The sequence below is a fragment of the Streptomyces sp. NPDC012474 genome (genome assembly GCF_042955185.1).
Lineage (GTDB): Bacteria > Actinomycetota > Actinomycetes > Streptomycetales > Streptomycetaceae > Streptomyces > Streptomyces cahuitamycinicus.
Genome location: NZ_JBIBEP010000022.1, coordinates 124,458 through 173,134, shown reverse-complemented (window position 1 = coordinate 173,134; position 48,677 = coordinate 124,458). Strand labels below are relative to the sequence as shown.

36 protein-coding genes, 1 tRNA gene and 1 pseudogene are annotated in these 48,677 nt (G+C 70.6%); 27 read left to right on the top strand and 11 right to left on the bottom strand.

Annotated elements, in window-relative coordinates; genetic code table 11:
• Positions 1 to 307 precede the first annotated feature (307 nt).
• The 6 genes from ACFY9S_RS35290 to ACFY9S_RS35265 form a co-directional block, all read right to left on the bottom strand.
• Positions 308 to 490 (bottom strand): hypothetical protein, encoded by a 183-nt coding sequence (locus ACFY9S_RS35290; RefSeq protein ID WP_079129072.1) that lies wholly within the window; start codon positions 488 to 490, stop codon positions 308 to 310.
• Between the two features lie 146 nt (positions 491 to 636).
• A complete protein-coding gene (locus ACFY9S_RS35285; RefSeq protein ID WP_102908042.1) occupies positions 637 to 1,575 on the bottom strand; it encodes an alpha/beta fold hydrolase in 939 nt (312 codons plus the stop codon).
• Complete coding sequence (locus ACFY9S_RS35280) at positions 1,572 to 2,060, bottom strand: phage holin family protein (protein WP_102908043.1); 489 nt, start codon at positions 2,058 to 2,060, stop codon at positions 1,572 to 1,574. Before ACFY9S_RS35280 ends, ACFY9S_RS35285 begins: the two co-directional genes overlap by 4 nt.
• 120 nt (positions 2,061 to 2,180) lie before the next feature.
• Entirely contained in the window at positions 2,181 to 3,620 is a 1,440-nt protein-coding gene (nhaA, locus tag ACFY9S_RS35275; RefSeq protein ID WP_391136945.1) for a Na+/H+ antiporter NhaA, read from the bottom strand.
• Positions 3,621 to 3,818: 198 nt separating this feature from the next.
• Positions 3,819 to 5,774 (bottom strand): acetate--CoA ligase, encoded by a 1,956-nt coding sequence (acs, locus tag ACFY9S_RS35270; RefSeq protein WP_391136942.1) that lies wholly within the window; start codon positions 5,772 to 5,774, stop codon positions 3,819 to 3,821.
• A gap of 423 nt (positions 5,775 to 6,197) precedes the next feature.
• Positions 6,198 to 8,567, bottom strand: a complete 2,370-nt coding sequence (locus tag ACFY9S_RS35265; RefSeq protein ID WP_391136940.1) for a SulP family inorganic anion transporter — start codon at positions 8,565 to 8,567, stop codon at positions 6,198 to 6,200.
• A gap of 291 nt (positions 8,568 to 8,858) precedes the next feature.
• On the opposite strand from ACFY9S_RS35265, the gene ACFY9S_RS35260 reads away from it, so the two are divergent.
• A complete protein-coding gene (locus ACFY9S_RS35260; protein ID WP_391136938.1) occupies positions 8,859 to 10,124 on the top strand; it encodes a hypothetical protein in 1,266 nt (421 codons plus the stop codon).
• Positions 10,125 to 10,214: 90 nt separating this feature from the next.
• On the top strand, positions 10,215 to 11,039 hold the full coding sequence (locus ACFY9S_RS35255; protein WP_391136935.1) for an oxidoreductase: 825 nt from the start codon (positions 10,215 to 10,217) through the stop codon (positions 11,037 to 11,039).
• Positions 11,040 to 11,374: 335 nt separating this feature from the next.
• Here ACFY9S_RS35255 and ACFY9S_RS35250 read toward each other — a convergent pair whose 3' ends face one another.
• A complete protein-coding gene (locus tag ACFY9S_RS35250; RefSeq protein WP_391136932.1) occupies positions 11,375 to 12,208 on the bottom strand; it encodes an HAD-IB family hydrolase in 834 nt (277 codons plus the stop codon).
• A gap of 575 nt (positions 12,209 to 12,783) precedes the next feature.
• Here ACFY9S_RS35250 and ssd point away from each other — a divergent pair.
• The 7 genes from ssd (at position 12,784) to ACFY9S_RS35215 (ending at position 18,143) form a co-directional block, all read left to right on the top strand.
• Positions 12,784 to 13,896: a septum site-determining protein Ssd gene (gene ssd / locus ACFY9S_RS35245; protein ID WP_391136929.1), complete on the top strand. Its 1,113-nt coding sequence runs from the start codon at positions 12,784 to 12,786 to the stop codon at positions 13,894 to 13,896.
• Positions 13,893 to 15,119, top strand: coding sequence for a TadA family conjugal transfer-associated ATPase (locus ACFY9S_RS35240; protein ID WP_391136926.1), 1,227 nt, complete (start codon positions 13,893 to 13,895; stop codon positions 15,117 to 15,119). The genes ssd and ACFY9S_RS35240 overlap by 4 nt, the downstream gene beginning before the upstream one ends.
• Positions 15,103 to 15,975, top strand: a complete 873-nt coding sequence (locus ACFY9S_RS35235; protein ID WP_391136923.1) for a type II secretion system F family protein — start codon at positions 15,103 to 15,105, stop codon at positions 15,973 to 15,975. Before ACFY9S_RS35240 ends, ACFY9S_RS35235 begins: the two co-directional genes overlap by 17 nt.
• Entirely contained in the window at positions 15,972 to 16,766 is a 795-nt protein-coding gene (locus ACFY9S_RS35230) for a type II secretion system F family protein (protein WP_391136920.1), read from the top strand. Before ACFY9S_RS35235 ends, ACFY9S_RS35230 begins: the two co-directional genes overlap by 4 nt.
• 69 nt (positions 16,767 to 16,835) lie before the next feature.
• Positions 16,836 to 17,045, top strand: a complete 210-nt coding sequence (locus ACFY9S_RS35225) for a DUF4244 domain-containing protein (protein ID WP_030846096.1) — start codon at positions 16,836 to 16,838, stop codon at positions 17,043 to 17,045.
• Positions 17,032 to 17,391 carry a TadE family type IV pilus minor pilin gene (locus ACFY9S_RS35220; protein WP_391136916.1) on the top strand — a complete coding sequence of 120 codons (360 nt, stop codon included), beginning with the start codon at positions 17,032 to 17,034 and terminating at the stop codon, positions 17,389 to 17,391. The genes ACFY9S_RS35225 and ACFY9S_RS35220 overlap by 14 nt, the downstream gene beginning before the upstream one ends.
• 293 nt (positions 17,392 to 17,684) lie before the next feature.
• Complete coding sequence (locus ACFY9S_RS35215; protein WP_391136966.1) at positions 17,685 to 18,143, top strand: Rv3654c family TadE-like protein; 459 nt, start codon at positions 17,685 to 17,687, stop codon at positions 18,141 to 18,143.
• Here ACFY9S_RS35215 and ACFY9S_RS35210 read toward each other — a convergent pair.
• Positions 18,034 to 20,562, bottom strand: a complete 2,529-nt coding sequence (locus ACFY9S_RS35210; RefSeq protein WP_391136913.1) for a DEAD/DEAH box helicase — start codon at positions 20,560 to 20,562, stop codon at positions 18,034 to 18,036. The two genes, ACFY9S_RS35215 and ACFY9S_RS35210, sit on opposite strands and share 110 nt — an antisense overlap.
• Positions 20,563 to 20,640: 78 nt before the next feature.
• Between ACFY9S_RS35210 and bldG the strand changes: the two genes are divergently transcribed.
• From bldG to ACFY9S_RS35155, 11 genes are all read left to right on the top strand, one after another.
• Positions 20,641 to 20,982 (top strand): anti-sigma factor antagonist BldG, encoded by a 342-nt coding sequence (gene bldG, locus ACFY9S_RS35205; protein ID WP_003991900.1) that lies wholly within the window; start codon positions 20,641 to 20,643, stop codon positions 20,980 to 20,982.
• Between the two features lie 121 nt (positions 20,983 to 21,103).
• A complete protein-coding gene (locus tag ACFY9S_RS35200) occupies positions 21,104 to 21,541 on the top strand; it encodes an ATP-binding protein (RefSeq protein WP_391136910.1) in 438 nt (145 codons plus the stop codon).
• Positions 21,542 to 21,812: 271 nt separating this feature from the next.
• Positions 21,813 to 24,218: a sodium-translocating pyrophosphatase gene (locus ACFY9S_RS35195; RefSeq protein WP_391136907.1), complete on the top strand. Its 2,406-nt coding sequence runs from the start codon at positions 21,813 to 21,815 to the stop codon at positions 24,216 to 24,218.
• Between the two features lie 194 nt (positions 24,219 to 24,412).
• Positions 24,413 to 25,003: a small secreted protein gene (locus tag ACFY9S_RS35190; RefSeq protein ID WP_391136904.1), complete on the top strand. Its 591-nt coding sequence runs from the start codon at positions 24,413 to 24,415 to the stop codon at positions 25,001 to 25,003.
• A 290-nt stretch (positions 25,004 to 25,293) separates the two neighbouring features.
• Complete coding sequence (locus ACFY9S_RS35185) at positions 25,294 to 26,823, top strand: methyltransferase (RefSeq protein ID WP_391136901.1); 1,530 nt, start codon at positions 25,294 to 25,296, stop codon at positions 26,821 to 26,823.
• A gap of 220 nt (positions 26,824 to 27,043) precedes the next feature.
• Positions 27,044 to 27,241 (top strand): hypothetical protein, encoded by a 198-nt coding sequence (locus ACFY9S_RS35180; RefSeq protein WP_102908099.1) that lies wholly within the window; start codon positions 27,044 to 27,046, stop codon positions 27,239 to 27,241.
• Positions 27,242 to 27,487: 246 nt separating this feature from the next.
• Positions 27,488 to 30,316, top strand: a complete 2,829-nt coding sequence (gene topA / locus ACFY9S_RS35175; protein ID WP_391136898.1) for a type I DNA topoisomerase — start codon at positions 27,488 to 27,490, stop codon at positions 30,314 to 30,316.
• 154 nt (positions 30,317 to 30,470) lie between these two features.
• Positions 30,471 to 33,758, top strand: a complete 3,288-nt coding sequence (tmk, locus tag ACFY9S_RS35170; RefSeq protein ID WP_391136896.1) for a dTMP kinase — start codon at positions 30,471 to 30,473, stop codon at positions 33,756 to 33,758.
• Between the two features lie 130 nt (positions 33,759 to 33,888).
• Complete coding sequence (locus ACFY9S_RS35165; RefSeq protein WP_391136893.1) at positions 33,889 to 35,094, top strand: DNA polymerase III subunit delta'; 1,206 nt, start codon at positions 33,889 to 33,891, stop codon at positions 35,092 to 35,094.
• A 248-nt stretch (positions 35,095 to 35,342) separates the two neighbouring features.
• Entirely contained in the window at positions 35,343 to 36,965 is a 1,623-nt protein-coding gene (locus ACFY9S_RS35160) for an alpha/beta fold hydrolase (RefSeq protein WP_391136890.1), read from the top strand.
• A 106-nt stretch (positions 36,966 to 37,071) separates the two neighbouring features.
• A tRNA-Thr gene (locus ACFY9S_RS35155) sits at positions 37,072 to 37,145 on the top strand.
• A 128-nt stretch (positions 37,146 to 37,273) separates the two neighbouring features.
• Here the strand turns inward: ACFY9S_RS35155 and ACFY9S_RS35150 are convergent.
• Both ACFY9S_RS35150 and ACFY9S_RS35145 read right to left on the bottom strand, forming a co-directional pair.
• Positions 37,274 to 38,875, bottom strand: a complete 1,602-nt coding sequence (locus ACFY9S_RS35150) for a tyrosine-type recombinase/integrase (protein WP_391136887.1) — start codon at positions 38,873 to 38,875, stop codon at positions 37,274 to 37,276.
• Entirely contained in the window at positions 38,872 to 39,210 is a 339-nt protein-coding gene (locus tag ACFY9S_RS35145) for a hypothetical protein (RefSeq protein ID WP_391136884.1), read from the bottom strand. The genes ACFY9S_RS35150 and ACFY9S_RS35145 overlap by 4 nt, the downstream gene beginning before the upstream one ends.
• A 189-nt stretch (positions 39,211 to 39,399) precedes the next feature.
• Here ACFY9S_RS35145 and ACFY9S_RS35140 point away from each other — a divergent pair, with 189 nt between their 5' ends.
• From ACFY9S_RS35140 to ACFY9S_RS35120, 5 genes are all read left to right on the top strand, one after another.
• Positions 39,400 to 40,182 (top strand): S8 family serine peptidase, encoded by a 783-nt coding sequence (locus ACFY9S_RS35140; RefSeq protein WP_391136881.1) that lies wholly within the window; start codon positions 39,400 to 39,402, stop codon positions 40,180 to 40,182.
• 146 nt (positions 40,183 to 40,328) lie between these two features.
• Positions 40,329 to 40,796, top strand: a complete 468-nt coding sequence (locus ACFY9S_RS35135) for a hypothetical protein (protein WP_391136878.1) — start codon at positions 40,329 to 40,331, stop codon at positions 40,794 to 40,796.
• A gap of 9 nt (positions 40,797 to 40,805) precedes the next feature.
• Complete coding sequence (locus ACFY9S_RS35130; protein ID WP_391136875.1) at positions 40,806 to 42,629, top strand: alpha/beta hydrolase; 1,824 nt, start codon at positions 40,806 to 40,808, stop codon at positions 42,627 to 42,629.
• Positions 42,626 to 43,180 carry a hypothetical protein gene (locus ACFY9S_RS35125; protein ID WP_391136872.1) on the top strand — a complete coding sequence of 185 codons (555 nt, stop codon included), beginning with the start codon at positions 42,626 to 42,628 and terminating at the stop codon, positions 43,178 to 43,180. The genes ACFY9S_RS35130 and ACFY9S_RS35125 overlap by 4 nt, the downstream gene beginning before the upstream one ends.
• Positions 43,181 to 43,752: 572 nt before the next feature.
• Positions 43,753 to 44,550, top strand: coding sequence for a helicase-related protein (locus ACFY9S_RS35120; RefSeq protein ID WP_391136870.1), 798 nt, complete (start codon positions 43,753 to 43,755; stop codon positions 44,548 to 44,550).
• On the opposite strand, the pseudogene ACFY9S_RS35115 reads toward ACFY9S_RS35120, so the two are convergent.
• Positions 44,531 to 44,909 (bottom strand): annotated as a pseudogene (locus tag ACFY9S_RS35115) (integrase); the annotation flags it as partial. The gene ACFY9S_RS35120 and the pseudogene ACFY9S_RS35115 overlap by 20 nt on opposite strands.
• 882 nt (positions 44,910 to 45,791) lie before the next feature.
• Between ACFY9S_RS35115 and ACFY9S_RS35110 the strand changes: the two are divergent.
• Positions 45,792 to 46,163 carry a hypothetical protein gene (locus ACFY9S_RS35110; RefSeq protein ID WP_391136867.1) on the top strand — a complete coding sequence of 124 codons (372 nt, stop codon included), beginning with the start codon at positions 45,792 to 45,794 and terminating at the stop codon, positions 46,161 to 46,163.
• The coding region (locus tag ACFY9S_RS35105; protein WP_391136864.1) for a tetratricopeptide repeat protein at positions 46,160 to 48,677 on the top strand (2,518 nt) is incomplete at its 3' end. The genes ACFY9S_RS35110 and ACFY9S_RS35105, both read left to right, overlap by 4 nt.

The following is a 48,677-nucleotide window of genomic DNA, read 5'->3' as shown; positions in this document are numbered from 1 at the left end:
CGGACAGCGTGATCTCCACGGCGGAAGGGCCCGGATGCGGCATACCAACAGGCTACTTACTAACCCTCAGGATTTCTGGCGCATCACACTAGTGCTGCGACCGGAAAGGTTCACCGGCTTGCGACGCCCGGCACGGCACCTCGCCGCGTTGTCGCATCATCCGAGTACACCCACTACGCGGGCGATGCTCCGCCTTGCGATGCACCGCACCGGACGCCGCAAGCTTTCCGGCAAACCTGTCCGGTCACAGCACTAGGCGCGGTGCCGAGGCAGCGGCTGTCGGGGCGTCACTCGCGCGGGTGGCGCCTCAGTCACGTGTGTGGCGCAGACGTACGGAGACCCAGCGGGCCCGGCGGCGGAGGATGCGCGGGATCCCCACCCTGGGATCCGCGGTCACCATCTGCGGTGCGCCGCTTCGCTGGTGGGGGTTCGTACCGCTCGCCGAGCGGCGATTGCGGGTTGCGTCACTGTAGTCGTGCGTCCAGCCCATACCCCGACGTGTGCCCCCGCCGCATGGTCGATAACCGCGCCCGGAGCGTCCAATTGGCCTATGCGCCGGGCAAGTGGCCGTTCGTAGGACAAGCGTTCACGTGCCGGTGGCGGTGCCGGGGTGCCGGTGCCGGGCGGGCCGGCCGGTCACCGGTCGGGTTCGGGATCCCGTAGCCAGTTGATGAGTTCCGAGGAGAACGCGACCGGGTCCTCCTCGTGCGGGAAGTGACCGAGGCCGTCGAACAGACGCCAGCGGTAGGGGGCTTCGACGTACTCGCCGGACCCGGCCGCGCTGCGCGTGCGCATCACCGGGTCGAGCGAGCCGTGCAGATGGAGGGTCGGCACGCGCACGGGCCGCTTCATCCGCCGGTTGAACTGGATGCCGTCCGGGCGGGCCAGCGAGCGCACCATCCAGCGGTACGGCTCGACCGCGCAGTGCGCCGCGGACGGGATGCACATGGCGCGGCGGTACGCCTCCAGCGCCTCGTCCTCGGGCGGGCGCGGCCCGGACCACTCCTGGATCAGCTCCGCCACGAGCGCCCCGTCGTCGGCGGTGAGCTGCCGCTCCGGGATCCAGGGCCGCTGGAACCCCCAGATGTGTGAACCGGCGCGGCTCTGCTTGACGTCTCTCAGCATGGCCGAGCGCCAGCGCCGCGGGTGCGGCATGGACGCGACCGCCAGCCGCCGCACCAGCTTGGGGCGCATCGCCGCCGCCGTCCACGCGAGGTATCCGCCCAGGTCGTGGCCGACCAGAGCGGCATCCGGCTCGCCGAGGGAGCGGATGACGCCGGTGACGTCGAGCGCGAGGTTGGCGGGGTCGTAGCCGCGCGGCGTGCGGTCGCTGCCGCCGACGCCCCGCAGGTCCATGGCGACGGCCCGGAAACCCGCGTCGGCGAGCGCCACCAGCTGGTGCCGCCACGTCCACCAGAACTGCGGGAAGCCGTGCAGCAGCAGCACCAGCGGCCCGTCGCCCAGCTCGGCGATGTGGAAACGGGCGCCGTTGGCGGCGACGTCGCGATGGCTCCAGGGGCCGTCGAGCAGGACGGCCGGAGCCGGTGGTGCCGGGGGTGTGTCGGGGTCCGTCATGAGGACGAGCGTGCCACAGCCTCGATCGCCTCGGGGACCCGGTCCTGCGGGACCTCGGGACGCGGGTGCGGCTTGGCCTTCTGCAGCACGACCGCGCTCTCCTTCATCGAAGCCGCGACCTTCTGCGGGCCCTTGCTCTTCTTGGCCTTCTTCGCGAAGAGGATGCCGACCAGCGCGAGGACGAGCGCGACCAGCACGTTCGCCGCGAACGACAGCAGGAAGCAGACCGCGAGGTTCCAGTCGCTCCAGGTGCGGATGCCGTACGCCAGCGCGAAGTTCAGCATCGGCAGGGAGAAGATCAGCACCGCGCCGGCCGCCGAGAAGGCGCCGCCGCTGGTCGCGCCGCGCTTCACGTCCTGCTTGAGCTGCGCCTTCGCCAGCGCGATCTCGTCGTGCACCAGCGCCGACATTTCCGCTGTCGCCGAGGCGAACAGCTGGCCGATGCTGCGTTCGGCGCCGACCGGGCTGCCGTCGGGTGCGCTCATCGCGGTCTCCCTCTTCTGCGTACGGTCCGTTGTCCGCGTCTTGTTCCTGACCCGCCACAGCCGTCCGGCCGGGCACGGTCCGACTGCGTACGGTCCCGTCTTTTGTACCGTCTCGTCAGATCATGCCGGACGGTGGTGGTCCTCGCCTGCCCCGCCCGGCACTTCGGCAAGCCCGTGGCGCGCGGCTGCCTTCTCCCGGGCGATCCGGCGGTGCTCGGCGGCCTTGTGCTCGTAGAGGGCGGCGATCCGCAGGTGGTAGGCGGGGTCGTCCTCCTCGTAGACGTCCGGGACGCCGTCCGCGTCCTCGTCGCGCTCCTCCTCCGCCCACAGCCTGCGGTACTTGGCGTTCCGCATCTTCAGCAGAACGGTCGCGAGTGTCGCGGCGATGAGCGAGCCCAGCAGGACGGCGGCCTTGACCTCGTTCGTCATCGCCTGATCGCCTTCGAAGGCGAGTTCACCGATGAGCAGCGACACGGTGAAGCCGATGCCGGCGAGACTCGCCACCGCGAACACGTCCGCCCAGGCGAGGTCGTCGCTGAGCGAGGCGCGGGTGAAGCGGGCCGCCAGCCACGTCCCGCCGAAGATGCCGACCGCCTTGCCGACGACGAGCCCGAGGACGACGCCGAGGGTCTCGGGCGAGGTGAACACGTCCGCGAGCGCCCCGCCTGACACCACGACACCCGCGCTGAACAACGCGAACAGCGGCACCGCCAGCCCCGCCGACAGCGGCCGCACGAGGTGCTCGATGCGCTCGCCGGGGGAGTGGTCCTCCCCCTCGCGCCGGTGACAGCGCAGCATCAGGCCCATGGCGACACCGGCGACGGTGGCGTGGACGCCGCTGTTGTACATCAGCGCCCAGACGACGAGGGCGAGCGGCACGTACACGTACCAGCCGCGTACGCCCGCGCGCAGCAGCAGCCAGAAGAGCAGCAGCCCGGCGATGGAGCCGCCGAGCGCGGCGAAGTTCAGGTCGGCGGTGAAGAAGACGGCGATGATCAGGATCGCGAAGAGGTCGTCGACGACGGCGAGCGTGAGCAGAAAGGCCCGCAGCGCGCTCGGCAGGGAGGTGCCGATGACGGCGAGCACAGCGAGCGCGAACGCGATGTCGGTGGCGGTCGGCACGGCCCAGCCGGCCAGCGAGCCGCCCCCGGCGACGGCGGTGACGGTGTAGACGAGCGCCGGTACGGCCATGCCGCACAGGGCGGCGACGACCGGCAGCGCGGCGGCCTTCGGGTCGCTCAGGTCGCCCACCACGAGCTCCCGCTTGAGTTCGATCCCGGCGACGAAGAAGAAGACCGCCAGCAGTCCGTCGGCGGCCCAGTGCGCGACGGACAGGTCGAGGCCGAGGGCGGCGGGACCCAGGTGGAAGTGGGCGACGCTCTCGTAGCTGTCGTGCAGCGCGGGGATGTTCGTCCAGAGCAGCGCGATGACCGCCGCGGCGAGCAGCAGCACGCCGCCGACGGTCTCGGTGCGCAGTGCGTTCGCCACATAGGTCCGCTCGGGCAGCGACAGCCGGCCGAGGACCTTGCGGGTGGTGGTGGTGGGGCGGGGCGCGGTCACGGGTGGAGACCTCCGGTCGGTGGGCAGGGCGGAGCACCTGCCGACCAGACTTCCCGGCGCACCATGGAGCACTTGTTTTGCTTAGTTTAGGTAACCGTACGCCTGCGCGCATCCGGTGGTCTTCGCCGCCGGTGCGCCCTGACCGAGGGCACCTCGTGAAGGGTGCCCTCGGCCGGCTCCGTCATGCCGGTTGCGTGATCAGTCCTCGCTGGGCGCGGCGGGCAGCTTGGCCTGGATGAGGTCCATGACCGTGGAGTCGGTCAGCGTGGTGACGTCCCCCAGCTGGCGGTTCTCGGCGACGTCCCGCAGCAGACGGCGCATGATCTTGCCGGAGCGGGTCTTGGGCAGCTCGGCCACCGGCAGGATCCGCTTGGGCTTGGCGATCGGTCCGAGGGCGGTGCCGACGTGGGCGCGCAGCTCGTCGACCAGGGTCTCGGTCTCGGAGGCCGTGCCGCGCAGGATCACGAAGGCGACGATCGCCTGCCCGGTCGTCTCGTCCGCGGCGCCGACCACGGCCGCCTCGGCGACCGAGGGGTGGGAGACGAGCGCGGACTCGACCTCGGTGGTGGAGATGTTGTGCCCCGAGACGAGCATGACGTCGTCGACTCGGCCGAGCAGCCAGATGTCGCCGTCGTCGTCCTTCTTGGCGCCGTCACCGGCGAAGTACTTGCCCTCGAAGCGCGACCAGTAGGTGTCGATGAACCGCTGGTCGTCGCCCCAGATGGTGCGCAGCATCGACGGCCACGGCTCGGTCAGCACCAGGTAGCCGCCACCCCCGTGGGGCACCTCGTTGGCCTCGTCGTCGACGACGGTCGCGCAGATGCCGGGCAGTGGCGTCTGCGCGGAGCCGGGCTTGGTCGCGGTCACGCCCGGCAGCGGGGTGATCATCATCGAGCCGGTCTCGGTCTGCCACCAGGTGTCGACGACCGGGGTGCGGTCGCCGCCGATGTTCTTGCGGTACCAGATCCATGCCTCGGGGTTGATCGGCTCGCCCACCGAGCCCAGCACGCGCAGGCTGGACAGGTCGAACTTGGCGGGGATGTCGTCGCCCCACTTCATGAACGTACGGATCGCGGTCGGCGCGGTGTAGAGGATCGTCACGCCGTACTTCTGCACGATCTCCCAGAAGCGGCCCTGGTGCGGGGTGTCGGGCGTGCCCTCGTACATGACCTGCGTCGCGCCGTTCGCCAGCGGGCCGTAGACGATGTACGAGTGACCGGTGACCCAGCCGACGTCGGCCGTGCACCAGTACACGTCCGTCTCCGGCTTGAGGTCGAAGACGGCGTTGTGGGTGTAGGCGGTCTGCGTGAGGTAGCCGCCGGAGGTGTGCAGGATGCCCTTCGGCTTACCCGTGGTGCCCGAGGTGTAGAGGATGAACAGCGGGTGCTCGGCGTTGAAGGCCTGCGGGGCGTGCTCCGCGCTCTGCCGTCCCACCAGGTCGTGCCACCACACGTCGCGGCCCTCGGTGAAGGCGACCTCCTGGCCCGTACGGCGCACGACCAGGACGTGCTCGACGATGCCCGCCTTCTCGACGGCCTCGTCCACAGCCGGCTTCAGCGCGGACGGCTTGCCGCGCCGGTAGCCGCCGTCGGAGGTGATGATCACGCGGGCGTCGGCGTCCTGGATGCGGGTGGCGAGCGCGTCCGAGGAGAAGCCGCCGAAGACGACCGAGTGCGCGGCGCCGATCCGGGCGCAGGCCAGCATCGCGATCGCCGTCTCGGGGATCATCGGCATGTAGACGGCGACCCGGTCGCCCGCCTGGACTCCCAGCTCCACAAGGGCGTTGGCGGCCTTGGAGACCTCGTCCTTGAGCTCGGCGTAGGTGATCGCGCGGCTGTCGCCGGGCTCGCCCTCGAAGTGGATGGCGACCCGGTCGCCGTGCCCGGCCTCCACGTGCCGGTCGACGCAGTTGTAGGCGACGTTGAGCTCGCCGTCCTTGAACCACTTGGCGAACGGCGGGTTCGACCAGTCGAGGGTCTCGGTGGGCTCCTTGGCCCAGGTCAGCCGACGGGCCTGCTCGGCCCAGAAGCCGAGCCTGTCAGCCTTGGCCTGCTCATACGCCTCCGCCGTGACGTTGGCGTTCGCGGCCAGGTCGGCGGGGGGTGCGAACCTGCGTTCTTCCTTGAGCAGGTTGGCCAGGCTTTCGTTGCTCACGGCATCTGCCTTTCCCAGGGTGTCCGTTGTGTCCCAGGCCACAGCTCATCAGACCCGGGGGTGCGATGACAAGGGCCGACCGCCGATTGGTTTAGACCTGTTGGGCGGTGCTGTCGGGGACCGGGGTCATCCGTACCCACGGACGCCGACCAGGGAAAGTTCACTGCGTGTGCTGCCCGTCACCCGAAGATCGAGTGGGCCGAGGAAGGCCGTGGCGTGTTCGCGGGTTCGAGTGCTCGCGTCTTCGTGTGCTCGCGGGTGGTGAGTGGTCGGGCGTGCGGCCGGGGGTGGCCTGGTGAGCGGCCGGTCGGCAGTCGGCCGGGATCGTCCGGAGCGCCGGGCCACCGGGTGCGCCCCCGGGCTCGACCGAGGGCACGCCCTCAACTGGTGCGAGCCGGAGCGCACCCTGGCCCGGCGGCCGGCTCACGCCGTCAGGTCCGACTCCCGCACGCGGTCGAAGACGCCGCCGGTATCCGTCTCGGTGAGCAGATACGCCTCGGCCTCGCCCACATGGAAGTACATCCCGTGCAGCTCCAAGGATCCCTGGTCGAGTGCCCGGGCGACCGAGTCGTGGGCGCGCAGGTGCTCCAGCTGCTGGACGACGTTCGTCAGGCTGAGCTGCTCGACCGCGTCCTCGGGGGAGCGCCCGGCCAGCCCGCCCCAGGGCAGACTCGCGTCGGCCATGCGCTCCAGGCTCGGCAACCCGTGTCGCAGCCATCGCTTCAGCGGGGTCCGGGCGCCACCGAGCTCGGAGTCGAGCAGCGCCTGCATGGCGCCGCACCCCGAGTGCCCGCACACCGTGATGGACCGCACCCGGAGTACGTCCACGGCGTACTCGATGGCGGCCGCCACCGAGTCGTCTCCGCTCTCCTCGCCCGGACGTGGCACGAAGTTGCCCACGTTGCGCACGACGAACAGGTCGCCCGGACCACTGGAGGTGATCATCGATGTGACCAGCCGGGAGTCGGCGCAGGTCAGGAAGAGCTGCGAAGGCCGCTGCCCCTCACGTGCCAGCCGGGCCAGCTCGCTGCGCACGAGGGGCGCGGTGTTGCGCTGGAACGCGCTGATGCCACGCGCCAGTTCGTGCCCACTGGCTCCGCCGGCGCCCGTCGGGTCCGGCTCGGAGCGGTCCGACCCGTCCGGGTTCTTCTCGACGGGGGGTGCGGACTGAGGGCCGTCGCACTGGTGGTTGCGCCAGGGCGTCCAGGGCCGGCAACGGCAGTCGGTGCCGGACTGGGGCTCGGAGATGCGGGTGCCGGGATGCCGGCCGGTGATCTCGACGGTGCCGCCCTGCGCGGTGTGCGTCTTCTGCCAGTCCTGCAATGTCTCGTACGCCGCGTGGTCCATGAACGACCCGTCCAGCTCGACGACGGTGTCGGCACCGTGGGGCACGAGATGCAGGGTCCGGCTGAGGCGGGGCACCGCGAGGAACGTCAACTGCCCTCTGACGTGAACGTGATGAACTCCTTCCCGTTCTTCGTGCGTGATGCGGGTGCGGGTGAGGCGGTGCAGGGCGACGCCGACGGCCATGGCGATGCCGAGCGTCACACCCTCCAGGACGCCGAGGGAGACCACGCCGAGGGTGGTGACGGCGTAGACCCAGACTTCCCGGTGGCGGGTCACTGTGCGGATGTGGTTCAGGGAGACCATCTGGATGCCGACGGCCATCACCAGGGCGGCGAGCGAGGCGAGCGGGATGAGCTCCAGGATCGGGACCATCAGCAGGGCGGCGATCACTACGAGAACGCCGTGCAGCATCGTGGAGTTCCGGCTGACGGCACCCGCGTGCACATTCGCCGAACTTCGCACGGCCACACCGGCGATGGGCAGTCCGCCGAGCGAACCGGAGACGATGTTGGCGGCGCCCTGCCCGAGCAGTTCGCGGTCGAGGCGGGAGCGCCCGACCAGGGCGGACTGGCCAGGCCGCCCGGCCACCAGCTTGTCCACGGCGACCGCGCCGAGCAGCGACTGCACGCTGCACACCAGGGTGGTGGTGAGCACCGCGGCGGCCAGGCCGAGCGCGGGGCCCTCGGGCAGGCCGGCCAGGGCGTGGTTGCTCCATGACGGCAGGTCGACCTTGGGCAGGCGGAGCCCGGCGAGGGCGGCGGCCGCGGTTGCTCCGGCGACGGCGACGAGCGCGGCCGGGACCATGCGCAGCAGGCGTCCGGCCCGGCCGGGCAGCCTCGGCCAGAGCAGCAGCAGCCCCAGCGTCAGCATGCCCATGGACACCGACGCGGGACGCATGTCCGCCAGTTGTGCGGGCAGCGCGCGGAGATTGTCGGGGACGGAACTCTGCGGTGTGCCGCCGAGCATGATGTGCAGCTGGGCGACGGCGATGGTGACGCCGATGCCGGCGAGCATGCCGTGCACGATGGCGGGGCTGACGGCGAGGGCGCCACGGGCCACACGCAGGCAGCCCAGGCCCAGTTGGACGAGGCCGGCGAGGACGGTGATGGCGCAGGTCGTCCGCCAGCCGTAGCGCTGGATGAGGTCGGCGGTGACGACGGTGAGCCCGGCGGCCGGTCCGCTCACCTGGAGCGGGGAGCCGCCGAGCCGCCCGGCGACCAGTCCGCCCACGGCCGCGGCGACGAGGCCGGCCTGGAGGGGGGCGCCGGTGGCGAGTGCGATGCCCAGGGACAGGGGCAGGGCGATCAGGAAGACCGCGATCGAGGCCGACACATCGGCGCCCGCGATCCGGAATCCGCGGGGCCCCGTCGGCGGCGGACTGTGGGGCGGATGAGTGCGCTCGGTTCGATTCGGGTCGGCGGCGCGTGTGGGGACGCAGGCTGACATGGCTTCCCGTCTCCTCCGGGGCTGCACGGTCGCGTAACTGTGGGGTCCCGCCCGGGGCGGGGTTCGGTCGCGGCGGTCGCGGCGTAAATCGGCGGGATGAAGCAACGCTCGGTAAACGAATCGTAATGCAGAGTAAAGGACGAGCATAGACTTTACGGGCAAATGGGCGAATCAGTCACTCTGACGGGTGAAGTGGCTATTTCATCGGCTTGTCGTACTAATTCCTTCTCGGTCTCGTGCGAATTTGGCGGCGCTGTCCCGCACCGAGAGAAGGAAGAAGGTGGGCGGAACATGGCCGCCACCCACAGGATCGCCGCGAGTTCCGTGATCGCCGCGGTCTGCGCCGCATCGCTCGCCGGCTGCGCGACCGGCACCCCCCGGCAAGAGACGCCCGACCCGCAGAAGGCGACGCCTGCGCAGGCGCCGAAGAGCGCGGTCCGGCTGATCGGAGACGGCTCCACCGCCTACACCGGCGCCCAGCCCCACCTGCCCAGACCCGAACGGCTGCGGCCCGGCCAGAAGCCCCCGCAGTTCGTCGTCTTCTCCTGGGACGGCGCGGGTGAGGACAGCCAGAAGCTGTTCTCCCACTTCCGCAAGGTCGCCAGGGACAACAAAGCGACCATGACGTACTTCCTGAGCGGCGTGTACATGCTCCCGGAGGATGAGCGCGACCGGTACCGGCCGCCGCAGCACTCCCCGGGCCGCTCCGACATCGGCTTCAACGACCGCCGCGGCATCGCCGCCACCGCGAAGCAGCTGCGCCTGGCGTGGCTGGAGGGCAACGAGATCGGGACCCACTTCAACGGCCACTTCTGTGGCAGCGGCGGCGGCGTCGGCGAGTGGTCGGTCGAGGACTGGAAGGACGAGATCTCCCAGGCCAAGCAGTTCGTGAAGACCTGGAAGACCAACACCGGCCTGAAGGACGCGTCCCCGCTGCCCTTCGACTACGACAAGGAGCTCATCGGCGCCCGCACGCCCTGCCTCGAAGGCCGGCGCAACTTCATGAGGGCGGCGCGCGACCTGGGCTTCCGCTATGACACCAGCGGTGTGAACGACCAGGTCTGGCCGAAGAAGAAGCAGGGCCTGTGGGATGTGTCCATGCAGCTCGTGCCGTTTCCCGGCCACTCCTTCGAGCAGCTCACCATGGACTACAACTTCATGGTCAACCAGTCGGGCACCAAGACCCAGGGCAACCCCGCCATGCACGACCTGTGGGGCGACCAGATGCGCGACGGCCTGCTCAAGGGCTTCCAGCGGGCCTACGACGGCAACCGCGCGCCCCTGATCATCGGCAACCACTTCGAGTCCTGGAACGGCGGTACCTACATGCGTGCCGTCGAGGAGGTCATCGAGAGGGTGTGCACCAAGGAGGAGGTGCGCTGCGTCTCGTTCCGGCAGCTCGTGGACTGGCTGGACGCGCAGGACCCGAAGACGCTGGAGAAGCTGCGAACCCTGCCCGTCGGCCAGGCACCCAAGGAGGGCTGGGCGTCCTTCCTGTCGGACCGGCCCGCCCCGGCTCCCAAGGGCGTGCCCGGGCCTCCGGCGGCCAGGGGGTAGCCCTCCGGGGTGACGACGCCAGGCGCACGCGCGCGTGAAGAAGGCCACTCCGCCGTGGGGCTGGGCTCAGGGATGCGTAGGGTCGTACTCATGAGTACAGCAGGCGCGACCGCCGACCCCCTCGCGGCCCTGGGGGCGCTGCCCGGAGTGGCCGATTCCGTGGAGTCCGTACGCAAGGCCGTGGACCGGGTCTACGGGCACCGGGTCATGCGGCGGCGCAGCAACGCGATCACCTCCGAGGCCGCCCTGCGCGGCGCCCGTGGCTCGGCCGCGCTGTCCGGCGCCGACTGGGCCCTGGAGGAGGTGCGCCGGCGTACGGACTTCAGCGTCGACGACGAGGCCCGCGCCGTGGGCGCCGCCCTGCGGCTCACCGCGGAGGCGGGCCAGCTGCTGTCGATCTGGCGGCAGTCGCCCCTGCGGGTGCTGGCCCGGCTGCACCTGGTGGCGGCCGCTGACCAGGGCGACCAGGTGGGCCGGCCCCGCAAGGAGGGCGAGCGGGTCGACGAGCCGCTCGTCGGACTGCCGCTGCCGAGTGCCACCGAGACGCACGGCAGGCTGGACGGACTGGCCGGGTTGATCATCGCGGGCGGCTCCGCACCGGCGCTGGTGACGGCCGCCGTCGTGCACGGCGAACTTCTGGCGCTGCGCCCGTTCACGTCCCACAACGGCCTGGTCGCCCGCACGGCCGAACGCATCGTCCTGGTCGGCAGCGGCCTGGACCCGAAGTCGGTCTGTGCGGCCGAGGTCGGCCACGCCGAGCTGGGACGCGACGCCTACCTGGAAGCCCTCGGCGGGTACGTCTCCGGTACCCCGGAGGGCGTCGCCGCCTGGATCGCCCACTGCGGCAGGGCGGTCGAACTGGGGGCCCGCGAGTCGATGGCCGTGTGCGAGGCGCTGCAGCGTGGAGCGGCGTGACATCACGCGGCCGGAAAAGTGATGCGGCGGTACGAGTTCTCGTACCGCCGCTGGCATGAGCATCGGGTTACCAAGCGTGCTCGATATATGCCCATCAGGCCGGGAGCTTTGCCCGTTACCTGGTGCGGCTGGCCCGTATTCGACGGGTCGACGTCGCGTGGGTGCCCGGTGTTCATGCTCGGTCCGTGGGGCCAAATGCGTTAAAAGGTGATCCTCTCGGATGTCCTTGGTCTCGCGGGCCGTTGAGTCCTTTGTACTCCTGCCCCGGAGCAAGCGGAAGTCCAGACTGCACTTCTTTACTTTTGGGTTCAAATAGGGCGGCCTGTCGCCGCAGGTCAAGCGACCGTCGCCCGGCGCTTGTTCGCGTACCAGACGAGTCCCGCGGTGGCCGCAGCGGCGCCTATGGCGGCGACCGCCACGAGCGCCGGGCGCGGCGGCACCGAGAACCCGGGGATGCGCTGCTTGAGCCGGACCGGGCGGTGGAAGTCCAGGATCGGCCACCCCCGCGCGAGGGCCTCGCGGCGCAGTGCCCGGTCCGGGTTCACGGCGTGCGGGTTACCGACGGATTCCAGCATCGGCACATCGGTCGCCGAGTCGCTGTAGGCGTAGCAGCGGCTGAGGTCGTAGCCCTCGGACTCGGCCAGTTCCCTCACCGCCTCGGCCTTGGTGGGGCCGTACGCGTAGTACTCCACCTCACCGGTGAAGCAGCCGTCGTCGCCCACGACCATGCGGGTGGCGACCACGCGGTCCGCCCCCAGCAGCTCGCCGATCGGCTCGACCACCTCCGCGCCGGATGTGGAGACGATCACGACGTCGCGGCCGGCGGTGTGGTGCTCCTCGATGAGGGAGGCGGCCTCGTCGTAGATGATCGGGTCGATCAGGTCGTGCAGCGTCTCGGCGACGATCTCTTTGACCTGCTCGACGTTCCAGCCGCGGCACAGGGCGGACAGATATGCCCGCATGCGCTCCATCTGGTCGTGGTCGGCGCCGCCGGCCAGGAAGACGAACTGGGCATATGCGGTACGCAAGACGGCCCTGCGGTTGATCAGACCGCCTTGGTAGAACGACTTGCTGAACGTGAGCGTGCTCGACTTCGCAATGACCGTCTTGTCCAGGTCAAAGAAGGCGGCTGTGCGGGGCAACGAGTGGTTTTCCACGCCCCAGAGCATAGGGGCAGCCCATTCGGCGTAAGGTGGGGCGCGTGGGTTTGCCTGAGAAGGCTCTCGGGTACACCATGGAAGTCACGGATCGTTCGCGACCGTGCTAACCCGGCCCGACTCCTCCCCCCCCGAGTCGGCCGTGGGGACGACCCCCGCTCTCCCCCCCGGCGGGGGTCGTCGCATGTCCGGATGGGTTTTCTCCCTCTCCCCGCAGCCTGAAAAGCCGCTCCGATGTGACGTCGGAGCGGGTCTTGTCATGTCCATGATTCATTACCGGGAGTAGTTACTGGGCTGCTCTGAGGGAGTCGCGCAGAGGGTCTGAGCGACTCACCGGTATGGGTGACGCCGATATTCACAACCCCCCGGGCTTCCACAGTTATCCACCAAGATCCACACGATTTCCGGGATCGCTGCACCGTGATTCCAGCGCGCCCCGCTCGCGGCGAGTTCATGGCCGGTTCCGAGTACCCGGGGGCGTTTGGCCGGTTTCTGTCGGCCGTTCACAGGGAGGCCGCTCGCCGGCTCTTCCCACGTTTGGGAATCGCGGGGCCGCAGGGGCCGCGCGAGTCATGCAGCGAAGGGGGATGGAAACCGTGGCCGGAACCGTCACACACGACCCGCCGCCGGGCGCCGGAGGGCGGCAGGGCGGACCGCTGATCGTCACCGAGGACACCGAACTCCTCGACGACCTGCTGCGCCTGTGCGCGGCGGCGGGCGCCACGCCCGAGGTGCACCACGGGGTGCCGGAGCGCAGGGGCGGCTGGGAGGCCGCACCGCTCGTCCTGGTCGGCGACGACGCCGCATGGCGGGTGCGCGGGGCCGTGCGCAGAAGGGGCGTGGTGCTGGTCGGCCGGGACCAGGACGACTCCGGGGTGTGGCGGCGGGCCGTCGAGATCGGCGCCGAGCACGTCCTGATGCTGCCCGACGGCGAGCAGTGGCTGGTCGACCGGATCGCCGACGTGGCCGAGGGCGTCGGCCGGCCCGCCCTCACCGTGGGCGTCATCGGCGGCCGGGGCGGGGCCGGAGCGTCCACCCTCGCGTGCGCCCTCGCCGTCACCTCCGCGCGAGAGGGACTGCGCACCCTCCTCGTGGACGCCGACCCGCTGGGTGGCGGACTCGACGTACTCCTCGGCGGTGAGACGGCCCAAGGGCTGCGCTGGCCCGCCTTCGCCTCCTCGCGCGGCCGGGTCGGCGGGGGCGCCCTGGAGGAGTCGCTGCCCGAACTGCATTCGCTGCGGGTGCTCAGCTGGGACCGCGGCGACCGGATCGCGGTCCCGCCGCAGGCGGTGCGCGCGGTGCTCGCGGCGGCCCGGCGCCGGGGCGGCACGGTCGTGGTCGACCTGCCGCGCCGGATCGACGACGGCGTCGCCGAGGTCCTCGCCCAGCTGGACGTGGGCGTGCTGGTGGTGCCCGCCGAGCTGCGGGCCGTCGCGGCCGCGGGCCGGGTGGCCTCCGCGGTCGGCATGGTCCTGCGGGACCTGCGGGTGGCCGTCCGCGGGCCCTACCCACCGGGGCTCGACGACCGTGAGGTGGCCCGGCTGCTCGGACTGCCCCTGGTCGGCGAGGTACCGGTCGAGCCGTGTCTGTTCCGCCCGGACGACGACACGGCGCCACCGGGCGCTGCTCACCGCGGACCGCTCGCCCGGTTCTGCAAGGAGTTCTGGGAGCGGGCGCTCGTCGAGGCGGGTACGGCATGAGCACCCTGGCCGGAATCGAAGGCACGGCCCTGCTCGACGGGGTGCGGCGGTGGCTGGCCGAGAGCGGCGCCGACCCGACTCCCGCGCGCGTGGCGCAGGCGCTCCGGGAGCAGGGGCGGGTCCTCGGGGACGCCGAAGTCCTGGGAGCCGCCGCACAGTTGCGGTCCGAACTGGTCGGCAGCGGGCCGCTGGAGCCGCTCCTCGCCGATTCATCGGTGACGGACGTGCTGGTGTCGGCCCCCGACCGGGTCTGGGTGGACCGTGGCGGGGGACTGGAGCTGACGCCGGTGCGCTTCGCGGACGCGGCGGCCGTACGACGGCTCGCCCAGCGCCTCGCAGCGGTGGCCGGACGCCGCCTGGACGACGCCCGGCCCTGGACCGACGCCCGGCTGCCCGACGGGACCCGGCTGCACGCGGTGCTGCCGCCGGTCGCCGTGGGCTGCGCCTGCTTGTCGCTTCGGGTCGTACGGCCGCGAGCCTTCACACTCGGCGAGCTGGTCGCGGCGGGCACGGTGCCGCCGGGCGGGGACCGCATACTGCGCGCCCTGCTCGACGCCCGGCTGTCCTTCCTCGTCAGCGGCGGTACCGGCACCGGCAAGACCACGCTGCTGAGTGCCCTGCTGGGGCTGGTGGGGCCGGACGAGCGGATCGTCCTCGCCGAGGACTCGGCGGAACTGCGGCCCGACCATCCACACGTCGTGCGGCTGGAGACCAGGCCCGCCAACCAGGAGGGCGCGGGCCTCGTCACCCTGGAGGACCTGGTGCGCCAGGCCCTGCGGATGCGGCCCGACCGGCTGGTCGTGGGCGAGGTGCGCGGGCCCGAAGTAGTGCATCTGCTGGCTGCGTTGAACACCGGCCACGAAGGCGGGTGCGGAACCGTGCACGCCAACGCCGCCGCCGATGTACCGGCCCGGCTGGAGGCGCTCGGCACGGCCGCCGGGCTCGACCGTGCTGCGCTGCACAGCCAGTTGGCGGCCGCCCTCGCCGTGGTGCTGCACCTGGTGCGAGACCGGGCCGGGCGGCGGCGGATCGCCGAGGTGCACGTGCTGGAGCGGGACCCGTCGGGTCTGGTGCGGACCGTGCCGGCGCTGCGGTGGGGAGCGGAGACGTTCGTGCGTGAACGGGGGTGGGAGCGGCTGCGGGGGCTGCTTCGGGGCGGGGCGGGTCGGGACGGGCCGGGTGAGGCCGAGGTGGAGGTGGCGAGTCATGACGGGGGTGGCTGAGATGTCGATGGGTGCCGCCGCGGCGTGTGCGGGGGCGGCCGTCTGGCTGCTGGGTGAGCGTCAGGAGGCGGCGCGGCGGGCGCGGCTGTTGCTCGCGGGCAGCGAAGCCGCGGGGAGCGGACCGCCCGGGTGGCGGCGGATGACCGGTGAACTGCGGCACGTCCGTGGGCGGCTGCGGCCCGAGTGGTGGTCGCCGGTGGCCGGTCTGATCCTGGCGGTGCTCGGGGCGTCGGTGCTGCCGGCCGTCCTGGGCGCGGCCGGGGTGCCGTTGCTGCGGCGGGCCCGGCTGGCCGGCCGGGCGCGGCGGGACCGTGAGCGCCGGGCCGACGCGGTGGTCGCGTTGTGCGGAGCGCTCGCCGGCGAGGTGCGGGCCGGACGCCAGCCGGGTGAGGCGCTGCTGCGGTCCGCGCGGGACTGCGGCGGACTCGCGGACGCGCAGGCGACGGTGCTGGCGGCGGCGCGGTTCGGCGGTGACGTGCCGGACGCGCTCGCCACGGCGGCCCGGCAACCGGGTGCCGAGGGACTGCGGGGACTCGCGGCGTGCTGGCGGGTCGCCGTGGACCAGGGTGCCGGGCTCGCCGCCGGACTCGACCGGCTGGCCGCCGCTCTGCGCGCCGAACGGGACCAGCGCTCCGATCTGCGGGCCCAGCTGGCGGGCGCCCGGGCCACGGCGGTGATGCTCGCCGGGCTGCCGGCCCTGGGGCTGCTCATCGGCACTGCCCTCGGGGCCGAGCCTCTGCACGTGCTGCTGCACACCGGGGCGGGGCTGGGATGCCTGGCGGCCGGCGGGGTGCTGGAGGGCCTGGGGCTGTGGTGGGTGCAGCGGATCGTGCGGGGCGCGGAGGCAGCGGCATGAGCAGCGGGGAAGTTGTCCACAGGCTGGGGGCGGCCGTGGGGATCGTGCTGACCTGTGGGTGGCTGGCGCGGTGGTTGGTGGAGGCGCGGCGCCGCCGGAGGATGCGCCGGCGGCTGACCGAGCTGTCGGGGGCCCGGGAAGCGGTTGTTCCCGTCCGACGGCGGGCATGGCGCGGGGCCGCGCGGACGTGGCTGGCCCCTGTGGGCGTGGTGTGCGCCGGATGGCTGCTCGCCGGAGGCCTCACCGGGGCCGCGGTGGGACTGGCCGGCGCGGTGGGGCTGTGGCGGTGGCGGCTCAGGCAGGAGACGGCCGGCGCGGCCCCCGGGGCGCCCGACCTCGCCGAGGCCGCGCGCCAACTGCCCTTGGCTGCCGATCTGCTGGCTGCCTGCATCGCGGCGGGCGCAGGCCCGGTGATCGCCGCGCAGGCGGTGGGCGAGGCCCTGGGCGGCCCCGTCGGCGACGCCCTCGCCCGCGGTGCGGCGGAGGTACGGCTGGGCGGCGAACCGGGCCCGGCCTGGCGGAGGCTGGGCGCCGTCCCGGGCGCCGGAGGTCTGGCCCGGCTGCTGGAACGGGCCGATGTGTCCGGACTGCCCGCCGCGGTACCGGTCGCACGGCTCGCCGCGGAGGCCCGGGCCGACTGGGGCCGTGCCGCGACGGCCCGGGCCCGGCGAGCGGGCGTGATGGTCAGTGCGCCGGTCGGGCTGTGCTTCCTGCCCGCCTTCATCGCGGTCGGCGTGCTGCCCGTGGTGATCGGGCTCGCGGGAGGGGTGCTCGGAGGGGGTGGTGGATGACGCGGCGACCGACCGGAAGCAAGTGAGCAATGACAACCGGAAGTTCGGATTTTTCCCACGGGGGTTGAGATGTATCAGGCGGTACGGGCACGGCTGCGTGCCCTGGTGTGCGGGATGCGGGCGGCGCGGAGGGACGCGGGGATGGTCACCTCCGAGTACGCGATGGGAATCGTCGCGGCGGTGGCGTTCGCGGTGGTGCTCTACAAGGTCGTCACGAGCGGTCCGGTCAGCGCGGAGTTGCAGAACATCGTGAAGGACGCCCTCAATGCGCGGATGTGAGCGGGGCGCGGACCGGGGGTTCGTCACGGCGGAGTCGGCCGTGGTGCTGCCCGTTCTGGTGATGTTCGCGATGGCGCTGGTGTGGGGGCTGCTGGCCGTGGCCGCGCAGATCCAGTGCGTGGACGCGGCGCGGACGGGCGCGCGTGCGGCGGCGCGGCAGGATCCGCCCGGCGCGGTCGTGAAGCTGACCCGCGAGGCGGCGCCGCCGGGCGCGAAGGTGACCGTCAGCCGGGACGCGGAGCACGTCCGAGTGGTCGTCGTGGCGGAGCCGCCGGTGCTGCGCGGTCTGTCCTTCGCCGTGCGCGAGGAGGCCGTGGCGTCGGTGGAGGAGGCGGTGGGCACGTGAGACGGGGCCGAAGGAAAGCCGGTCGGGCCTGGGCCTCGACCGCGGTCCGGGGTGCCGGTCTGGGCGGTGGGTCGGTCGGTGTCAGGAGTGCTGGCCTGGGCGGTGGGTCCGCCGGTGTCAGGGGTGCCGGTCTGGGCCGGGGGTTCGCCGCCGTCCAGTGTGCCGGCCCGGACGGTGGGTCGGTCGGTGTCAGGGGTGTCGGTCCGGGCGGTGGGTCGGTCGGTGTCAGGGGTGCCGGCCCAGGCGGCGGTTCCGTCGCCGTCAGAAGTGTCCGCCCGTGCCGAGGGTCCGTGGTGGTCACGGATGCCGGCCCTGGCCGGGGATTCGGCGGCCTCTGGAGGTTCGGCTCGGACCGAGGGTCCGCCAGCGTCTGGAGTGTCGGTGCGATCGCCGTGCTGTGCGTGGTGTTCGGTGTCGTTCTCGCGCTCGGGCAGGCCGTCGTCATCCGCCATCGTGCGGCGGGCGGTGCGGACCTCGCGGCGCTCGCCGCGGCGGACCACTGGGCCGACGGTGCTACGGCTGCCTGTGCCCGGGCCGACCGGCTGGCCCGGGCACAGGGCGTGCGGCTCGTGCGGTGCGAGGTGGCCGGGGAGATCTCGGAGGTGACGGCGGCGTCGGGACGCGGGCCGTTCACGGCGGAGGTCAGGGCCCGGGCGGGGCCTCCGACGGGTCTGCCGGATCTCCCGGCGGCTGCTCAGGTGCCTCGTCCGCCGTCTCCTTCTCCTCGGGAGCCCCCTCCAGCAGCACCGTGAGGAGCCGCACGGCCCCCCTCTTGTGCAGCGGGTCGTTGCCGTTGCCGCACTTGGGGGACTGGATGCAGGACGGGCAGCCGGCGTCGCACTCGCAGGAGGCGATGGCCTGGCGGGTGGCGGTCAGCCAGCTGCGGGCGGTGTGGAAGGCACGCTCCGCGAAGCCCGCGCCACCCGGATGGCCGTCGTAGACGAAGACCGTGGGCAGGAGCGTGTCGGGGTGGAGCGGGATCGAAACGCCGCCGATGTCCCAGCGGTCGCAGGTCGCGAAGAGCGGCAGCAGGCCGATCGACGCGTGTTCGGCGGCGTGCAGGGAGCCGCCGAGGATCTCCGGGTTGATCCGGGCCCGGTCCAACTGGTCCTCGGTGACGGTCCACCACACGGCGCGGGTGCGCAGCGTACGAGGAGGGAGGTCGAGTTTGGTCTCACCGAGCACCTCGCCGGAGATGAGCCGTCTGCGGAGGTAGGAGACGACCTGGTTGGTGACCTCGACGGAGCCGTAGCAGAGGCGGCCGTCACCCCAGGGGACCTCGACGTCCTTCTCCAGGACGGAGATCGACGTCGTGTCGCGGGCGACCGTGGAGTAGGGCGGGGCGGCCTCCTCGACGAGGGCGACGGAGTCCTCCAGGTCCAGTGAGCGCACCAGGTACGTGCGGCCCTGGTGGAGGTGGACCGCTCCCTCGTGGACGGTCGAGTGCGCGGCGCCCGCGTCGACTGTACCGAGCAGCCGGCCCGTGCCGGTCTCGACGACCTGGACCGGGCGTCCGCCCTCACCGCGGATGTCGGTCAGGTCGGCGGCGCGCTCGCGGCGGGTCCAGTGCCAGGCCCGGGTGCGGCGGCGCAGCAGCTTCGCGGCCTCCAGCTGCGGCAGGAGGCCCCTGCCGGCCGGGCCGAACAGGTCGAGGTCCTCGTCCGTCAGGGGCAGCTCCGCGGCGGCCGCGCACAGGTGCGGGGCCAGCACGTAGGGGTTGTCCGGGTCGAGGACGGTCGATTCGACGGGCTGGTCGAACAGGGCCTCGGGGTGGTGGACGAGGAAGGTGTCCAGCGGGTCGTCGCGGGCGACCAGGACGGCGAGGGCGCCCTGCCCGGACCGTCCGGCCCGGCCCGCCTGCTGCCACAGGGAGGCGCGCGTGCCGGGGTAGCCGACGATGACGACGGCGTCGAGGCCGGAGATGTCGATGCCCAGTTCGAGGGCGTTCGTCGCGGCGAGGCCCAGGAGTTCACCCGAATGGAGGGCCTGTTCGAGAGCGCGGCGTTCCTCGGGGAGATAGCCGCCCCGGTACGCCGCGACACGCCCGGCCAGCGACCGGTCGACCTCGGCGAGACGCTCCTGGGAGATGACCGAGATCAGCTCGGCGCCACGCCGGGAGCGGACGAACGCGACCGAGCGCACGCCCTGCACGGTGAGGTCGGTCAGCAGGTCGGCGGCCTCGGCGGTGGCCGTGCGGCGGACGGGGGCGCCTCTCTCGCCGTGCAGCTCGGTCAGCGGCGGTTCCCAGAGGGCGAAAACCAGTTCACCGCGTGGGGAGGCGTCGTCGGCCACCTCCAGCACCGGCACACCGGTCAGGCGACGGGCGGCCACCGCGGGCTCGGCGGCGGTCGCGGAGGCCAGCAGGAACACGGGAGACGCGCCGTACCGGGCGCACAGCCGGCGCAGCCTGCGCAGCACCTGGGCGACGTGCGAGCCGAAGACGCCCCGGTAGGTGTGGCACTCGTCGATGACGACGTACTTCAGCGACTTCAGGAAGGAGGACCAGCGGGGATGGGACGGCAGGATGCCGCGGTGCAGCATGTCCGGGTTGGTCAGGACGTAGTTGCCGTACTGGCGGATCCACTCGCGTTCCTCGAACGGAGTATCGCCGTCGTACACGGCCGCGCGAACGAAATGACCCAGGGGATGTGAAAGTTCCTTCACGGAACGGCACTGGTCCGCCGCGAGAGCCTTGGTGGGAGCCAGGTAGAGGGTGGTCGCGCCGCGGCCGTTCGGAGCCTCCGCGCCTTCCACGAGGGCGGACAGGACCGGCACGAGGTAGGCGAGGGACTTGCCGGAGGCCGTGCCGGTGGCGACGACGACCGAATCGCCGTCCAGGGCGTGCTCCGCCACGCGTGCCTGGTGGGCCCAGGGATGTTCGATGCCCGCGGCGCGCACGGCCGCGACGACCTCCGTGCGGATCCGGTCCGGCCAGGCGGCATGCCGACCCTCACGTGGGGGCAAGTGCTCCGTATGAGTAATGCGCGAAGCCCTGCCCGGACCGGACGCGAGCCGGTCCAGGACCGCGTCCGGCGCGGGTCGGGAGGCAGGGTCCGTCCGGGTTCGATCGGATCGGTGATTCTTGGCCATCGGCACCGAGTGTGTCACTGGCGTGACGGACAATGGAGCCAAGGCGTCGTGCACGCCTGCCGGTAAGTGATTGAATGCCATCGCGGCTGGCGAAGCGTCCAGGGGCTGAAGCCGAATGCCCCTAGGGCGACCGCTCGATAGCAAGGTGCTGGAGGATCCGTGGACCTGTCCCTGTCGACCGAAACCATGGGCGATCGCACGATCGTCAGGGTCGGTGGCGAAATCGACGTATATACCGCGCCCAAGCTGCGCGAGCAGTTGGTCGAGCTGGTGAACGACGGCAGTTTCCACCTTGTCGTCGACATGGAGGGCGTGGACTTCCTCGACTCCACCGGGCTCGGCGTACTGGTCGGCGGCCTGAAGCGCGTGCGAGCCCATGAGGGCTCCCTGCGCCTGGTCTGCAACCAGGAGCGCATTCTGAAGATCTTCCGTATCACCGGCCTCACCAAGGTGTTCCCGATTCACACCTCGGTCGAGGAAGCGGTTGCGGCCACCGACTGACACCGGACCCGGGCCACGCGCCCGGGCCGGCCGTCGTTCGGCGAAAGTGAAGACCGAGGGGGTCCGGGCTTCGGTCGCCCGGAGCCTCCCGACAGCACGCCCGTAGTTGCGAGGGGGATGCATGGCCACCGTTGAGCTCCGCTTCAGCGCGCTGCCCGAGCACGTCAGGACCGCCCGGCTGGTGGCGGCAGCGGTGGCGCGCAGGGCCGGAGTGGACGAGGCAGTCCTCGACGAGGTCAGGCTCGCCGTCGGCGAGGCGTGCACCCGGGCCGTCGGGTTGCACCAGACCGGCGGGATCTCGGCACCGGTGAAGGTGCTGCTGATCGAGGAGGAGAAGCAGTTCTCCATCGAGGTCGGCGACGAGGCCCCGCACGCGGTGGCCGGCGGGGGTGCCTCCGGCGCCGGTTCCGGCGGCCCCGACGGTGAGGCCGACGAGGACGAGATGGGCCTCGCGGTCATCAGCGGACTCGTCGACGACGTCGAGGTCAGCGCGGGGGAGCACGGCGGGCTGATCAAGATGACCTGGCCGACCACGCCGCCGCCGACGATCCTGGTCTGATTCCGCCACCGCACACCGTTCTTCCGAAGGGCCCCACCCGTGGGGCCCTTCGTCGTGTGCGGGTGTCAGTGCTCGCCTTTACAGTAGTTCCTGTGCCGTTCACCGCGTGAATTCGTTCACGATCATTCGCGTGCTCTCCGGCAGCCTCAGAATGCTTTCAGGGCATTACCCCGGAAGTCCAATTCCGTTTATCGCGCTCTGTTTTGATCAGGTTCCGGTACCTACAATCCCGTCCACATCTTGAGCTCAGCCCAAGCGTCAAGGAGGACGAATGGCGGGGCTTTACCTCTCACAACAGTCGGGTCATCCCACCGACCTCGCAGCCGCGGTGCTGACCGATGGCAACCGCATCCTCATCGTGGTCATCGCGGTCGTCGCACTGGCGGCACTGGCGGTCGCGGGCGTCCTGGTACGCCAGGTACTCGCGGCCGGCGAGGGCACCGACAGCATGAAGGAGATCGCGGCAGCGGTCCAGGAGGGCGCGAACGCCTATCTGGCCCGTCAGCTGCGCACGCTCAGCGTATTCGCCGTGGTCGTTTTCTTCCTGCTCATGCTGCTGCCCGCGGACGACTGGAATCAGCGTGCCGGACGGTCGGTGTTCTTCCTGATCGGAGCGGCGTTCTCGGCGGCCACGGGCTATATCGGCATGTGGCTCGCCGTACGCAGCAATGTGCGTGTCGCCGCGGCGGCACGTGAAGCCACCCCGGCGGAAGGCGAGCCGGAAAAGGATCTGACCGCCGTTTCGCACAAGGCGATGAAGATCGCTTTTCGCACGGGCGGCGTGGTCGGCATGTTCACGGTGGGCCTCGGCCTGCTCGGTGCCTCCTGCGTGGTGCTGGTCTACGCGGCCGACGCGCCGAAGGTGCTCGAGGGCTTCGGCCTCGGGGCCGCGCTGATCGCGATGTTCATGCGTGTCGGCGGTGGCATCTTCACCAAGGCGGCCGACGTCGGCGCCGACCTGGTCGGCAAGGTCGAACAGGGCATTCCGGAGGACGACCCGCGCAATGCCGCGACCATCGCCGACAACGTGGGCGACAACGTCGGAGACTGCGCGGGCATGGCGGCCGACCTCTTCGAGTCGTACGCCGTGACGCTGGTCGCGGCGCTGATCCTCGGCTCGGCGGCCTTCGGTGACGCCGGGCTCGGTTTCCCGCTGCTCGTGCCGGCGATCGGTGTGATCACCGCCATGATCGGCATCTTCGCGGTGGCGCCCAGGCGCGCCGACCGCAGCGGCATGAGCGCCATCAACCGCGGGTTCTTCATCTCCGCGGTGATCTCGCTGGTGCTGGTGGCGGTGGCCGTCTTCGTCTACCTGCCGGGGAAGTACTCCGAGCTCGACGGTGTCACCGACACCGAGATCCTCGGCAAGGACGGCGACCCGAGGGTCCTCGCGCTCGTCGCGGTGGCCATCGGCATCATCCTCGCCGCCCTGATCCAGCAACTGACCGGCTACTTCACCGAGACCACCCGACGTCCCGTCCGGGACATCGGCAAGAGCTCCCTCACCGGCCCGGCCACCGTCGTCCTCGCCGGTATCTCCGTGGGTCTCGAATCCGCCGTGTACACCGCACTGTTGATCGGCCTCGGGGTGTACGGGGCGTTCCTGCTCGGCGGCACGTCGATCATGCTGGCGCTGTTCGCGGTGGCGCTGGCCGGCACCGGCCTGCTCACCACGGTCGGTGTGATCGTCGCGATGGACACCTTCGGGCCGGTTTCCGACAACGCGCAGGGCATCGCGGAGATGTCCGGTGACGTCGAGGGCGCGGGCGCGCAGGTGCTCACCAACCTGGACGCGGTCGGCAACACCACCAAGGCGATCACCAAGGGCATCGCGATCGCCACGGCCGTGCTCGCTGCGGCGGCACTGTTCGGGTCGTACCGCGACGCGATCTTCACCGGCGCGCGGGACGTCGGCGAGCAACTCAGCGGGGAAGGCGCCCCGATGAGTCTGATGATGGACATCTCGCAGCCCAACAACCTCGTGGGTCTCGTCGCTGGTGCCGCGGTCGTCTTCCTCTTCTCGGGGCTGGCGATCAACGCCGTGTCGAGGTCGGCGGGTTCCGTGGTCTACGAAGTGCGGCGGCAGTTCCGCGAGAAGCCCGGGATCATGGACTACAGCGAGAAACCGGAGTACGGCAAGGTCGTCGACATCTGCACCCGAGATGCCCTGCGCGAGCTCGCCACGCCCGGTCTGCTGGCCGTGCTGGCGCCCGTCTTCATCGGGTTCACGCTCGGCGTCGGCCCGCTCGGCGCGTTCCTGGCGGGCGCGATCGGCGCGGGCACGCTGATGGCGGTGTTCCTCGCCAACTCCGGTGGCGCCTGGGACAACGCCAAGAAACTCGTCGAGGACGGCCACCACGGCGGCAAGGGCAGCGAGGCCCACGCGGCGACCGTGATCGGAGACACGGTCGGCGATCCCTTCAAGGACACCGCGGGACCCGCGATCAACCCGCTGCTGAAGGTCATGAACCTGGTGGCCCTGCTCATCGCGCCCGCGGTGATCAAGTTCTCCTACGGCCCGGACAAGAGCATCGGCGTGCGGATCCTGATCGCCGCGCTCGCGTTCGTCGTGATCGCCGGTGCGGTGTACGTGTCGAAGCGGCGAGGAATCGCCATGGGTGACGAAGACAACGCCGGGACGGAGCCCAAGTCGGCCGATCCGGCGGTGGTTTCGTAGGGAGGTCCTTCGAGCCCCAGTTCCAAGGTGCGGGCGGGCGGCGCGCGTTGACGCGTCGCCCGCCCGCGCTGTGTGGGTACACGCTCACGCGTGAGCCTTATCTCGCTTGGTGCAAAGGGTTACAAAACGGTCTTAATAGACGTTCGGCGTGCGGTTGTCGTGCATCTGGCGTGTATGTTCCGGGGCCGAGAGCCATGGAAGGGACCAAACCGGTGAACAAGAAGCTCGCGGCCGCACTGTCCGGCGGTGCGGTACTGGTACTGGCGCTGTCGGGCTGCGGCGGCGACGACAGCAACGAGAAGCTGGACTCCTGGGCCAAGCAGGTCTGTGACGCCGTGCAGCCGCAGGCCAAGAAGATCGAGTCGGCCAATGCCGCGATCCAGAAGGAGACCTCGGACAACAGCACGCCCGAGGACGTCCAGAAGACCGACGCACAGGCCTTCCAGGACATGTCCGACGCCTACAAGGCGATCGGGACCGCCGTGAACAAGGCCGGGGCGCCGGACGTCGAGAACGGCGAGAAGAAGCAGCGGGACGCGGTCAAGGAGCTCAACACGATCTCCACCTCGTACGCCTCCCTGAAGAAGCAGGTCGACGGGCTGGACACCAAGGACCAGGGGAAGTTCGCCGACGGCCTGAAGGACATCGCCACCGAGCTGGACAAGCTGAGCCAGAGCGGCAACGACGCCCTCAGGAACCTGGAGGAGGGCGAGGTGGGCCAGGCGATGGCCAAGCAGTCCAGCTGCAAGTCGGCCACGGCGTCGGCGGGGGCCACACAGAGCTGAGAAGCCGGGGAACAGGGCAGCGGGCGGCTCGGCACCCGGATGGCGACGGCTGAGCGGCCCGGGCCCGACGGATGAACAGGCCCGACGGCTGACCAGGCCCGGCCGCTGAGCAGGTCCGACGGCTGGGCCGAAGGTGTCCGCTGGGCCGAAGGTGTCCGCTGGGCCGAAGTGACTGCTGAGTCCAGTGCGCCCGTCGTACCGGCTGAGCTCCCTGTGTCCGGGCGGCCGAAGCTCGCACGACCCCCCGCACGGGCGCGTGCGGCGCCGGCACCGGCGGCCACAATGGGGGCGTGAGTAACGCCAGCCAGTCATCCCTGCCCACGCTGCCCGCCTCCGACCGTCCCGAAGCCGCCGCCCGGCTCCGGGACGCCCTGCTCGCGGCCTCCTTCACCGCCGACGGACTGCTCGAACTGCTCGGCGCCTCCGCGTACGCGGCGCTGGCCCGGAGCGAGACCGTGCCCGCGCTCCGGGCGACCCGCGGGGACACGCCCCTGGAGACGCTCGTCCGGCTGTTCCTGCTCCAGCAGCCCGTGCCGCACGCGCGCGTGGCCGAGGTCCTGCCCGTGGACGCCTGCCTGGAGAGCGGCTGGCTGGCCCGGGCCGACGGGGACGAACTCGCCGCGAGGGTGGACATCCGGCCCTATGGCGGGCCCGACGGCGAGGACTGGTTCATCGTGTCGGACCTCGGCTGCGCGGTGGGCGGCGCCGGCGGGATCGGCCGGCGTGAGGAGGGCGTCGTCCTCGGAGTCGGCGGCGCCTCGATGACCCTCGCAGGCATCACCGTCCGTACGCCCGTCGCCGCCGCGCTCGACCTCGGCACCGGCTCCGGCATCCAAGCCCTGCACGCCGCGCAGCACGCCACGCGCGTGGTGGCCACCGACCGCAATCCGCGTGCCCTGCACATCACCGCACTCACGCTGGCGCTGTCCGGCACCGCGGCCGCCGACCTTCGTGAGGGCTCCCTCTTCGGGCCCGTGCGGAGCGACGAGACGTACGACCTGATCGTCTCCAACCCGCCCTTCGTGATCTCGCCCGGTGCCCGGCTCACCTACCGCGACGGCGGGATGGGCGGGGACGATCTGTGCCGCACGCTCGTTCAGGAGGCGGGGGAGCGGCTGAACGAGGGCGGGTTCGCGCAGTTCCTCGCCAACTGGCAGCACGTGGAAGGGGAGGACTGGCAGGACAGGCTCAGGTCATGGGTGCCCCGGGGCTGCGACGCGTGGATCGTGCAGCGCGAGGTGCAGGACGTCAACCAGTACGCCGAGCTGTGGCTGCGTGACGCGGGCGACCACGAGGGTGACGCGGCGGAGTACCAGGCCCGGTACGACGCATGGCTCGACGAGTTCGAGGCGCGCAAGGTGAAGGCCGTCGGCTTCGGCTGGATCACCCTGCGCAGGACCAGTGCCGCCGTGCCCTCGCTCACGGTGGAGGAGTGGCCGCACCCGGTCGAGCAGCCGCTCGGTGACACGATCCGGGCCCACTTCGACCGGCTCGACCACCTGCGCGGCCACGACGACGCCGCGCTGCTCGCAGGACATTTCCGGCTCGCCGCCGAGGTCGTGCAGGAGCAGGTCGGGATGCCCGGCGCGGAGGACCCCGAGCATGTGGTGCTGCGGCAGAACCGCGGCATGCGCCGGGCGACCCGGGTGGACACGGTCGGCGCGGGCTTCGCGGGCGTGTGCGACGGCACGATGAGCGCGGGACGCATCCTCGACGCCATCGCCCAGCTGATCGGTGAGGACCCGGTGCTGCTGCGCGACCGCACACCGGCCCAGATCCGGCTGCTGGTCGAGCAGGGGTTCCTGGAGCCGGTCCGCTGAGCGGACCGCCGAGGTGCGACCCGGGGGCTTCGAGGCGGCTCGCCAACAAATTCGAGTCGATTTGAACACCTCGTCCGAGAGGTTCGTGAGGAACCGGACGACCTTGATCCGGTACCGGGTCGCCCCTGCGTTCACCTCGGCTTCGCCTGCCCGCCGCCCGCGCGTGTCAGCCTCCCGTGGCTGGGGATGCGCGGACAGGGGAAAAGGGGCGCGGCGGGGCATGGAGAGTGAACCGGCGATCTTCGCGGGAGCGGTGTTCTCCCTGTTCGGAGGCGGGTTGCTGGCGTGGACGGTGGCGCGCGTGCGTCAGGACCGGCCCGTCGCCGATGGTGTGAGGCCGGTCGCGTCGGCGACCCTCGCCGGCGCCGTCGCGGTGCTCGCCCTGGCGGCCGGAACCTGGTGCTTCACTCGCCTCTGAGGCCCCCTCCGGCGCCGTGCCCGCGGGTGACCGGGGCGTCGCACTGCGCACAGGGGCGGGTCGGCTCCCGCTACGCCGGGCGGCAGGATTGGTGGTAGTCGGGTTACCGTTCGAGTGGCCGTTGCGGGCTTTTCCCGTTTGACACGGGGGCGGGATGTACCGTCACACTCCGCAGCGTCAGCACGTACCCAGCCCCGGTGAGCGACTCCGGGGAGGCCCCAGCGTCGACCGGAGAGAAGAGCGAAGTTGTCCCCGACCAGCGAGACCGCGAAGGGCGGCCGCCGACTCGTCATCGTCGAGTCGCCTGCCAAGGCGAAGACGATCAAGGGCTATCTCGGCCCCGGCTACATCGTCGAGGCGAGCGTCGGGCACATCCGCGACCTTCCCAACGGTGCCGCCGAGGTGCCCGAGAAGTACACCGGCGAGGTCCGCCGCCTCGGTGTGGACGTCGAACACGACTTCCAGCCGATCTATGTGGTCAACGCCGACAAGAAGGCGCAGGTCAAGAAGCTCAAGGACCTGCTGAAGGAGTCCGACGAACTCTTCCTCGCCACCGATGAGGACCGCGAGGGCGAGGCCATCGCCTGGCACCTCCAGGAAGTGCTCAAGCCCAAGGTCCCGGTCAAGCGGATGGTCTTCCACGAGATCACCAAGGCCGCGATCCAGGCCGCCGTGGCCAACCCGCGCGAGCTCAACCAGAAGCTCGTCGACGCCCAGGAGACGCGCCGCATCCTCGACCGTCTCTACGGCTACGAGGTCTCGCCGGTCCTGTGGAAGAAGGTCATGCCGCGGCTGTCCGCGGGCCGTGTCCAGTCGGTCGCCACACGTCTCGTGGTGGAGCGGGAACGCGAGCGCATCGCCTTTCGTTCGGCTGAGTACTGGGACCTGACGGGCACCTTCGCGACTGGCCGCGCGGGAGACCAGTCGGACCCGTCGTCGCTGGTCGCGCGCCTGCAGACCGTCGACGGCAGGCGAGTCGCGCAGGGCCGCGACTTCGACTCCCTGGGACAACTGAAGAGCGCGAACACCCTCCACCTCGACGAGGCGAACGCCCGCGCCCTGGCCGCCGCCCTGGAGCAGACGCCGTTCGCCGTCCGCTCCGTGGAGTCCAAGCCGTACCGCCGCTCGCCGTACGCCCCGTTCCGTACGACGACGCTGCAGCAGGAGGCCAGCCGCAAGCTCGGCTTCGGCGCGAAGGCCACGATGCAGGTCGCGCAGAAGCTGTACGAGAACGGCTACATCACGTACATGCGTACGGACTCCACGACCCTGAGCGACACGGCGGTCTCCGCCGCCCGTGCCCAGGTCACGCAGCTGTACGGCGCCGACTACCTGCCGCCGCAGCCGAGGACGTACGCCGGGAAGGTCAAGAACGCGCAGGAGGCGCACGAGGCGATCCGCCCCTCGGGTGACCGTTTCCGCACTCCCGCCGAGACCGGACTGACCGGCGACCAGTTCAAGCTCTACGAGCTGATCTGGAAGCGGACCGTCGCCTCCCAGATGAAGGACGCGACCGGCAACAGCGTCACGGTGAAGATCGGCGGCACGGCGGCCGACGGCCGGGACGTCGAGTTCAGCGCGTCCGGCAAGACGATCACCTTCCACGGCTTCCTGAAGGCCTACGTGGAGGGTGCCGACGACCCGAACGCGGAGCTCGACGACCGCGAGCGCCGGCTGCCCCAGGTCTCCCAGGGCGACGCTCTGAGCGCCCAGGAGATCACGGTCGACGGGCACGCCACCAAGCCCCCGGCCCGCTACACCGAGGCCTCCCTGGTCAAGGAGCTGGAAGAGCGCGAGATCGGCCGCCCGTCGACGTACGCGTCGATCATCGGCACGATCCTGGACCGCGGCTACGTGTTCAAGAAGGGCACGGCCCTGGTGCCGTCCTTCCTGTCCTTCGCCGTGGTCAACCTCCTGGAGAAGCACTTCGGGCGCCTCGTCGACTACGACTTCACCGCCAGGATGGAGGACGACCTCGACCGCATCGCCCGCGGTGAGGCGCAGTCCGTTCCGTGGCTGAAGCGGTTCTACTTCGGCGAGGGCACGGGCGGGGGCGGTGCCGCCGACGCCGGCAACGGCGACGGGGACCACCTCGGCGGCCTCAAGGAGCTGGTGACGGACCTGGGCGCGATCGACGCGCGCGAGGTGTCGTCGTTCCCGGTGGCCAACGACATCGTGCTGCGGGTCGGCCGCTACGGCCCGTACATCGAGCGCGGCGAGAAGGACACCGAGCAGCACCAGCGCGCCGACATCCCCGACGACCTGGCGCCCGACGAACTGACCGTCGACCTCGCGGAGGAGCTGCTCGCCAAGCCGAGCGGCGACTACGAGCTGGGCACCGACCCGGCCACCGGCCACACGATCGTCGCCAAGGACGGCCGCTACGGCCCGTATGTGACGGAGATCCTCCCCGAGGGCACCCCGAAGACGGGCAAGAACGCGGTCAAGCCGCGCACGGCGTCCCTATTCAAGACCATGTCCCTGGACACGGTGACCCTCGACGAGGCCCTGAAGCTGATGTCGCTGCCGCGTGTCGTCGGCGCCGACGCCGAGGGCCAGGAGATCACCGCGCAGAACGGCCGCTACGGCCCGTACCTGAAGAAGGGCACCGACTCCCGCTCGCTCCAGGCCGAGGAGCAGCTCTTCACGATCACGCTGGAGGAGGCGCTGGCGATCTACGCCCAGCCCAAGCAGCGTGGCCGGGCCGCGGCCAAGCCGCCGCTGAAGGAGCTGGGCACCGACCCGGTGAGCGAGAAGCCGGTCGTGGTCAAGGACGGCCGCTTCGGTCCGTACGTCACCGACGGGGAGACCAACGCGACCCTGCGCTCCGACGACAGCGTCGAGGAGATCACCCCGGAGCGCGGTTTCGAGCTGCTCGCCGAGAAGCGCGCCAAGGGGCCGGCGAAGAAGACCGCGAAGAAGGCGGCCAAGAAGGCGCCGGCGAAGAAGACGACGACGGCCAAGAAGACCGCGGCGAAGAAGACCACGACCGCGAAGAAGACGACGGCGAAGAAGACCACCGCGAAGAAGACGGCCGCCAAGACGGTGACCGCCGCCAAGGCCGCGGAGGACTGAGGTCGTTCGAGCCCTGTGCGGAACCCGGACCACCGCGTCCGGGTCTTCGCCCGGGGTTCGGAAAGCGAACGCCCCGGCAACACTTCGGTGTCGGGGCGTGCGCATGCCAGACCGCGCCCCCCAGGGTGACGGTGGCTCCCGATAGGCTGAACGCATGACGCGAGCCGACCACCCAACGGCCCCTCAGCCCGCCCCCGACGACGCCCTGGTCGCGGACTCCCGCGAGCGTGCCGTCCGTGCCCTGCTGCGACGACCTCAGCTGAAGCGGTTGTGGAGCGCACAGCTCGTGGGCGGCGTGGGGGACACCCTCGCCCTTCTCGTGCTGGTCGTCCTCGCGCTCCAGACGGCCGTCGCCGAGGGCTCGTTCGGGGGCGGCTACCGGGGTGTGGCGTTCGCAGTGGCGACCGTTTTCGGGGTGCGCATCCTCGCGACACTCCTGTTCGGCGCCGTCCTGCTCGGCCCGCTCACCGCGCTCACCTCGCAGGACGGCCCGCTCGACCGCCGCTGGACCATGGTGGGCGCCGACGGGCTGCGCGCGGCGCTGCTCATCGTCGCGCCCCTGTGGATCGACTGGACGCCCGACAACGCACTGGCCGTCCTGCTCGTCACGGCCTTCGTGATGGGGGTCGCCGAGCGGTTCTGGACGGTGTGCCGCGAGAGCGCGGCCCCCGCACTGCTCCCCGCCCCGCCGCCGGAGGGCGCGACGGTCCGGCCGCTGCCCGACCACATGGACGCCCTGCGCCGCCTGTCGCTGCGCACCGGCTTCGTGGCGATCCCCCTCGCCGCCGTCGCCCTGGTCGTCGCGGCCCTGTTCAACAACCTGCTGGGCGCCGGCATCGACTGGTTCGGCCAGCACCAGGCGGCCCTCGCCTCCTACGTGGCCGCCGGGCTGTTCGCCGCGTCCCTGTCCGTGCTGACCTTCCTGGAGCTGCCCGGTACGCGCACCCCGCGCGCGCGGTCGCCGCTGGAGGGGCTGCGCCGCCCGAAGACCGGCACCGGCGCCGACAAGGGCCGTACCGGCGCGGTGCCGCTGCTGGTCCTGTCCTGCGCGGCCGTCGCCGCCGCGGTGTCGGCCGCCGTCGCCGTCGCCGTGCTGCACGCCAAGGACCTGGGCGGCGGCCCGGTCCTCTACGGCCTGTTCGTGGCCGCGCTGACCGGCGGGGTGGTCGTCGGCATCCGTACGGCGCCCGCCCTGGTGCCCGCCCTGTCGCGCCGCCGGCTGCTCGCGCTGACGATCGCCTTCACCGGTGTCTCCCTGCTGGCCGCCGGGCTGGTCCCGGACGTCACCACCGTGCTGCTGATCCTCGCGCTGGCCGGCGTCGGCGCGGGCCTGTCCGCCAACATCGGGCACACCCTGCTCGACCAGGAGACCGAGGAGTACCGGCGCTCCCGCACGACGGAGCACCTGCACGCGGTCGTCCGGGTCTGCGTGGCGCTCGGTGCGGTGATCGCCCCGCTGGTGGCGGCGGCGATCGGGCCGCACCGGCTGGAGGGCGGCAAGTTCGTCTTCGCCCACGGCGGCGCGGCCTTCACACTCATGCTGACCGGCGCCCTGCTGCTGCCCGTCGCCGCGCTGGTGCTGGCCAAGGTCGACGACCGTTCCGGCGTGCCGCTGCGCAAGGACCTGAAGGACGCGCTGCTCGGCGGCGACGACCCGGAGGAGGGGCAGGCGGCCTCCGGCTTCTTCATCGCCCTGGAGGGTGGTGACGGGGCCGGCAAGTCGACCCAGGCCGAGGCGCTCGCCGAGTGGATCCGCGCCAAGGGCCACGAGGTCGTGCTGACGCGCGAGCCCGGGGCGACGCCGGTGGGCAAGCGGCTGCGCTCGATCCTGCTGGACGTGTCGAGCGCGGGCCTGTCGCACCGCGCGGAGGCGCTGCTCTACGCCGCCGACCGGGCCGAGCACGTCGACACCGTCGTACGGCCCGCCCTGGAGCGCGGCGCGGTCGTCATCTCCGACCGGTACATCGACTCGTCCGTCGCCTACCAGGGCGCCGGCCGTGATCTGTCGCCGACCGAGATCGCCCGGATCAACCGCTGGGCGACGAACGGGCTCGTGCCGCATCTGACCGTGCTGCTGGACGTCGCCCCGGAGACCGCGCGTGAGCGGTTCACCGAGGCGCCCGACCGGCTGGAGTCGGAGCCCGCCGAGTTCCACGCGCGCGTGCGGGCCGGTTTCCTCACCTTGGCCGCGGCCGACGCCGGACGGTACCTGGTGGTGGACGCCGGCCAGGAGCCCGAGGCCGTCACGACGGTCGTCCGGCACCGGCTCGACCAGGTGCTGCCGCTGTCCGAGGCCGAGATCAAGGCCCAGGAGGAGGCACGGAAGAAGGCCGAGGAGGAGGCCCGCCGCAAGGCCGAGGAGGAGGCCGCCCGCAAGGCCGAGGAGGAGCGCCTGGAGCGCGAGCGCCAGGAGCAGCTGGCCAAGCTGCGCGCCGAGGAGGAGGAGCGCAAGCGGCGCGAGCTGGAGGAGGCCCAGCGGCGCGAGGCCGAACGGCAGGCGGAGGAGGCCCGTCGCCGGGCCGAGGAAGCGCGCAGGAAGGCAGAAGAGGAGCGGGCTCGGCTCCTCGCGGAGGAGAAGGCCCGCGCTGAGGAGGAGGCCCGCCGCAAGGCCGACGAGGATCGCCGCCGCAAGCAGGCCGAGGAGGAGGCGCGACTGCGCGCCGAGGCCGAGGCGCTCCGCCTGGACAAGCAGCGCAAGGCCGAGGCGGCGCTGCTGCGGGCCGAGGAGGCACGGCGGCTCGCGGAGGCGGCCGCCGCCGCGGCCGAGGTTGGGCCGAAGAGTTCCGCCCCGAAGAGTTCCGCCTCGAAGAGCTCACGTGCGCAGGGTGCCGCCTCTGCCGCGGCCGCTCAGGACGCGGCGACCGTGCCCACCCCGGTGGTGACACCGGGGTGGGCGGGGGACGACACGACCGTGCTGCGCCCGGTACGGGACGACGAGCAGGGTGCGGGCCGGTCCTCCGGTGAGTCCGACGCCGAGGTGACGGCGGAGCTGCCGGTGCCGCCGGCGGCCGGGGAGCGGACGGAGGTCCTGCCGCCGGTCCCGCCTCGCGCCGGGGACGAGACCGAGGTCCTGCCGCCGGTGCGCGACCGGGAGGCCTCCGGAGCGGCCGACGAGACGGCGGTGCTGCCTCCGGTCCGGCCGGAGGACGCCGAGGAGACGGCCGTCCTCCCGCCGGTGCGCGGGGACGAACCGACGGACCGGGTTCCGCCCGAGTACTTCCGGAAGGACGCCCCGGCCGCCCGGCCCGACGGCACCGAGGACCGTACGCGGGAGATGCCCCAGGTGGACGCCGACGGTACGCCGCGCCGCCGCAGGTCCGACTGGGCCGAGGAGACGCCGCTGGACGACCTGCCGTCGCTGGCGGACGAACTGCTCGGACCGCACGACGACGAGCCGGACGACAGGCGCGGACGCCGGGGCCGGGGCGGCCGGGGGCGCTGACGCCTCCGGCGGGCCACCGTGGGAGCCCGGCCTCCGCACTGCGGGCCGGGTGGGGGCGGCAGGCGTTGTCGGTGGTCGCCCCCACAATGGATCTCGCAACGCAGCACATGACGGAAGGGCGGCGTGACCCATGACCGTGTGGGACGACCTCGTCGGGCAGGAGAGGGTGAGCGAGCAGCTGGCCGCTGCCGCCCGGGATGCCGACGCCCTGGTCACCGCGGCCACCACCGGCACCCCGCCGCCCGAGGCGTCGAAGATGACGCACGCGTGGCTGTTCACCGGCCCGCCCGGCGCCGGGCGGAACCAGGCGGCGCGCGCGTTCGCCGCGGCGCTGCAGTGCGTCAGCCCGGACCGCGCCCTCGGCGGCTCCCCGGGCTGCGGCTTCTGCGACGGCTGCCACACCGCACTCATCGGCACCCACGCCGACGTCACCACCGTCGCCGCCGTCGGCGCGCAGATCCTCGCCGACGACATGCGCGACACCGTCCGCAAGTCGTTCACGTCGCCGGCCACCGGCCGCTGGCAGATCATCCTCGTCGAGGACGCCGAGCGGCTGAACGAGAAGTCGGCCAACGCCGTCCTCAAGGCCGTGGAGGAGCCCGCCCCGCGTACGGTGTGGCTGCTGTGCGCCCCCTCCATCGAGGACGTCCTGCCGACCATCCGCTCGCGCTGCCGCCACCTGAACCTGAGCACACCCAGGGTCGACGCCATCGCCGACATGCTCGTCCGCCGCGAGGGCATCGAGCCGGACGTCGCCGCCGCCGCGGCCCGCGCGACCCAGGGCCACGTCGACCGGGCGCGCCGCCTGGCCACCGACCCGGCCGCGCGCGAACGCCGAGCCGCCGTGCTCAGGCTGCCGCTGCGCGTCGAGGACATCGGCGGCGCGCTCAAGGCCGCCCAGGAGCTCGTCGACGCGGCCGCCGAGGACGCCAAGCAGCTCGCGGAGGAGATGGACTCCAAGGAGACCGAAGAGCTGAAGGCCGCTCTCGGTGCCGCCCAGGGCGGCCGCATGCCCCGGGGCACCGCGGGTGTGATGAAGGACCTGGAGGACAAGCAGAAGCGCCGCAGAACGCGCACGCAGCGTGACAGCCTCGACCTCGCCCTGACCGACCTCACGGCCTTCTACCGTGACGTCCTCGCCCTCCAGCTCGGCTCGCGCGTGGCCATCGCCAACGCGGACGCCCAGGACGCCCTGGAGCGCCTCGCCCGCGGCAGCTCCCCGGAGTCCACCCTCCGCCGCATCGAGGCGATCGCCGCCTGCCGCGACGCCCTCGACCGCAACGTGGCGCCGCTGCTCGCGGTGGAGGCGATGACGATGGCGCTCAGAGCGGGCTGAGGGACCGGCAGGACACAGGGGGCGGATACGCGCGCCGGGTAATAGGGGCTGGGCAGGCGCACCGGACACACGGGCAGGATACGCGTGCCGGACACAGAGGGCGGACGCGTGCCGGACACAAGGGCCGGACCCCTCGACCGGAGACACGCGTCGGACCACCCGTCGGACATGCGTTGACGCCGTAACGGGTACGAGGCACGACACGCACGCACGGCACTCATTCCGTCGCCCAGAGTTACGCTCGCTGGATGTACACACGGCGCACCCCCCGCTCCGCCTCCGGCTCCGGCGCTCTCCACCGCAGGGCACGAAACCGGGCCAAGACCGCCGCCGGTCTCCTCGCCACCGCCGCGCTGCTCGTCTCCGCCTGCTCCTCCGGCAGCGCGACGACGTCCGCGGCCTCCGCGGCGGCGGAGGCGGCACTGGTCGCGCTGCCGCAGGCCACGCCCGCGGCGCTCTCGTCGTACTACGGGCAGAAGCCGGCCTGGCGCGGCTGCGGTGTCCCCGGCTTCGAGTGCGCCACCCTCAAGGCACCCCTCGACTACGCCGAACCGTCCTCGGGCGACGTCCGGCTGGCCATCACCCGCAAGAAGGCCACGGGCCCCGGCAAGCGGCTCGGTTCGCTGCTCGTCAACCCGGGCGGACCGGGCGGCTCGGCGGTCGGCTACGTCCAGTCGTACGCGGGCATCGGCTACCCGGCCGAGGTGCGCGCCCGCTACGACATGGTGGCGGTCGACCCGCGCGGCGTGGCCCGCAGTGAACCCGTCGAGTGCCTGGACGGGCCGGGCATGGACATGCACACGCAGACGGACGCCACGCCCGACGACGGGAAGGAGACGGACGGGCTGGTCGCTGCGTACCGGACGTTCGCCGAGGGTTGCGGCGCGGACGCGCCCCGGCTGCTGCGCCATGTGTCCACCGTGGAGGCGGCCCGGGACATGGACATCGTGCGGGCGGTGCTCGGCGACGAGAAGCTGAACTTCGTCGGCGCCTCCTACGGCACCTTCCTCGGGGCCACGTACGCCGGGCTCTTCCCGGGCCGGGCGGGGCGGCTGGTGCTGGACGGCGCGATGGACCCGTCGCTGCCGGCCCGGCGGCTGAACCTCGAACAGACGGCGGGCTTCGAGACGGCGTTCCGGTCCTTCGCGAAGGACTGCGTACGGCAGGCCGACTGCCCGCTGGGCGGCAGGGGCACCCCACCCGAGCGGGTGGGCGACAACCTCAAGGCGTTCTTCGAGGAGCTCGACACGCAGCCCGTTCCCACGGCCGACGGGGACGGCCGCAAGCTCACCGAGTCCCTCGCCACGACCGGTGTGGTCGCGGCCATGTACGACGAGGGTGCCTGGGAGCAGCTGCGCGAGGCGCTGACGTCGGCGATGCAGGAGAACGACGGCTCCGGGCTGCTCGTCCTGTCCGACGGCTACTACGAGCGGGACTCCGACGGCGCCTACAGCAACCTGATGTTCGCCAACGCGGCGGTGAACTGCCTGGACCTGCCGCCCTCCTTCGACACTCCCGACGACGTGCGCGGGGCGCTGCCCGAGTTCGAGAAGGCATCGCCGGTCTTCGGCGAGGGCCTGGCGTGGGCCGCACTGAACTGCGCGTACTGGCCGGTGCACGCCACGGGTGAGCCGCACCGGATCGAGGCGAAGGGCGCGGCGCCCATCGTCGTGGTCGGCACGACCCGGGACCCGGCGACCCCGTACCGCTGGGCGCAGGCCCTGGCCGGCCAGCTCTCCTCGGCCCGCCTGCTCACCTATGAGGGCGACGGCCACACGGCCTACGGCCGCGGCAGCTCCTGCATCGACCGGACGATCAACGCCTACCTCCTGCGCGGCACCCCGCCCACTGACGGAAAGCGCTGCTCATAGCCCTGCTCTCGGCCCCGGAGGGCCCGCCCCGGGGCTGGTTCGGAGCACTCTCGGAAACTGTGTAGACTTACCGTCGTTGCTGATCGCACCATAGTGCGGACAGCGCGCCGCCTTAGCTCAGATGGCCAGAGCAACGCACTCGTAATGCGTAGGTCTCGGGTTCGAATCCCGAAGGCGGCTCTGAGAAACCCCAGGACTCACTCGCCGTGACCTGGGGTTTTTCCTTGCTCGGGGCATGACGCGTCACACGGCCGTGGTGCCGTGAGATGGCTTGCGTGAGCGATGCGTGAGCGGAGCGGTCCGGTGCCCTACTTCTTGGGCTTCTTCCGCTTGCTTTTCTTCTTGGCCCTGGCCTCGGCTTTCGCCTTGTCCTTGGCCTTCTTGGTGGCCTGACGGGCCTCCTCCGCCTGGGTCTTCCTCTGAAGCGGGACCAGCTTGGCGGTGGCCTCGGCCGCGTTCTTGCCGACCTGCGGCAGGACGCTCTGGTAAATGTCCCGCGTGATGCGGGTGTCGCTGTGCCCGAGTGTGTCCGACACGATCTTCACGTCGATGCCGGCGGCGAGCATGAGCGTGGCCGCTCCGTGCCGGAGGTCGTGGAGCCGGATCGGCGGGAGGCCGGAGGCGGCGACGAGGCGCTCGAAGAGGTCGGTCAGCTTCCCGGGATGGAGCCAGGAGCCGTCTTCCTGGGTGAAGACCATGCCGGTCTCGACCCAGGCTGATCCCCACTGCTCGCGGTCGGCGTCCTGCTGTTCGCGGTGTCGCTTCAGGACGTTGACGGTGTCGTCGTCGAGCGCGACCACGCGGAAGCCGCTGTCCGTCTTGGGCTCGGAGGTCTCGACCTCCCACCCGTCCTGGACGAGCTGGGCGGAGACGGTCAGGGAGTGGTCATCGAGGTTGGTCTCCGACCAGGGCTGCCCGCATGCCTCGCCCCGCCGCAGGCCGCGGAAGGCGATCAGATGCCACATTGCGTACAGCCGGTCCTCCGCGACGAAGTCGAGGAACGCGCCAGTCTGTTCGGGCGTCCAGACCATCACAGGCGAGGGCTTCTCACCCGTCTGCTCCCACCTGGCGACCCGCGCGTCCGTCCACACCAGAGCCTTCGGCTTGCGCACCGGATCGAGCTCGACGTGCGCCGCCGGGTTGAAGGTGAGGATCTGCTGGCCGATCGCGTCGTTCAACGCAGACCGGAGCGTGGCCTTGATGCGCAGCCGGGTAGCCGGACCGGTCACACGCCGGAACGGCGGCATGGCATCGATCGCCGCCTTCATCACCTTGCGGCGGGCGCGGTTGCCCGCTCCCTTCCACGGCACGGTGGCCAACTCCTCGACCGCGGCCCGGCGCTGGGCGTTCTGTTCCAGGATCTCGGCATTACCGTCGGCTATGGCCGTGAACATCTCGCTGAGATGGCTCACGCGCAGGCGGTCGAGACGGTGGTGGCCGATCCGGGGCTTCAAATGGAACCGGATATCGGTTTCGTAGCGGGTGAGCCCCGACTTGCGGATGCGCTTGCCGTCGAGCCACCGGTCGAGCCACTCGCTGACGGTCAGACGGCCGATCAGGTCCTGACCGGACTTCAGGCGCCGCCGGGTCTCCTCGACATCGGGCAGTGGCGACTTCTCGTCGCCGACCTCCTCCAGCATGGCGGCGATCAGCGCCATGCCTTCAGGGTCGTCGGTGTCGGCGAGGCCGAGCAGCGCGCGTATGTGGTCGAGATCGGCCTGGGCCGCCTTGAGGCTCTCGTAGCCGGCGCGGCTGAAGGAGCGGCGGGTGCCGTTTTCGCGGGGCGGAAGCTCCTGGCGTATCGAGTACGAGCCGTGCTTGCGGCTGGAGAGCTTCGGGCACTGCTTGCCGAGTGGCTTACCGGTGTGGGGGTCGCGGCAGTAGCAGCGGCGGTGGGTGGAACCCTTCAAAGATCATTCTCCTCTGTGGTGTCGCCGACGGGTGGGTCGACGTCGGCGAGTTCTGGTGGCAGGTGCGGTGGTGTGCCGCCGTCTTCGCTGATGAAGGCGCGGGCGCTGCGGAGCCGGTACTTGGCTTCCAGCGCCCTTTCGGCGTAGTCGGCTTGGGCGAGTACGGCTTCCTCGCGTTCGGCCTGGTTGGGTGCCGTCTCGGCCTTCCAGCGCTGGTGCTCTTCGCCCTTCAGGGCGGCCAGGGCGGCGCGCTGGTGGCGGACGTGGGCGCGGAAGTTGCGGAGCATGTCGTCTTCCATGCCGAAGTCCTCGCTGTCGCCGGTGAACCAGCGCATGGCATCCCAGGTCGGGTCGGAGTGCTGAAGGGGAAGGCGTTGGACTCGGTCGACGTAGCCGACGGGGTAGAGCAGGCAGATGGGGTAGGTCCGTAGGGCTTCGGCGAGGAGGAGGACGTCTCTCAGGCGGCTACGGAGGGCTCGCCGCAGCTGACCGCAGCGGTGAAGTACGCACTCGGGAAGGGATCGTTGATCTTCGCTGGCGTCGGAAACAACGGAGACGGGGCCAACGAGGTGATGTACCCGGCCGCTACGCCGGGAGTGGTCGGTGTGGCGGCGGTGGGCAAGGATCTGCGCAGGACCGCCGAGTCGGAGTACGGACCGCAGGTGGACATGGCCGCCCCGGGCGAGGACATGGTGCACGCCTGTGACAGCGAGACCGGGCTGTGCCGGGGCCACGGCACCAGCGACGCAACTGCCCTCGCCTCCGCCAGCGCCGCCTTGATCTGGGCCGAGCACCCGACCTGGACCAACAACCAGATTTTGCGAGTCATGCTCAACACCATCGGCGCCCCCACCGACGAGGCCGAGCGCAACGACTCCATCGGCTACGGCATCGTCCGCCCCCGCATCGCCCTGCAGAACCCCGGCGACCCGGGCCCCGCCGACACGTACCCGCTCCCCGACCTCGCAGCCGCGGCACCGAATGCACCATCCCCTCAGACCTCGGAGAGCACAGGCGCCGACGCTCCGGCAACGGACGACGGCTCCGCCACGACGGCACCCGCGTCTGAAGGCGGCAGCACCCCCTGGGGCGCGCTGGGCATCGGCGCTGTCGCACTCCTCGGAGCCGCGATCGCGGTCTCCGCCGTCGTCCGCAGGCGTCGCACACCTGCGGCTGCACTCCCAACGTCCGCGGCCGCCGCCAGTCAATTCCCCCACGCAGCAACGGGGCTCACGCCGCCTCCGTACACGCCTTCGGACCCATGTGGCAGCGTCACCCCATCCGATCGAGAACCGGGTTCCGCCTGAGTGCAGATACTCAGACGCCATCGTGGCCGATACGGATGGGGCACGTGATGTAGAGGCGTTACGGTACGTCTCGGTCACCGCCGCGATGCGGTCACAGGTTCACTTCCGCTCGGCGACGCACCATCAGGACACGGGGAGGACCGCGCATGGCGTGGGATGAGTGGGAGCAGCTCAAGGCCGCAGCGGTCGAGCGGCACACCACGCAGATGCAGCTCAATCAACTGCCCGCCGACCAAGGCGGCACCAGCTCCGCTGGCAGTGGCAGCGGGGTCGGCAAGCTGAGGTCCGACAAGGCGGCGTGGACCAAGGCGGGGGCAGACGTCGGATCGTTGCGGGAAGACCTCGGCAAGGCGTGGGCAAAGATGGAGGTGGGCCAGACGGGACTCGGGAAGGGAACCGGGTGCCTGACCGCGGCGGCCCAGCAGGATGTCTACGACTCCTGGAAGCGCTACGTCAAGGACGTGGGCGAGGTGTGCGACGGGCTTGCCGGCGTGCTGGAGAAGACGGGCAACGATCAGCTACGGACCGACGAGGCCATCAAGGCCGAGATCGCCAAGCTGAAGACCGAGTACTACGAGGACCCGCCCACCGGCGGCCAGGCCAAGGGGCGGTGACCCGGGCACATGGACCACTTGACGCTCAAGGCCCTCAAGCCGACCGAGTACGCGGAGGCAGCGGACGGGTACCGCGCGATCAGCGGCATGGCCGACGCAGCCAAGGAACGCATCGACAAGCAAATCACCGCAGCCATGCGGAAGGCCAACGAGGGTGAGGCTGCGGACGCGGCACTCAAGCAGCTGCGGAAGCTGTCGGAAAACTTCCACTACACCCAGGTGGAATGCGGCCTGATCACCGGCGCTCTCGACGGCTTTTCGTCCGAGATTTCCGCTCCCAAGCGTCGCCTGACTGAGGCTCTGGACGATGCGGCAGCGCTGGCATACACCGTCAACCAGGACGGCACCATCACGTATCCCGCTGGCGGTAAGAACGAGCTCACTGGTGAGCCGATCCCCGGCGGCACAGTCCTGGGCAACAACGGCATGATCACCGGCAACGACACAGGATTGCAATCACCGGGGCTGGTACCAAACAACCCTCAGTTCAAGAACCCGAACCCGCACCATGCCAAAGCTGTGGACATCGCCGACCGCATCGCCCACGCCGTACGGGAAGCCCAGGAGATCGACGACCGGTATAGCAAGGCGCTGAACAAGCTCAAGGCAGCGCCGGGGCTGAACGTCGACACCAAGACATGGGCGGACGTGGCATCCGATGTCGATAGTGTGAGCTCAGCGGCCAGTGAATACCTCCGGGATCACATCCCTTGGGACAAGTCACCGGCCGACCGTAAAGAGTGGTGGGACAGCCTCAGCAATGAGGAGCGTGAGGAGTACAAGGCGGCCTTCCCGGAAATCATCGGCAACTTGGACGGCATCCCGTCAACGGTCCGGGACGAGGCGAACCGGGAGAACATTCACCTCCTCATCGCGCAGTTGGAGGGCCAGCACGACGAGGCATCCAAGGAAAAACTCGAAGGGCTTAAGGGCATCCAGAACAAGCTCAACGCGGGAGGCCAGCCACCAATGTTCCTCCTGGGCATCGGTCTCGAAGGGAACGGGAGGGCGATCGTCGCCTATGGGAACCCTGACACCTCAAAGAACGTCTCGGCTTATGCGCCTGGCTTGGGCACCAAACTCAACTCTGAATTTTCCGATGGTACGGTGAAACGCGCCTACTATACGGCTACGGAAGCCCAGAAGTTCGATCCCTCCTCATCGTCGATCGTATGGCTCGGCTACGATGCACCTCAATCGATCGATGTGATGACTGCCACCGACGCCGAGCGCGGCGCGCCCACCTACAACAGTTTCATGAGTGGAATTTCGGCAACCAATGAGAATGCCGATCCTCACATCACCGCCATCGGACATTCCTATGGTTCTCGGCTGGTAGGGGGCGCCACGCAGGAGGCGGGAGGGATTCCGGGCGCTGATGACATCATTCTCGTCGGAAGTCCCGGCGTCGGCGTTGACAAGGCGGAGGACCTGGGTGTGGGCAAGGATCACGTCTGGGTGGGCGCGGCGGAGAACGACATCGTCACCAAGCTCCCTTCATCGAAGGAAGCTGTGGCAGGAACCATGGGATTCTTCGGGGGAGGGCCGCCTGGCGCGTACCTCGGAGGAGAGGTCGCTGACCAGGGTGACGACGACATCTGGTTCGGCAAGGATCCGGCAAGCAAAGCGTTCGGCGCCAACAGATTCGAGACCCTGCCCGGACCAGAGCTTGTTCAGCCGTCCTTCCCCGACATTTTTGGTTCGAAGTTGGATATCGAAGCTCACAGCAATTACTTTTCTCCGGAAGAAGGGAAAGACAGGGTCTCTGCACAAAATATCGCCGCCATTGTCGCAGGACATCCGGAATACGTCATAAGGGAGACGCCGCGATGAGGGAAAGGGTTGCAGCGGCCGCAGTGCTGGCACTGCTTCTTGCCGGATGCGACACGACGGGTTCCGCGTCTTCAAGCAACGAAAGCCAATCGAAGATGAACCTGCAAGAGGCCGCCGATAGGGCGGACAAGATCCTGGACGAGGCGTTTGCGGCCATCAAGCCTCCCGTTGAGTGGACACCTAGGTACTCGATGCCGGGTGACTGCTATGTAGACCGCGATCGTGCCGTCATGACGATCATCTCTGCCGAGCGGCGTGGCAGCTTCCTCGGCGTGCTGGAACGCCACTGGAAGAGCAAGGGTTACAAGCTCGTCGCCACGAGTCCGAACGGGCTCGTTGCCCACTTCAAGACACAGGACGGCTTCCAGCTCGAAGTCCTGATCGGGCCCAATGGCCAAGCACACCTGAGCGTCACCACCCCGTGTGTGAAGGAGTCCGAGGTTGCTCAGCCGACCAGCAAGCCGAACGGCCCTGACTACTCGAAGCAGGAGTTGCCGGCGCCGAACGTGAAGTCCACGTTCTGGTCGAGCGACGCACCCCTCTCAAGCTGACGCACGCGTCCGGAAGCAAGAAATCGGCGTCGTCTCGTGCGGGCCTGTCCGCCCGGAGACGCCGACTACGCGGGAGGCCGTCCAACGGCGCGGTCTGATCGTCGCGCCGAACCGCTCGCTCGAAGCATCTTGCGCATAGCTACGACAGGCGAACTGGCTGGCTTTGCAGAACCACGGAATTGCCTACAGCGGTCGCTCAGGCCGCCGACCAGCCCGCCCCTGGAGGGAGCGGCCCCCGGGCTTTGACCGATAGCCGCTCAAACGTCCAGTTACAGCCTGTTGCCGATCAAGTACTCGCGATAGTCTCTCCTCTGGCGTAGTCGCCAAGACCCTCCAGCAGGGCATCGCTGGCGGATCCTCCGAGCTCAACCTCGATGACGCCGCGAAGATCATCGGCTGCTGGAACGCAATGGCCAAGCGCACCGGCACCTTCGCCGACGGCTCTGGCTTCGGAGAGGAGGAGGCCCCCATGAAGCGGGCGGTGGCCTTCGCCCGCTCCATCGCCGACTCCAAGTCCGATCGCCGACCGCTTCAACGAGGTCGTCGACGCCTACGACGACGCCGACGACGACGTGCTCCACTGCGAGGTCGACCACGTCGACGGCACCTTCAACACCTTGCAGCGCAACCAGCTCCTTGACTGGCTCAAGCAAGACCCCGGGCAGAACCAGGCTCGCATCCTCTCCAACGCCCGCTGCCTCTCCGAAGGCGTCGACGTCCCGAGCCTGGACGCCGTCCTCTTTCTTCACCCCCGCAACTCGGTGGTCGACGTCGTCCAGTCAGTCGGCCGCGTTATGCGCCTGGCCCCGGGCAAGAATTACGGCTACATCATCCTGCCCGTCGCTATCCCCGCGGGTATGTCGCCGGAGGCGGCCCTCCAGAAGAACGAGCGCTTCAAGACGGTCTGGCAGGTCCTCCAGGCCCTCTGTGCCCACGACGACCGCTTCAACGCGACGGTCAACCAGATCGAGCTCAACAAGAACAAGCCCGACAACAAAATCGGCATTGGCAGTATCGGGCCCAACGATGAGACGATCGGCGACCAGGACGGCTCCAGCACTGCCGACAGCGCCCAGGCCGCCAAGGATAAAGAAGCCCAGAGCGCCCAGCACATCCAGGACGCCCTCTTCTCCGTAAGCGACTGGCGGGACGCCATCTACGCCCGCATCGTCGACAAGGTCGGCGAACGCCACTACTGGGAAGACTGGGCCAAGGACATCGCCCAGATCGCCGACCGCCACGTCACCCGTATCAAGGCCGCGCTCGCGATCCCCGAGAAGCAGGCCGCCTTCCAAGAGTTCGTCGGCGAGTTGCGCGCGACCATAAATCCCGGTGTCACCCACGACAGTGCTTTGCTTCTTCCCGGGTGAACGGGTTCGTCTCGGTCTCGTCGATGCTGGGCGGGTCGACCAGCGTGGCGACGTTCTCGCCGATCATCCGGCGGCGGTGGGCAATCTTCAGGGCCCGCGACAGGATGGGGTGCACCTTGACCACGTGGGACGGTGCGTGACCGGCATCGAGCATGGACCGGTACATCTGCTCAAGGTGCTCGGGGGTGAGCTTGTCGATGCGGTGCTTCCCGACGCCGGGAACGATGTGGTTGCGGGTCTTGGACCAGTAGTCGTCCAGCGAGCGGGGCTTGAGCTTCCGGTTCGCGATGCCGGTCAAGGCAGGTCTCCATCCACTGTCCGACCGTGGGCCTACGGCCCGCCTTGGTCGCGCGCCCCTCGGCAGCGTGAGCGCCTGCGACGATGTGAACATGCCGACTTCTGGAACGCCTCTCCCCGCTGCGCTCACCCCCGACTGCACCTAACCGGACGCCCACCACACGGCCTACAGGAGCGCCAAGGCCAACGATGCGATCTTTGTCTACATCGCTCGTCAGGGATCGGGCTGGAAGGTGGAGCTTGACGCTTTTGCCAGCAGCGGGCCCACCATCCGGAGCAGGCGGTGGCTGTCCTACATTCCACGATTGAAGTACTGGTCTCTGACGGCACGGTGACGCAGGCCAACATCGCACCTGACTGCATCTCCATATGGGCGATCAAGAGCGAGCAGAAGGCACGCGAAATCGCGGCCGCGTTCCATGCCGCCAGGCACGGCCTCCGGGAGCTGTACATCGCCGTTCCAGTCCCGCGCAGTAGGGCCTAGTCTCGAGGCTCGCGCCAAGGTGGTCAGTGTCAGACAGCGGGTCACGGAACTGCGGACCACACGCTGACTCCTGCATAGCGCGCAGTTGGCCCGAGTGCTGTCTTGGAGAAATCCTGGAGATGATCTTGCGTCAGGGCCCCTGAGGCGCCGACGGAGACCAATGCGCCCCAATGCCCTGACCTGCAAATTTGACCTAGCGCACAGGTAGACGATCTTCCAGGGCCTGATTCAGGACGAAGAGGCAAACGCTGGTTCGTGATGGGCCCTCTGTAGTGGCTACAGAACCAATTGGCGGGCTGAGGTGTCCTCACGAGCGGTTGCTCCTCGGGTCGGAACGCGCAGTGTTGCTGACATTGGGCGGGTGGTGTTGGGAGACTCCGTCTTGTGGTGCCCGGTTTCGGATGTGCTGGGAAGTTTCGGGGGTGTGCTCGTGGGGCGTTGGGTTTCGGGTGTGTGCGCGGTGGCGGCTCTGCTGGTGACGGCGGGGTTGGTGGTCATGCTGGTGATGGGCCGGTTGAATGAGGCCTCGCAGGTGGCCGGGGTGGTGGGGACCGTGCTGTCGGCGGCGGGGCTGGTGGTGTCGGTCGTGGCGTTCTTCCGTACCGCTCCCGGGCCGGTGCGGCGGGTGCGGGGTGGCAGCGTGGCGGTCGCTGGTGATGCGAACGGTGCTGCTCTGGGTGAGGATTCACAGGTTGTCGGGCCGGCATCCGCTCGTGCGCCCAGTGCGGGCGGCGGACAGGTGGACGCGGAGTCGGGGCCGGACGGTATCGCTGTGGGCGGCGACGCGAACGATGCGGCGCTGGGCAAGCGCGCCAAGCGGACCCGCTCTTGAGCAGGGGCACCGGCGCGGACGACAAGGACGGCGTCGGCGGTGAGCCCCGTTTCGTGGGCCGCCGCACTGTCCGGGCCAGGGATGTCGCGGTCGGCGGTGACGCGCCGGGTTCCGCGCTCGCGCCGGGCTCGCGCGTGATCAACCACAGCACCGTCAACAACGTCCTGCCTGAGGTGCCGTGGCCGTTGCGGGTGGGCGCGGTGCCGCCGCTGGCATCCTCCTTCCAGCCCCGGCCCTCTCTGCGGTCGCTGGTGGAGGCGGCCCGCGCCGACGGCCAGGACGTGGTGCTCGCGCAGCCAGCTGAGTCAGGGCGGGTGCTGGTGGGTGAGGGAGGGGTCGGAAAGTCCCAACTGGCTGCCTCCTACTACATGGACTCCAACGCGGACCTGGCGGTGTGGACCACGGCTATGGGCGGAACGGGGCAGCTTCTCGCAGACTTCGCGGAGGCCGCAGCCCGGATCAGGGTTCCGGGTGTGTACGGCGAAGATGACCAAGCCGATGCACGGGCCCTGCTGGAGTGGCTGCAGGCCACCGACCGCAGCTGGCTGGTGGTGATCGACGACGTCGAGGACTTGGACCAGGTACTGGACTGGTGGCCCCGCCTTCACCCTCGTGGCTGGGTGCTTGCCACCACCCGCCAGCGCAAGGCCCTGGCCGCCGGACGCACCCGCGTCGACGTGGACGTCTTCACCGAGGCCGAGGCCCACGACTACCTGCATCAGCGTGCCCCCGGCCTGCCTGACCACCCCGGCACCTGCAACGACTACCGGTGCCCGGCCGCATCCATCGCCAGCCTGCTGGGGAGGCTGCCGCTGGCTCTGTCACACGCGGCCGCCTACCTGGACAACAACCGAGACATCACCCCCGCTGCCTACGCGCGGATGCTGGCCGAACCCGGCCGGATGCTGGCAGATGTGCTGCCTGGCGACGGCGCCGATGGCTACGCGCGGGCCGTGCACACCACCATGCTCATCAACCTCGACGCCGTCCAAGCCCAAGAGGCTCGCCCCGGCCTGGCCCGCGCGATCCTGGACACTGTCGCCCGGCTGGACCCCAACGGTTCCCCCGCCACCCTGTGGACCAATCCCGAGGCACTTGCCGCCCTGACCGGGCCGGGCCCTCGGCGGTGGCAGCGCCTTAGTCGCCCGCGCACGTTCCGCGCCATCCCCCGCGCCATTCCCGGACTGAGCGGGGTGCACGCCGACCAGATACGCGCCTGCCTGCTCCTGCTGGACCGCTACAGCCTGACCACCCACCAGCCCTCCAGCGGGAACGGGGGCCTTGGACTGGTGCGCATCCATGCTCTGACCGCCCGAGCAGCCCGCGACACCACCCCCGTGAAGGAGCGCCACCCGCTCGCCCGCCGCGCCGCCGACGCTCTTTTGGCCCTGTGGCCGGGCCACGGACGCGACCCGGTCCTGCAACAGACCCTGCGCGCCAACGCCACCGCCTTGCACGAGAGCACGACCTCGGCCCTCTACCAGCCCGACGCCCACGCCGTCCTGTTCGAGGCCGGCACAAGCCTCGGCCAAACCGGGCAGGTCACCGCCGCCCGGGACTATTACAGCAATCTCACCGACACAACCACCCAACACCTGGGCCGGGACCACCCCGACACCCTTACTGCCCGGCACAACCTCGTCCGGTATCGGGGGGTGGTGGGGGATGTTCAGGGGGCGGTCGATGAGTTCGCTGCGCTGTTGATCGACCGGATTCGGGTGCTGGGGCGGGATCACCCCGACACTCTCTCCACGCGCCACAACCTCGCCCGGTGGCGGGGGGTGGTGGGGGATGTTCGAGGCGCGGTCGATGAGCTTGCTGCGCTGTTGATCGATCAGATTCGGGTGCTGGGGCCGGATCACCCCGACACTCTCTCCACGCGCCACAACCTCGCCCGGTGGCGGGGGGAGGCTGGGGAAGTTCAGGGTGCGGTCGATGAGTTCGCCGCGCTGTTGATCGATCGAGTCCGGGTGCTGGGGCCGGATCACCCCGACACTCTCTCCACGCGCCACAACCTGGCTTGGTGGCAGGGGAAGGTGGGGGACGTTCAGGGTGCGGTCGATGAGTTCGCCGCGCTGTTGATCGATCGAGTCCGGGTGCTGGGGCGAGATCACCCCGACACTCTCTCCACGCGCCACAACCTCGCCCGGTGGCGGGGGGCGGCGGGGGATGTACGAGGCGCGGTCGATGAGCTTGCTGCGCTGTTGATCGACCGGATCCGGGTGCTGGGGCCGGACCACCCAAGCACCCTCTCCATCCGGTACAACCTCGCCCGGTATAGGGGGGTGGTGAGGGATGTTCAGGGTGCGGTTGATGAGTTTGCTGCGCTGCTGGTCGATCAGGTTCGGGTGCTGGGGCCGGACCATCTCTACACTCTCTCCACGCGGTACAACCTCGCCCGGTGGCGGGGGGCGGCGGGGGATGTTCAGGGTGCGGTTGATGAGTTTGCTGCGCTGCTGGTCGATCAGGTTCGGGTGCTGGGGCCGGACCATCTCTACACTCTCTCCACGCGGC

What these genes read in the sequence shown, in the direction of transcription:
- ACFY9S_RS35165 (WP_391136893.1), top strand. Translation starts at nt 33,889, where the DNA reads ATGACCGTGTGGGACGACCTCGTCGGGCAGGAGAGGGTGAGCGAGCAG.
- ACFY9S_RS35210 (WP_391136913.1), bottom strand. Translation starts at nt 20,562, where the DNA reads ATGGCATTCAATCACTTACCGGCAGGCGTGCACGACGCCTTGGCTCCA.
- ACFY9S_RS35240 (WP_391136926.1), top strand. Translation starts at nt 13,893, where the DNA reads ATGAGCACCCTGGCCGGAATCGAAGGCACGGCCCTGCTCGACGGGGTG.
- ACFY9S_RS35235 (WP_391136923.1), top strand. Translation starts at nt 15,103, where the DNA reads ATGACGGGGGTGGCTGAGATGTCGATGGGTGCCGCCGCGGCGTGTGCG.
- ACFY9S_RS35285 (WP_102908042.1), bottom strand. Translation starts at nt 1,575, where the DNA reads ATGACGGACCCCGACACACCCCCGGCACCACCGGCTCCGGCCGTCCTG.
- tmk (WP_391136896.1), top strand. Translation starts at nt 30,471, where the DNA reads ATGACGCGAGCCGACCACCCAACGGCCCCTCAGCCCGCCCCCGACGAC.
- ACFY9S_RS35145 (WP_391136884.1), bottom strand. Translation starts at nt 39,210, where the DNA reads ATGCGCTGGTTCACCGGCGACAGCGAGGACTTCGGCATGGAAGACGAC.
- ACFY9S_RS35160 (WP_391136890.1), top strand. Translation starts at nt 35,343, where the DNA reads ATGTACACACGGCGCACCCCCCGCTCCGCCTCCGGCTCCGGCGCTCTC.
- ssd (WP_391136929.1), top strand. Translation starts at nt 12,784, where the DNA reads ATGGAAACCGTGGCCGGAACCGTCACACACGACCCGCCGCCGGGCGCC.
- ACFY9S_RS35130 (WP_391136875.1), top strand. Translation starts at nt 40,806, where the DNA reads ATGGACCACTTGACGCTCAAGGCCCTCAAGCCGACCGAGTACGCGGAG.
- ACFY9S_RS35255 (WP_391136935.1), top strand. Translation starts at nt 10,215, where the DNA reads ATGAGTACAGCAGGCGCGACCGCCGACCCCCTCGCGGCCCTGGGGGCG.
- ACFY9S_RS35200 (WP_391136910.1), top strand. Translation starts at nt 21,104, where the DNA reads ATGGCCACCGTTGAGCTCCGCTTCAGCGCGCTGCCCGAGCACGTCAGG.
- ACFY9S_RS35225 (WP_030846096.1), top strand. Translation starts at nt 16,836, where the DNA reads ATGTATCAGGCGGTACGGGCACGGCTGCGTGCCCTGGTGTGCGGGATG.
- ACFY9S_RS35195 (WP_391136907.1), top strand. Translation starts at nt 21,813, where the DNA reads ATGGCGGGGCTTTACCTCTCACAACAGTCGGGTCATCCCACCGACCTC.
- ACFY9S_RS35125 (WP_391136872.1), top strand. Translation starts at nt 42,626, where the DNA reads ATGAGGGAAAGGGTTGCAGCGGCCGCAGTGCTGGCACTGCTTCTTGCC.
- ACFY9S_RS35250 (WP_391136932.1), bottom strand. Translation starts at nt 12,208, where the DNA reads ATGCTCTGGGGCGTGGAAAACCACTCGTTGCCCCGCACAGCCGCCTTC.
- ACFY9S_RS35265 (WP_391136940.1), bottom strand. Translation starts at nt 8,567, where the DNA reads ATGTCAGCCTGCGTCCCCACACGCGCCGCCGACCCGAATCGAACCGAG.
- ACFY9S_RS35135 (WP_391136878.1), top strand. Translation starts at nt 40,329, where the DNA reads ATGGCGTGGGATGAGTGGGAGCAGCTCAAGGCCGCAGCGGTCGAGCGG.
- ACFY9S_RS35280 (WP_102908043.1), bottom strand. Translation starts at nt 2,060, where the DNA reads ATGAGCGCACCCGACGGCAGCCCGGTCGGCGCCGAACGCAGCATCGGC.
- ACFY9S_RS35220 (WP_391136916.1), top strand. Translation starts at nt 17,032, where the DNA reads ATGCGCGGATGTGAGCGGGGCGCGGACCGGGGGTTCGTCACGGCGGAG.
- ACFY9S_RS35230 (WP_391136920.1), top strand. Translation starts at nt 15,972, where the DNA reads ATGAGCAGCGGGGAAGTTGTCCACAGGCTGGGGGCGGCCGTGGGGATC.
- ACFY9S_RS35190 (WP_391136904.1), top strand. Translation starts at nt 24,413, where the DNA reads ATGGAAGGGACCAAACCGGTGAACAAGAAGCTCGCGGCCGCACTGTCC.
- ACFY9S_RS35180 (WP_102908099.1), top strand. Translation starts at nt 27,044, where the DNA reads ATGGAGAGTGAACCGGCGATCTTCGCGGGAGCGGTGTTCTCCCTGTTC.
- ACFY9S_RS35260 (WP_391136938.1), top strand. Translation starts at nt 8,859, where the DNA reads ATGGCCGCCACCCACAGGATCGCCGCGAGTTCCGTGATCGCCGCGGTC.
- ACFY9S_RS35290 (WP_079129072.1), bottom strand. Translation starts at nt 490, where the DNA reads ATGGGCTGGACGCACGACTACAGTGACGCAACCCGCAATCGCCGCTCG.